The organism is Candidatus Poribacteria bacterium, assembly GCA_009839745.1.
In the GTDB taxonomy this organism is placed as follows: Bacteria; Poribacteria; WGA-4E; order WGA-4E; family WGA-3G; genus WGA-3G.
Genome location: VXPE01000081.1, coordinates 1 through 45,362, shown reverse-complemented (window position 1 = coordinate 45,362; position 45,362 = coordinate 1). Strand labels below are relative to the sequence as shown.

Annotated in this window: 42 protein-coding genes and 1 tRNA gene; 20 read left to right on the top strand and 23 right to left on the bottom strand. The window is 48.9% G+C overall.

Features of this window, described 5'->3' with window-relative positions; translation table 11 throughout:
• The 13 genes from F4X88_13740 to F4X88_13680 all read right to left on the bottom strand — a co-directional run.
• Positions 1–581 (bottom strand): hypothetical protein (locus tag F4X88_13740; protein MYA57350.1); only part of this gene is annotated, 581 nt, incomplete at its 3' end.
• A gap of 262 nt (positions 582–843) precedes the next feature.
• Positions 844–1,863: a Gfo/Idh/MocA family oxidoreductase gene (locus tag F4X88_13735; GenBank protein MYA57349.1), complete on the bottom strand. Its 1,020-nt coding sequence runs from the start codon at positions 1,861–1,863 to the stop codon at positions 844–846.
• Between the two features lie 567 nt (positions 1,864–2,430).
• A complete protein-coding gene (locus tag F4X88_13730) occupies positions 2,431–3,483 on the bottom strand; it encodes a zinc-binding dehydrogenase (protein ID MYA57348.1) in 1,053 nt (350 codons plus the stop codon).
• 217 nt (positions 3,484–3,700) lie between these two features.
• Positions 3,701–3,985 carry a hypothetical protein gene (locus F4X88_13725; GenBank protein MYA57347.1) on the bottom strand — a complete coding sequence of 95 codons (285 nt, stop codon included), beginning with the start codon at positions 3,983–3,985 and terminating at the stop codon, positions 3,701–3,703.
• A 233-nt stretch (positions 3,986–4,218) separates the two neighbouring features.
• Positions 4,219–5,055 (bottom strand): formate dehydrogenase accessory sulfurtransferase FdhD, encoded by an 837-nt coding sequence (fdhD, locus tag F4X88_13720; protein ID MYA57346.1) that lies wholly within the window; start codon positions 5,053–5,055, stop codon positions 4,219–4,221.
• A gap of 161 nt (positions 5,056–5,216) precedes the next feature.
• Entirely contained in the window at positions 5,217–7,289 is a 2,073-nt protein-coding gene (locus F4X88_13715) for a tetratricopeptide repeat protein (GenBank protein ID MYA57345.1), read from the bottom strand.
• Positions 7,290–8,354: 1,065 nt separating this feature from the next.
• Positions 8,355–9,317: a hypothetical protein gene (locus tag F4X88_13710; GenBank protein ID MYA57344.1), complete on the bottom strand. Its 963-nt coding sequence runs from the start codon at positions 9,315–9,317 to the stop codon at positions 8,355–8,357.
• A 33-nt stretch (positions 9,318–9,350) separates the two neighbouring features.
• Positions 9,351–10,256: a hypothetical protein gene (locus tag F4X88_13705; protein MYA57343.1), complete on the bottom strand. Its 906-nt coding sequence runs from the start codon at positions 10,254–10,256 to the stop codon at positions 9,351–9,353.
• Positions 10,253–10,882, bottom strand: a complete 630-nt coding sequence (locus F4X88_13700; GenBank protein ID MYA57342.1) for a hypothetical protein — start codon at positions 10,880–10,882, stop codon at positions 10,253–10,255. The genes F4X88_13705 and F4X88_13700 overlap by 4 nt, the downstream gene beginning before the upstream one ends.
• A gap of 69 nt (positions 10,883–10,951) precedes the next feature.
• Complete coding sequence (locus F4X88_13695; protein MYA57341.1) at positions 10,952–11,341, bottom strand: carboxypeptidase-like regulatory domain-containing protein; 390 nt, start codon at positions 11,339–11,341, stop codon at positions 10,952–10,954.
• 268 nt (positions 11,342–11,609) lie between these two features.
• Positions 11,610–12,719: a hypothetical protein gene (locus F4X88_13690; GenBank protein ID MYA57340.1), complete on the bottom strand. Its 1,110-nt coding sequence runs from the start codon at positions 12,717–12,719 to the stop codon at positions 11,610–11,612.
• Between the two features lie 112 nt (positions 12,720–12,831).
• The gene (locus tag F4X88_13685; protein MYA57339.1) at positions 12,832–13,974 is read right to left on the bottom strand and encodes a DUF1501 domain-containing protein; all 1,143 of its coding nucleotides are present in this window, start codon (positions 13,972–13,974) and stop codon (positions 12,832–12,834) included.
• Between the two features lie 13 nt (positions 13,975–13,987).
• Positions 13,988–15,373 (bottom strand): DUF1800 domain-containing protein, encoded by a 1,386-nt coding sequence (locus F4X88_13680; GenBank protein ID MYA57338.1) that lies wholly within the window; start codon positions 15,371–15,373, stop codon positions 13,988–13,990.
• Positions 15,374–16,087: 714 nt separating this feature from the next.
• Here F4X88_13680 and F4X88_13675 point away from each other — a divergent pair.
• The 8 genes from F4X88_13675 to F4X88_13640 all read left to right on the top strand — a co-directional run bounded on the left by F4X88_13675 (position 16,088) and on the right by F4X88_13640 (position 24,372).
• A complete protein-coding gene (locus F4X88_13675; GenBank protein ID MYA57337.1) occupies positions 16,088–17,164 on the top strand; it encodes a mandelate racemase/muconate lactonizing enzyme family protein in 1,077 nt (358 codons plus the stop codon).
• Between the two features lie 94 nt (positions 17,165–17,258).
• Positions 17,259–18,077, top strand: a complete 819-nt coding sequence (locus F4X88_13670; GenBank protein MYA57336.1) for a DUF547 domain-containing protein — start codon at positions 17,259–17,261, stop codon at positions 18,075–18,077.
• A 222-nt stretch (positions 18,078–18,299) separates the two neighbouring features.
• A complete protein-coding gene (locus F4X88_13665; protein ID MYA57335.1) occupies positions 18,300–19,334 on the top strand; it encodes a Gfo/Idh/MocA family oxidoreductase in 1,035 nt (344 codons plus the stop codon).
• A gap of 271 nt (positions 19,335–19,605) precedes the next feature.
• On the top strand, positions 19,606–20,718 hold the full coding sequence (locus F4X88_13660) for a hypothetical protein (GenBank protein ID MYA57334.1): 1,113 nt from the start codon (positions 19,606–19,608) through the stop codon (positions 20,716–20,718).
• 176 nt (positions 20,719–20,894) lie between these two features.
• Positions 20,895–21,722 carry a carbon-nitrogen hydrolase family protein gene (locus F4X88_13655; protein ID MYA57333.1) on the top strand — a complete coding sequence of 276 codons (828 nt, stop codon included), beginning with the start codon at positions 20,895–20,897 and terminating at the stop codon, positions 21,720–21,722.
• 223 nt (positions 21,723–21,945) lie between these two features.
• On the top strand, positions 21,946–22,842 hold the full coding sequence (locus tag F4X88_13650) for a DUF58 domain-containing protein (GenBank protein MYA57332.1): 897 nt from the start codon (positions 21,946–21,948) through the stop codon (positions 22,840–22,842).
• Between the two features lies 1 nt (position 22,843).
• Entirely contained in the window at positions 22,844–23,077 is a 234-nt protein-coding gene (locus F4X88_13645) for a hypothetical protein (GenBank protein MYA57331.1), read from the top strand.
• Between the two features lie 116 nt (positions 23,078–23,193).
• The gene (locus tag F4X88_13640) at positions 23,194–24,372 is read left to right on the top strand and encodes an MFS transporter (protein MYA57330.1); all 1,179 of its coding nucleotides are present in this window, start codon (positions 23,194–23,196) and stop codon (positions 24,370–24,372) included.
• 116 nt (positions 24,373–24,488) lie between these two features.
• Here the strand turns inward: F4X88_13640 and F4X88_13635 are convergent.
• A tRNA-Leu gene (locus tag F4X88_13635) sits at positions 24,489–24,574 on the bottom strand.
• A gap of 283 nt (positions 24,575–24,857) precedes the next feature.
• Between F4X88_13635 and F4X88_13630 the strand changes: the two genes are divergently transcribed.
• Together F4X88_13630 and F4X88_13625 are read left to right on the top strand one after the other, a co-directional pair.
• Entirely contained in the window at positions 24,858–25,607 is a 750-nt protein-coding gene (locus tag F4X88_13630) for a LamG domain-containing protein (GenBank protein MYA57329.1), read from the top strand.
• 213 nt (positions 25,608–25,820) lie between these two features.
• Complete coding sequence (locus tag F4X88_13625; GenBank protein MYA57328.1) at positions 25,821–26,462, top strand: gamma-glutamylcyclotransferase; 642 nt, start codon at positions 25,821–25,823, stop codon at positions 26,460–26,462.
• A gap of 10 nt (positions 26,463–26,472) precedes the next feature.
• On the opposite strand, the gene F4X88_13620 is transcribed toward F4X88_13625, so the two are convergent.
• The 8 genes from F4X88_13620 to F4X88_13585 form a co-directional block, all read right to left on the bottom strand.
• Positions 26,473–28,206 carry an arylsulfatase gene (locus F4X88_13620; protein MYA57327.1) on the bottom strand — a complete coding sequence of 578 codons (1,734 nt, stop codon included), beginning with the start codon at positions 28,204–28,206 and terminating at the stop codon, positions 26,473–26,475.
• 91 nt (positions 28,207–28,297) lie between these two features.
• On the bottom strand, positions 28,298–28,993 hold the full coding sequence (locus F4X88_13615) for a tetratricopeptide repeat protein (GenBank protein ID MYA57326.1): 696 nt from the start codon (positions 28,991–28,993) through the stop codon (positions 28,298–28,300).
• 10 nt (positions 28,994–29,003) lie between these two features.
• Positions 29,004–29,480: a hypothetical protein gene (locus tag F4X88_13610; protein MYA57325.1), complete on the bottom strand. Its 477-nt coding sequence runs from the start codon at positions 29,478–29,480 to the stop codon at positions 29,004–29,006.
• Positions 29,481–29,923: 443 nt separating this feature from the next.
• The gene (locus tag F4X88_13605) at positions 29,924–31,108 is read right to left on the bottom strand and encodes a pyridoxal phosphate-dependent aminotransferase (protein MYA57324.1); all 1,185 of its coding nucleotides are present in this window, start codon (positions 31,106–31,108) and stop codon (positions 29,924–29,926) included.
• A 171-nt stretch (positions 31,109–31,279) separates the two neighbouring features.
• A complete protein-coding gene (locus F4X88_13600; protein MYA57323.1) occupies positions 31,280–32,215 on the bottom strand; it encodes a hypothetical protein in 936 nt (311 codons plus the stop codon).
• The gene (locus F4X88_13595) at positions 32,212–33,081 is read right to left on the bottom strand and encodes a DnaJ domain-containing protein (protein ID MYA57322.1); all 870 of its coding nucleotides are present in this window, start codon (positions 33,079–33,081) and stop codon (positions 32,212–32,214) included. The genes F4X88_13600 and F4X88_13595 overlap by 4 nt, the downstream gene beginning before the upstream one ends.
• Before the next feature lie 18 nt (positions 33,082–33,099).
• Positions 33,100–34,239 carry an S-methyl-5-thioribose kinase gene (gene mtnK / locus F4X88_13590; protein ID MYA57321.1) on the bottom strand — a complete coding sequence of 380 codons (1,140 nt, stop codon included), beginning with the start codon at positions 34,237–34,239 and terminating at the stop codon, positions 33,100–33,102.
• Positions 34,240–34,254: 15 nt separating this feature from the next.
• On the bottom strand, positions 34,255–35,253 hold the full coding sequence (locus F4X88_13585; GenBank protein ID MYA57320.1) for an aspartate-semialdehyde dehydrogenase: 999 nt from the start codon (positions 35,251–35,253) through the stop codon (positions 34,255–34,257).
• A 459-nt stretch (positions 35,254–35,712) separates the two neighbouring features.
• Here F4X88_13585 and F4X88_13580 point away from each other — a divergent pair, with 459 nt between their 5' ends.
• The 9 genes from F4X88_13580 to F4X88_13540 all read left to right on the top strand — a co-directional run bounded on the left by F4X88_13580 (position 35,713) and on the right by F4X88_13540 (position 42,992).
• Entirely contained in the window at positions 35,713–35,994 is a 282-nt protein-coding gene (locus tag F4X88_13580) for an HU family DNA-binding protein (GenBank protein MYA57319.1), read from the top strand.
• Between the two features lie 295 nt (positions 35,995–36,289).
• The gene (locus F4X88_13575; GenBank protein MYA57318.1) at positions 36,290–37,375 is read left to right on the top strand and encodes a GHMP kinase; all 1,086 of its coding nucleotides are present in this window, start codon (positions 36,290–36,292) and stop codon (positions 37,373–37,375) included.
• 125 nt (positions 37,376–37,500) lie between these two features.
• Positions 37,501–38,520, top strand: a complete 1,020-nt coding sequence (locus tag F4X88_13570) for a MoxR family ATPase (protein ID MYA57317.1) — start codon at positions 37,501–37,503, stop codon at positions 38,518–38,520.
• Positions 38,521–38,534: 14 nt separating this feature from the next.
• A complete protein-coding gene (locus tag F4X88_13565) occupies positions 38,535–38,753 on the top strand; it encodes a hypothetical protein (GenBank protein ID MYA57316.1) in 219 nt (72 codons plus the stop codon).
• A complete protein-coding gene (locus tag F4X88_13560; GenBank protein MYA57315.1) occupies positions 38,686–39,132 on the top strand; it encodes a hypothetical protein in 447 nt (148 codons plus the stop codon). Before F4X88_13565 ends, F4X88_13560 begins: the two co-directional genes overlap by 68 nt.
• Positions 39,133–39,268: 136 nt before the next feature.
• Positions 39,269–40,705 (top strand): UDP-glucose/GDP-mannose dehydrogenase family protein, encoded by a 1,437-nt coding sequence (locus F4X88_13555; GenBank protein ID MYA57314.1) that lies wholly within the window; start codon positions 39,269–39,271, stop codon positions 40,703–40,705.
• A 98-nt stretch (positions 40,706–40,803) separates the two neighbouring features.
• Complete coding sequence (locus tag F4X88_13550; GenBank protein ID MYA57313.1) at positions 40,804–41,385, top strand: DUF309 domain-containing protein; 582 nt, start codon at positions 40,804–40,806, stop codon at positions 41,383–41,385.
• A 170-nt stretch (positions 41,386–41,555) separates the two neighbouring features.
• A complete protein-coding gene (locus tag F4X88_13545; GenBank protein MYA57312.1) occupies positions 41,556–41,834 on the top strand; it encodes a hypothetical protein in 279 nt (92 codons plus the stop codon).
• A 405-nt stretch (positions 41,835–42,239) separates the two neighbouring features.
• Complete coding sequence (locus tag F4X88_13540) at positions 42,240–42,992, top strand: phytanoyl-CoA dioxygenase family protein (GenBank protein ID MYA57311.1); 753 nt, start codon at positions 42,240–42,242, stop codon at positions 42,990–42,992.
• A 7-nt stretch (positions 42,993–42,999) separates the two neighbouring features.
• Here the strand turns inward: F4X88_13540 and F4X88_13535 are convergent, their stop codons facing one another.
• Complete coding sequence (locus F4X88_13535; protein ID MYA57310.1) at positions 43,000–43,842, bottom strand: carbon-nitrogen hydrolase family protein; 843 nt, start codon at positions 43,840–43,842, stop codon at positions 43,000–43,002.
• Positions 43,843–44,149: 307 nt separating this feature from the next.
• Here F4X88_13535 and F4X88_13530 point away from each other — a divergent pair, with 307 nt between their 5' ends.
• A complete protein-coding gene (locus F4X88_13530; protein ID MYA57309.1) occupies positions 44,150–45,079 on the top strand; it encodes a zinc-binding dehydrogenase in 930 nt (309 codons plus the stop codon).
• The last annotated feature ends 283 nt before the right edge of the window (positions 45,080–45,362 follow it).

The window sequence follows — 45,362 nt, the reverse complement described above, 5'->3', positions numbered from 1 at the left end:
TGAAGTGTTAACATTTTCCACCGCTTTTCGACTTCAGTGTAGAACCACTGTTTACCGACTTCAAGCGGACTAAAGGACGTATTCCACTTCTTCGCATGCTGTATTGTGCGTGCCTTAATATCCTCTACACACACATGTGTGATCGGATACAACTTCGACAGCCAATCCAATATCCGAAGTTTCCAATCCCACCTTGCACGTGTGCCTGTGGGTATCCGCTCTTTGTTCGCAAGTCTGTTGGTTCTATTCTTGCGGTTCGGACACTTTCGGGAACGTCTCCCTCTCCGTAATTGACTGCGTTTTTCAACTTTCTTTCCCACCTTATTCTGCGCGTCTGCTTGAACGTTCAAATACGTATGGGATTCGCTTTTGACCGTAAAGCCTTCCTTCTTGCTACCGGGGTCTACGCCTACAGCAATCTCTTGGAAATATCTATCTGACGGGTCTACGTTAAGTCTAACGCAAAACACGCCATTCTTCCAAAAGGGGGTTGCCTTCTTGTCTCGTATCCACTTCCTGGCACGTGAAGGCTTGGTAGGCATAAGTGGATTTTGGTTTTTATCTACAACTGGAACAAACATGGTTTGTAAATCTCCGTAGAGTTTGTATTGCCCCTTCCCGATCACATATCCAAGTGGTATCAGACGAGGGGAGTATCCGATACATAGTGCAGGCTACTACGCCAAAGATATGCGATATTTTACCGGTAGTCAGTGAGTTGCCCTCGTTCAACCTATAGTGTTGGTTTACGTATTGAACAAGCCTCGTCCTTTAGGGCGAGGTCACTGACCAATTTCTCCTGACGTTCCTAGGGTCGCGGTCTGAAACCGCACCCGTAATACTTTACGACATCGGCAAGTTAACGACCTGCCCACTATCCGCCGACACCAATCCCGCTTCGAGGATCTCTTGGGCATCCCGACTCACCTTGGCATTGCACAATCCTTCAATGGGTTCGCCTGTCTCTAAACAGTGGATGAAATATTCCGCGGCATTGCGTTTGCCTTCCGGGAGAGGTTCAGGCGTAACGACTTCAGCATCACCGTTTGCAGGATGCAGATGAACTTCGTTACCGCTGACCATCAGGGCACCCTCAGTGCCGTAGACCACCGGATTCGGTGTGATATAACCGACCTTTTGGGTCCAAGATGCTTCCGTGAGTCCGAACGCATTGCCGTATTTCATGAGGATGACGGCGTTGTCGTCAGGAATCGGATAGTCTTTGACGAAGGTGGCCCGGAACGCCGTTACCTGCTGTGGCAGACCGAGGAGATAGGCACACATATCCGCGCAATAACAGCAGTAATCCATCAACGCCCCCGCACCATTCTTCTCTTCGTCGTAGAGCCACTCATAGAAGTAGCGGGAGCATCCGATTTCCATCGGTCCGTTGTGTGCGGAACGCCACTTGAAATAGAAAATGTCACCGATTGCCCCGTCTTTGATGAGGTTCATTGCAGTGTTAAGCGGTGGACTCCATGCCGTGGGCCAATTCACCATCAACAGGGTGCCAGCGTTCTCTGCTGCGGCAAGCATCTGATCTGCTTGTGAGAGTCGCGCCGCCATCGGTTTTTCGGATACAACGTGGATACCTTTCGCCGCTGTTGCCTCGACGATGTCAGCACCAGCATTGTTCTCCGCGGCTGCTTGAACAATATCTAATTCCTCTTTCTCCACCATTTCTTGCCAAGAGTTATAGATGTTATTGATACCGACTTCTGCACTGAACTGGGCGCGTAATTCCGCATTGACATCGCCTGCTGCGACGATCTCAACGTTCGGATGTGCCTTCCAGTAGCGAAGTTCACCCCATACATGGTCATGCACAAGGGATGCGAAGCCGACGCGATACATTTTTGCCATTAATTATGTCTCCTGTGGGCGCGCAATACCAGCACGCATTTTAAGTCCTATATAAGATATACTATAGTAGTGCATCAAGATTGAACTTAAGAGATATCCTTTCGTTCGTAGTAGGGTAATTCATTGCCCGTTCTTGCTTTATGGACGTGCGATAAATCGCACGACTACGAACCTACTCTCAAACTCAAAGTTGAAGGAATAAGAGTTTGGACAATTTCGGTCAGGTTCATACCTTGTTTTCAAGGTATGTCTGATTTTTCTCGAGGGTTCTCACACATACCCAACTCTGAAAAAATAAACTCGGAGGCCCCAAAGGCAAGCCCCAGCGGGGCGATATGTTTATAGAAACGCCATACCCTACACCAGGCAAGCCCCAGCGGGGCGATATGTGTATTCTTAAAAAAATTGTCCAAAGTTTAGTAGGACTTACGCATTTTCTCTTAAAGTACCCCTGATAAGGGGCGGGGAAGCCCATACGGACTTCATACCGTTGATTCTGATTCTTTAGGGGGTTAAATACAACGAAATATGCCCTTTTCTGTTCAATTTTCGTAAGTCCTGTATAATTTAAAAATCGGAGCGAACCGCAATTTTAATCGCGGTTTCACCCTTAATCCGGTAGTCTCCATTGAGCGCATGAAAACCATCTGCGACCTGTGAGAGCGGCAGCTGGTGACTAATCATGTCAGCAAACGGCAGTCCACTCTGTTCAAGGAGGGGTAGGCCACGGACGAAGTGCTCGTAGCTGCTTCCCCAGATAGCCTCCACACGCAGGTTTTTACGCATCAGCAATTGGTTGATATTAAAGTCAATCGACCCCATATCCACAAAGTGACCGACCTCAACAAAAGTTCCACTCCGTCGGGTGTATCCCAATCCCTCTGGTGTCGCGGGGAGGAAACCTGCACATTCAAAAACAACGTCCGCTCCCTCTTGGCGCGGTGTTTCCGCTTTCACGAGTTCCGTCCGTTCCTCGACAGAAGTTACGTCCTCGATGTTAATGGTTACATCGGCACCGAGGCGTTTCGCGAGTTCCAAGCGTCCAGCAGGGCCTCCGACCATAATCGCTTTTGCGGCACCGCTCAATTTCGCACACGCAAGCGTCACAAGCCCGATAGCACCCGAACCCTGCACGACGACGGTATCCCCCAGTTTTATCTCACCTCGCATTGCGGCGTGAACACCGACAGTGAACGGCTCTGTGAGCACAGCAACCTCAGGCGACGCATCAGTTTTCATGAAGCACGTGTTTGGATAGTTGAGATACATATAATCCGCAAATCCACCGCGAAAATGTGGTGCTTCATCTGGATTCCATTGGAAGCCGTAAGCACCATAGTTTGTTCCCGGTGCGAAGATAACCCTGTCTCCCTCTTTAACCGGCTTACCTACATAATCGGTTTCCACACCTTCACCAATTGCTTCAATAATACCGACGTTTTCATGTCCAAGTAAAACTTCCTGTTGGAAGCCGTTCTGCCAGTTGTGAAGGTCAGTTCCGCAGATCCCTGCTAATTCCTGACGGAGCAGCACCGTGTTAGGTTCAGGCTCGGGAACCGGGTATTCGCGAATTTCAAAATCTTTACCGTGCGCGACCACGGCTCTCCCTGTCCGACTCATATTTCGCTCTCCTTAGTAGTCGTTCAAGATCGAACTTAAGAGATATTCTTTCGTTTGTAGTAGGGAAACCATTCATTGCCCGTTCTTGCTATATTCTCACTGCGAAGCAGTGCGATAAATCGCACGACTACGAACCTACTCTAAAACTCAATCTTGATGAACTATTAGGTTCATTTTTGGGTGGTGTGCATTCAAATCACACCACCCTTGGCTTTCTTCATACATATCTCCGTTTCTTTCGCGAGATAAGCACAATAACAATAATGGCAACAATCGTAATTGGCAGCCAGAACGCTTCAAAAATTTCCCAGAAAAAGTTAAATCCGATCCAAAGTAAGACTTCAATCCCAACGATAAGGGCTGTTTTGTTCCACGGAAAGGCGGCACCATACTGTTTCTGCAATCGACTGGCATATATCCACGAGACCACCAAAGTCCCAACAATCGCTACGAAGAATAGAAGGTTGACGAGCCCTTGGATGCCGTTTAAAATGCTTAACATAAGAGTTTCGCTCCTTTGTAATACCATTTCTGATTGAAAATGCTTCAATAAACGAGCACTTTGTAGCATAGGCTGTTAGCCTGTGCAGTCTTTGAGGCGATCTGTCAATGCGATATAATCTCTTAGAAATGGTATAAGAGGGCTTTGTAAGCCCGATTTCCTTTTATCCCTATAGAGACACGGCATCCCAAAAAGATAGCAAAAACGACCCGACGCTCCTTTTCGTTTTTTCGCTATTCAGAATGAACACGTTCTGGGCAACTATAGACCGCCATGCTCTGTCCCCGCATGAAACCTATTAATGTAAGGTTACCCTCTTTGGCGAGATCTACGGCGAGTGTAGATGCCGCTGAGACAGCCACGATAATCGGGATACGTGCAAAAAGCGCTTTCTGGACGATTTCAAAACTGGCGCGTCCACTGACCATCAAGATATGTCGGTCCAGCGGCACCAAGTCAGTTAGTAAGGCGTGTCCGATCACTTTATCGACAGCGTTATGTCTGCCTATGTCCTCTCTGATAATCAGGAGTTCACCGTTTTCATCGAACAATCCAGCGGCGTGGAGTCCACCCGTTCTTTCAAAAACGGATTGCGCTTTTCTTAACTGATCGTTGAGTTTATAGAAAAGCGTGTGATTGATATGGAACCCTGAATTTAGCGGTTGCACCTGCTGTCTAACGGATTCAATCGTCATTTTGCCACAGAGTCCGCAACTCGCATTTGCGTGAAAATTCCGCTGCCACCCCGATTCTGCATCAAGGTCCAGTGCCTCCGTAAGACGAACGTTGACGATATTCTGCAACGGCGATAAACCAGAAGCCTCCGTTTCAGAGGGCTCTTCATCACAGTAGGCGATAATCTCGATGTCATCACCGGAAGCGATGAGGCTTTCCGTATACAGAAACCCCGCGGCGAGTTCAAAATCGTGTCCAGGGGTCCGCATCACAACGATCAAACTCTGTTGTCCCACCCGAATCTCAAGGGGTTCCTCAACAACCAACTCGTCTTCGACTTGCGTGGGTTCAGTCGATGCCCAACGTGTAATAAGTTTTGTAGATGTCGGTTGCATTTTTTAAATTGACCTTCCGGTTAAGCAATATTCAAAAATAAATTCCCATTTTCCCAAAGGCTGCGAACCCGTAGGGGCGGGGTCTCCCCGCCCGTTACCAATGGATAATGTGCATATTTAATACTTAAAATTGCTTAAGGCAAGGCGTTCACCGAGAGAGCTTATTGCGCGTTCATAGTTGCTAAGCCATTGGAAGTCGCTAACCAGACTCTATTGTTCACTACAACGAGAGATTTTACTATCAATTCACCCGTGAGTATCTGAGGTGTCGTTGTGTACTGCCATACATCCGCAGAACGCGTCTGGTGTGTATACAGGTCTTTATTCGTCGCTATCCACAAGACCAACGGAATTTGTGGCGTGGGCGGAGGGGGTTCAGTTTCTAACCCTTCTGTTTCCGGTTCAATTTCTAATCCGTCTGCTTCTGGTGAAAATTCAGGTGGCGTCGGATCCGGTGTTTCTTCCGGTAAGGGTTCCGGTTCCGCTTTCGGTATAGGTGAAGTATCCAGAGCACCTCTGATGTAGATATGCCTTAAATCGTTGTCATTTTCTATACCTGTGTCAAGGGTCGTCGATTTTCCATTGCTGCCGTCCATGTCTGCTCGAAAGTAACCGTTGGATTTTTCATCGGCATTAAACCAGGTAAAGAGCAACTGCTCTTCTGCAATATCAAGTCCTACAACCTTCATGCCGGCTCGGATTTCTGTAGAGTGATAGGAGTCCCACTCCTCTTTTTCCCGGTCGAACATGATGACCTCTCCTGCTGCTGAAGCACTCCAAACCGTTTGAGGCGTTAGCAACAAGGTCTCAATGTTGTCTGCTGGTAAAAGACTGTTATGGGTATTGTAATAGAGAAATGGATCAACGCTGCCGCGGATCCGCCGTATGATGCCGGTGTCTGTGGCGAACCAAATCTCCGATGCATCCATTTTTATGTCCTTAATCCAGGCAGGAAATCCTTCTGCTGGAGAATAGTTTATGATTCTACCCGTTAGGTGACTGTAGTGAATCGCGCCTTGGGAACGCGTGCCGATCCACGTTTCTTGCGAGTTTGCTGCGATGGCTGTAACATCCGGCACATTTCCCAAAGCAGTGTTAATAAGTTCAGCGACGGGTTCAAACGGTATCCATTTGTCATACGCAGTCTCGAATAGCATCAACCCTTTGGGTGTGCCTATCCATAGCCGGGTACCATCGGTTGTCATGGTTTGGATGTGGTTATCGGGGAGTCCACTTGCGTCCGTGTAAACCGTCCATTTCGTCTGATCCAAAATCTTTTTTGCCTGTTCCTTTATCGCCGCATCTTCACTAATCTCGCTGACGTGAATCGCTTCATTCGCCGCTGCTTCCAGTCTACCCAATTTTAAGTTGCTCGCTGCACGGATGAGGTGTGCTTCATAAATCCATTCGCTCTCTGGATAGTGGGTAACAAATCTGTCTAAGGTGTGGAGCGCGTTTTCCTGCTGATCCATATCTGCTTGTAGTTTTCCAATCAGGAAAAGTGCTTTTTCGTGGAACGCCATGTCGGGATAATCTTTGATTGCAGCTTCGAGAAGGGATAATCCCGCACTGGGATTCTCCAGTTCTTCGACGAGTAGGAAGCCGGTGAGGTATTTCAACACGGATACGTCGGGATGATCTGGGTAATAGGTGAGAATCAGTTGGTAGTTATCCGCTGCTATATCGTATGCTTCGTTCGCAAAGGCAATATCCCCGAGTTCATGAAGGAGTGGCACGAGGTCGAAACTCGGGGCATCAAGGATGGCGACAGAACGGAATCGTTCCAATGCGTTGGCATTGTCCGCATTTGCTCGGTAAAGTAATCCGAGTTGGTAGTGGGCATCTGGGTATTTCGGGAATTCTTCGATAGCGGCTTCAAATCGTTTTTGTGCTCTTTCGGGAAGTCCCAACTCCAGCAATGTAAGTCCGTTGCGAAAATACTTTGCAGCGGTTCGATCCGGAACGTGCGCCAAATCTGACGTGAAATTGAGGGTGTGTCCTGCCAATGGGAATTGTAATACCTGCCCATTATATTCGATTTCAAAGTGGGTATCCGTGGCACCACGCCAACTGCCGGTGAGTCTATCCCCGTTTTCACTTTCCACAATGACGTATTGCTCACTATAGGCAGAATGCTGGGAAGCGAGCAGGATGGCTACTGCCATCAATGTAAGAAGACAATAAACTTTCTGTTTTTTAACCTGCGTGTTTTTTGTGGGTTTCTGCTGCGACATAATTTATTTACCTTGTTTTATAGTTTTCAGTACTGATAACTGATAACCATTTTATAGATAGGACTTACGCATTTTCTCTTAAAGTCCCTCTACTCCCCTGATAAGGGGGGATAAAGGGGGGTTGGGGAACAAGGGGTTAAATCACGGAAATACACTGTTTTTTGCCCAATTTGCGTAAGTCCTGATAGAGTTATAATATCAGAAACACCCAGAAAAGTCAAGGGCGTTTGCGGCACGTTATTGTAATCAATTTCGTCCCAGTCATACTCATTTTCGATCTCGAACCTCTTGAGTTCCGTAGGAACGCTATGTTTATAGAACAAGGGACCCCACCCTATTCAGCCCTGTCAGGGCGATATGTCTGGAGCGTCAATATATCTATCAAAGTTAGAAGGAGATTTCTTTAGACCGTGCCAAACACCTATACGCAGCTCTACGTCCATATTGTTTTCGCTTCTATAAACATATCACCCTGACAGAGCTGGGAAGCCTGAAAGAACCGTTTTCTATAAACATATCGCCCTTACAGGGCTAAAATAGACTACGATACCTCCTTCTATAAACATATCGCCCTTACAGGGCTGGGAAGCCTGAAAGAACCGTTTTCTATAAACATCCTGAGTCCCGGAGGGACGTTATGTTTATAGCAGCATTTTCGAGCGAAGCCCCAAGTCCTGTAAGGGGTTTTTGCTTGGGTGTTTCTTCAACATGCGCATCACTGCTAAAGCACTATAAAATCCCTAAATTGACACCTATGGTGTGCGGTTTCACCCACACTTGCGTAGACTTGATAAGTGGTCACCATTTTCGGGACTCATATCAAGTAATACCATTTCTGAATGACTACTCCTCATTAACGCAACCTACGCGTAGGGGCGAGGTCCCCTCGCCCGTTATATGTTTCAAAATCTCTGAAATGCGGAGTTATTTTTTAGAGTTGGTATAAGCCTGCCAAGAGCAGACAAAGAAGCACACGCCTTTAGGCGTTGTGAGTATCACTAGCCCTACGTATTGGAAAGTCCAAGTTGACTTCCGGGGGCAACTGCGGACAGTGCGTCTCGGTTCTTAATCCGCTTTCATTTTGCCCCAGACTGTGGTCAGCAACTGCGGTTGTGGCGCAACAGGCAACGTCGCAAATGCTGGATCGAACCAAGAGGGTGTCAAGTTTAAACCGCGACGCGTCAACTGTTTTTTCCGTCGAGTCCGCAAATCAATTGTGACAATTTGACGATCCCTGTCCACGACTTCCTCCGTATAAACCAGTTTTTCGCCATCCGGTGACCACGCCAATCGAAAGATACCCAGCGCAGGTTTACCGATTTGCTTCAATCCGCTTCCATCGCGATTTGCGACATGAATTGTGTCCCTACCGCCCAGACCCCATTTTAACCAAGAAAACACCAGTTTTTCGCCATCCGGGGACCACGCGGGACCGTACATCCATGACGCTTCATTCGGCAGAAACACCCGTCTTGTCCGAGAACGGAGTTCCGCAATGTATATCCGACGACTATGGGCGCCAGCGACGAAAGCGATCTCCTCTCCATCTGGGGACCACGATGGATTACCCCCCTGCACTTCCGCTAAAGCCACCTGAACGCCACCGATACCCTGTATCGTCCCGGTTTGGATGCTCCATTGCGGCATTTCTGCATGATAAGCAATCCTTTGTCCATCCGATGCCCACGTCGGTTCGATTCGCTGTGCCCTTTTCTTAAAAACCCGTCGCACATTTCGTCCATCCGCATCCATTAAAAAGAGATCGCGCAGGCCCTCACGGTTAGAAACAAAAAGAATGTGTTCACCGGTCGGCGACCAGGCCGGGGAGACATCAATGGCTTTATGTCGCGTTAAATTCACCTGATCGCTCCCATCGGGATTCATAATGTAGATATCCCAATTCCCGTCGCGATTTGATGAGAACGCAATCTTCTCAGTTCTCGGTGCTCTCGCGGGTAAGGGATAAACACTTGCTAAGACGAGCGCGAAACTCAGACTACAGAGAACAAAAAGACGTATGCCCTTCATTAAATTTCCCTCCTATTTGATGCGACATTCATCTTATTCAACCCGTTTGAAAGTGCATCGCAGTCCCCGGGTTCGCATCCAACCTTGCCGTGTTAATTCCATATCCCCATAGAGGACTAAATACAGCGTATCCTCCGTCACCGTAATCCCTGCGATTGAAGCAATTGAATAGGAAGTTTTTGCGGAGGCTCTCCGTCCAATTTGGGCTCCCATTCTGCGTCTTCTTTCGGCATCCGCCCGTTTCTTTTTCGCAACCATCTGTTTGATAGGTTCGGAACCGAACAGGAACTCAAGCATCTTCGGTCCCGTCCTCCGATTAAAACTGATAAATGGGAACGGATCGTCGCCATACCGCTTGGTAGTGATGGAACATTGTCCCGTGACATTCGTGCCACGATTGCTACCGCTGTAATGATACGAGCCACGGTCCTCGGAAAATTCGATCGTCAAGTTTTTACGCGTAGATGCGACAAGCGCGGCTTTTGCATCGAGTATCCGCTGATTGGATTCTTCATCCTCCACCTCAATTGGCGGTAAACGGGTCGTATTTGCTGCTGGCGTCTGTGCGTCTGCCTCTATGTTCGCGGAGTTTTGGGGGATCAGTTGTTCAGGAGCATTAGGAGCTGTCGGCTGTTCGCCGGTACCACCTTTAGAGGTCACCGCCCCAGGAGAGGTTGATGCGTTGATTGTCTGTAACGACGTGGAACTTACCCGCCGCGCGGTGACGCTCCCTTTTTCGACCTCCAAGCCGACATACTGCCATTTGCCGACGAGAAGGTCTTTTACGGTTTCTTTAACCCTTTCCGGGTTGTGTTTTTGGCGCGCCGCATCATAAGCCTCAATTAAACGTTCTCGTTCATACTGCGTTTCCGGGGATACCAGCGTCCCACAACTCGTGAACACGATCACCAGAATACCCACGGCTATTAATATTTTCATTCTGCACTCCTTTCAAAGTAACACCGCACCCCACCGCTTTGCACCCAGCCGTTAGGACCTAATTGCATCTCGCCGTGCATTGTGAGATATAACCTGTCCTCCGTAACAGAAATACTGATCCCTTTCGCTGTGTCAAGCCCTCGAGCACCTGACAAACCGAGCGTCTTCCCATCGGAACTTGCTGCGAAGAGGAGTTGTGAAATCTCTGGACCTGCGCGTCTGATGAACCGGATGAAGGGGAAGGGTTCATCACCGTATCGCACAGTGATGACAGTGAATTGACCCGATACCTCCGTGTTACCATTTTTACCACGGTAATTATACATACCTTTCGCCTCGGAGAATTCAAGGGTCAGGTTCTTCAGGTTAAGCGCATAAAGGGCGGCTTTGGTTTCTGCAATTTCTTCGCTGACACTGCTTTCCTCGATCTCAAGGTTCAGGAACTTCCACTTCCCGAGGAGTGTATCAGTTACATTGGTTTTGAGTTTCAGTTCATTGTGTTCCTCGCGAAGGTCTTCGTAATTCTTGAGCAGCTGATCGCGTTCTGCTTGCATCTTTTGGTACTCGACACTTGTACAACCCGCGAGCATCAGCGCGCAGATACCCAAAATAATCCAAGTTTTCATCGGTGCTTCTCCTTGTGATAAATGTGCGTATACAGGGTAGCGTTTCCTGCTGTATTATACCAGAGCAGCCTATAAATGGCAATCTGTGCGACTCACCGTCGGTGGAAGGCGTTTCCCCTCTACCACGACTGCTTCAAGTTTAAAGACTGCTCCGAGGTGTATTTTGACTTCAGTGGTATCGCCGCTCCTGATGTCCACCGACACTTGTGTGGGCGCGGCTTCTACGGAGTGCGTTACAACAAAGGTATAGGCGCCTGCGGGCAGTTCTGTGAATCGGAAGACTCCGTTTTCATCGGTTTTTTGGTGTTGGTCGGTTTCGAGAATATGAACATCAGCGTCTACGAGGGATTTCCCTGTGCTTCGCTGATAAACAGTGCCTTGAATATCGCCTGTTTCGGCTATAACAGAGAGTGGTATGGTGATGAACGCAAATAGAACTATGATGAATTGTGGCTTCATTCAGTCGTTGTGACCTCCGATTCGGGCATTATAGTGGATCCGAAAAATAAGTTTACACATGTAGCATAGGCTGTTAGCCTGTGCCATAAGGGTTTCGGAGCTCGGAAGATGTCCAAATAATTACAGAATCCACTATAACGTTACAATTCAACGTTCAATTGGGTTCTTGGGTTTACCTAAGATTACTTTCTCGCCAGGACGCAAAAAAAGCCAAGCACATGGACCTCCACATGCTTGGCTTCTCTGTGTTTCAGTATTTGTCCAAATGTTATTCTTGATGCAATGTAACCGACCGACGCGGTGGGCTGAATTCCTGCTCTGACAACGGCACTGCCATATTCCGATAAACCTGAACCCGATAGGATCCAAAGTCCGGCACAAACATCAGCCCATCATCGCTGACGGCGACTGATTTCGGTTGGCGCAGGTATTTCTGCGGTTCCAGGTCCGCCATATCTCGCATCCGATTTGGACTGGCGTTCGTCATCATGTAAGCCTGTGACACTTTTGACAAGGTAGCATCACCGAGGAATTTCTGCACATACCGCCCTTCAGCGTTGAAGAGTTGGATACGGTCATTCCCTCGGTCAGCGACATAGATATCACCGTATAAGTCAACGTCAATCCCGGCGGGACGGTTGAGTTCACCGTTACCGCTGCCGGATTTACCGAATTCAAAGAGAAACTCCCCCTCGGCGTTGAACTTTTGAACCCTATCGTTTCGCCAATCCGAAACGTAGACATCCCCGAGTTCGTCTACAGCGACACCCCACGGCATATTGAATTCACCTTCACCGTCGCCATAACTCCCCCACCCTAAGAGGAACTTACCGTCTCTCGTGAACTTTTGCACCCGGTGGCTCAAACTGTCAGCGACATAGAGATTCCCCTCTGGGTCAAAGTCCATACCCGCGGGACCATTGAGTTGCCCCGACTCCGTGCCGTGTTCACCCCATGTGCCGATATGTTCACCTTCACTGTTAAAGGCGACAATCCGATGCAGGTATTCATCAGACACATAGAGGTTTTCTTCGCTGTCGGGGGTAATCGTCACGGGCCACGTGAATTGACCATCACCCTGTCCGTAACCGCCCATCGTGCCGAGGTCTTCGTCCTCAACGGTATATTTCCGAATCATCGCAGTGCCGTCACTACGACACATGATATACAAACGTCCCTCTTTCCCGGTGGCAATATCGACCGGAAAATTGGTCGTTCGCCGCATGCTCAGGGTCTTGTGAAATGGATACCCGGCACGCAGCAAGCCGTAAGGTCTGCCCATAATTACCTCCTGTCTTTCTAACGATTGCTTCTGGACGCTGTGTCCGTTGTTCTTGCGGTTTTCGTCTAAATTCACTATTAATGGTGCTAACAGCACCCTATTGGTTTCCTTCTACGGACATCTTCAAAAACAACGTTTTTGAAGTTCAGATTTAATCGTTAAAAAAATTATCCCTGAGTCATTAGAATAGCAAGTTTCAGTTTGCAAGCTACACTGAAAAGGGATGAATCTGTTCAAAATTGCCACCGACGATGTGCGTCGGGTCTACACCCATCCACTGCTCTAAGAGCGTTCCGTATATGCCTCGGAAGTCTATGGTATGTTCAAGGTCTTCGCCGTGTACCCAACGAGCCGGAGCCAGAGATGGATATTCTGAGTAGAGTCCACCCTTCACCCGATCCCCGATGATGAACGCACCGCCACCCGTGCCGTGGTCAGTGCCACTGGCGTTGTCTCGGATACGTCTGCCGAATTCCGTGAAAACATACATGACGATCTCTTCGGAGGCGTTCTGTGACCGTAGATCCGTGAAGAACGCTTGGATGGCTTCCGTGAGTTCTGTCAGCAGTCGAGGATGCGTCGGGACCTCGTTGGCGTGGTTGTCATAACCTCCGTGCTGCGTGTAAAAAACGCGTGTGCCGAGATTGGCGAGGTGAACCCGTGCGACATCCCGCAGGCTCTTTGCAATCGAGTTTTGTGGATATTCCACTTCGGATGTATACATCGCCGGTGCCTTTTTGAGCTCATCGGCACCTTTAATCACATCTAATCCGGTTTGGCTGAGGTAGTCCATCACAATACCGGTGCCGACCGTGCTGCTGTACATCCCTTTGAATATCTCAAGTGCTTTCGTCCGTTGACTTTCATCGCCAATGCTGGTCATCAATCCGTAGTTATCCAAATCACCAACAGAGGTGACAGGGATGCCGGAGAGTGCACAGGCGCGCGGAAGTCCTTGTCCGAAACTGACACCCGTTAAGACATTATGGCTCTGTGGATCGAGTTCGCGGACGAGTCTACCGACCCAACCTTCATCACCAATTTTCAGCGGTTCACAGGTATGCCAGATATCCATCGCCCGGAAATGTGAGCGGTTGGAATCTGGATAGCCGATTCCCTGCACAACGGCGACATCACCAGCATCGAACATCGCTTTCAACGGTCCAGCCTGCGGATGCCAGCCCAACTTGTCATCTACCTCTGACGGTAAAACATTTTCCGATTTGATACCGACAACCGGACGGGAATCGTGATAAATCCCGCTTGTGTACGGAATGAGTGTATTCATGAAGTCGTTGCCGCCGCTGAGTTGGACAACGACAAGGACTGGGGCTTTCTTCGTCGTACTCATGTCAATCTCTCCTTTAACCAAGTTGATACTCTCTGGAAGCCACGATTAACTGGAGCATACTCACGACTCGTTCTTGGTTCTCCTCCGCAGCGTCATCATCCCCGAGGTTGAGTTCACCGTTCGCTTCCGCAAATTGCGTGAGATACTCACGGGTGGTGTCCCCTATCGTCAGCGGTCCAGCGAGTTCAAGGCATTCGTCCACAAATGCTTCCGGCGAGAGTGAACCCCCGTTGTTTTTCAGACGTGTGAGGATGTCCTGAATTCCGGGTTTCGATGCGTCGCTAACTTCACGAACGGCGAAGTTGACGCGAGCGGTGAGCAGCCCTCCATCGATCCACTCTTTACCCGTATGCCACCCTTCAACGGTGGGCGGATCCATGAGTTTCTGTCCCATTAATTGCGTAGCACTGGCATACTGCCCTATTCCGGGTTGCGGACCTTGGAAGGTGCCTACCAGTTTCACGATCCCTGTGACGAGTTCCGTCGGGCTTTTCACCTTCTTGAATTCGGCTTCTTTGAAGAAGTCGGAATTGAAAAGGACGCTGAGGACGTGGGATATATTCCCGTCAGATGCCATGAATGCGTCCGAGAGTGTCTCGATCGCTTCCGGATCTTGCGGGGGCGTTACGTTCCACGACGGCACTTGTGGTTCGTCTGCGACAAAGAAGTTGTAGAGGTGTCTGGAGATAAATCTGGCACACGCCGGTTGTTCGACGATGATGTCGATGATGTCTTCACCGTTGAGATTTCCAGTATGTCCCAAGAAGGTTTTCTCGCAGTCGTCGTGCTCCGCTTCATCGAACAAAAAGGGTGGCGAGTAGTAACCGTGCGGATACAACGGAATCGGCTGTCCGAATGTCCACCCTGTGAAAGCGAGCGCGCAGCTCTTTATGTCATCTTCACTGTAATTGCCTACCCCTAATGAGAATAGTTCGAGGAGCTCCCTCCCGTAGTTCTCGTTGGGTTCGCCCTTACGATTTTCGTTATTGTCGAGCCAAAAGATCATCGCCGGATCTTTGGAGAGTTCGAGTAGGATGTCCCGCATCTGTCCCATACCGACGCGGCGCAGCATATCAATCTGGTCCGAAGACGCGAGGATGTGCTGATTCTTGCCTAATCCCGTTGCAAAGACATGGTGCCAGAAGAGTGCCATCTTCTCTTGAAGTGGACACCGACTGTTCAGCATCCGGTAGATCCAAATACCGACATAAGCACCTTCGCCGCCGAAGTAGCGTTCTAAAATGTCTTCATCAATGGGGGTCCCGCGTTCAGGATGGACGAGAGCGTCAACGACATTCTCGTATCCCTTTTCCACGTAGGCTTCCAGCTCGGTGCGGGTTGTCCCAAACCCTGCGCGGCGCATGAGGTGCGCCATTAACGCAACATCGTTCGTTGACATGTTCACCTCCGATACGTTCTGCGTGAGGCGAGCCCTCACGTGAGTAACTTTCGATGGAATACCGTTCTGATGTTCGGTTCTGTGCAAACCTATAGAGGCTTGCAGGACAATGGATTCCAGAAACCGCTATAAGATTGCCTCTATCTTATAATTAAAGTCAAAAAAATGTCAAGTTTTTTGTTTTCTCATATTATGCACCCTTTTCGTCCCTAAAATGTGTCTTTAATCATGCGGAAGTATGATTACAACGACCTTTATAGTGGATCCTAAAAATAAATAGACGTGTTCCCTTCCCCGGTAGGCGAGGTTTCTAACCTCACCGGTGTGAAGTGTCCAATTAATTCTAAACTTTACTTAGGACTTACGCAGTTCCTCTTAAAGTCCCCTGATAAGGGGCGGGGAAGCCCATACGGGAGACCTCATACCCGGGGAAGTCCATACGGACTTCATACCGTTGATTCTGATTCTTTAGGGGGTTAAATGAAGCGAAATACGCTTACCGCGAGGAATTTGTAGCAAAATTCTCGTTTTTCTGTTCATTTGGATGATGCCCCTATTGCCTCTTTAGGGGTGACCCTCGACTGTTGACCGCTGATTGCTATCCTATTTCCGTTTTTTCTGCAAAAAATGTAAGGATTGTGGTAAAATAGAGATACATTGCGGGTCCCAATACAACACGAAGGACGGTCTAAAACCACACCGTAACCCGAAACTATGAAAATCACCGACGTTAAAACTTACAACTTACGCTATCCACTCATTGAACCCTTCGCGAATTCGCGCGGCTGGACGAGCACGCGAACCGCCGTCGTTGTCGAAATTCGCACAGATGCCGGCATTACCGGTTGGGGTGAAGGCGTGAGCGTTCCGTCCGCCTCAGCAGTTGAAGCACACCTGATCGGACAATCGCCTTTTGAAACGGAACGGATTTGGGAGGCGATGCGTGGCGATATCGGCGCGCTAAGCGGGATCGATATCGCACTCTGGGACATCATGGGCAAGGCACTGGATATGCCGATCTATCAACTCCTCGGCGGCGCGTTCCGATTGAAAATTCCGGCTTACGCCAGCGGACTCTTCAAAAAAGACAAACCCGACATAACCCAAGCCCTGATGGACGAAGCGAAAGGCTATGTCGATGCAGGGTTCCCCGCTGTCAAGATGAAGATCGGTTTCGGTGAGACTTACGATGTGAAAAACGTCGCCGCGGTTCGGCGCGCCATTGGGGACGATACCCTCTTCGCCGTTGACGCAAATTGTGGCTACGATGTCGGGACTGCAATTGATGTCGGACAGAAACTTCTCGACTACGACCTCTTCTGGTATGAGGAGCCGATTACCAGTGATGATGTGGTCGGCTATCGGGAAATCCGGCACGCACTGAAGGTGAGAATCGCCGGCGGCGAGATGCTGAAGGGACGCTGGGCGTTCCGAGACCTACTACAGGAACGCGGGTTGGATATCGTGCAGCCCGATCTGAGTATTGCGGGCGGTTTTACGGAGTGCCGAAAAATCGCTGCGATGGCGAGTGCGAACTACGTTCGGGTGTTGCCCCACATGTGGGGCGGTAGTATCCGCCTCGCGGCGACGTTGCACTGGCAAGCCACGCTCCCAGATGCCCCGCAAGCCCTTAACCCGATCCCCTCACTGTTGGAATTCGATATGACCGAAAACCGTCTCCGCACGGCGTTGGCACAGCAACCGATAAATGCCGTCGATGGATACGTTGAGGTTCCGCAGGCACCCGGATTGGGTATTGACATCGACCGAGACGTATTAGAACAATTTTAATTTTACCTTGCGGAAGAAGACCGTGAGTTAGAACTTTGGTGTACCATATCTAACGCCTTGCGAATAATTAAAAACCTTGCGAATAATTAAAAAAATGAAAAAACGTATCCTAATTGTATGCCTCTTACTCTTATCTGTATGTAGTGTTATCTTCCTCTACCACTATCGCGTCGAAGCGGATTCTCGCACCGAGCAGCCGGGGGATGATACTTCATTTTCGCATGAGTTGTTTGATCAGGTTTTACAGGAATATGTCGATGAAAGGGGTCGGGTCAATTATACAAAACTGAAGGCGAACCCTGAAAAATTTGAGGCGTATCTCGACCGATTGGCTTTTGCGAAGCCAGAGGCGTTGCCCTATAATGAACGACTGACGTTCTGGGTTAACGCTTATAATGCCCTCGTCATTAAAGGTGTTATCAACCACTACCCGATAACGAGTGTCCGAAAGGTCAAACTCTTCAACGGTTTTTTCTCTCGCCTGAAGTTCCAAGTAGCGGGTAAGATGTACACACTCGATCAGATTGAACACGGCATTATCCGCACAGAGTTTGTGGATCCGCGCGCACACTTTGTGCTTGTATGTGCTTCGCGGAGTTGTCCGCCTTTGTGGAACCGTGCTTATGCTGCTGAGACGATTGAAGAGCGTCTGGAGACTGCAACGCTCAACTTTCTTCGGAATCCGGAGCACGTGAGGATTGATCGCGCGAAACGCCACGTCTACGTCTCTAAAATTTTCAAATGGTATGACGATGATTTCAAGGAAGGTTACGAGGGTGTAGCCGATTTTCTCGCCGACTACCTGCCGCCTGAAGACGCAGAATTTTTGGAATCAACAGATGTGAAGTTCCGCTACTTGGACTACGACTGGACCCTAAACGATTTTTCTAATAATTCGCAAGGCATAAAATGAAGGATTTGGTTTAACAACGGTTTTTTTGGTCCTGACCGCTCGACAAGAAGGCATGTTAAATTTGAAACCCACATTATTCACCCGCAAGGAACGTTTAAAAATAGTATTTTGTAGAGTCTTCTTAAGTCGGATCCGAAGCCTGCAACATCGGCGCAGGCGACTCGATAGGAAGGCACGTTAAATTTGAAACCCACATTATTCACCCGCAAGGAACGTTTAAAAATGGTAAATACAGCCGTTATTGGCTATGGATATGCTGGACGCGCTTTTCATACCTATCTCGTCGGTTTGGCAGATGGACTGAATCTTTATGCCATTGCGACACGGGATGCCGAACGCCGTGAAGCCGCACGCGAGGCATATCCAAATGTAAAGATGTATCAAACGATTGACGAAGTCATCGCAGATGACGCTGTTGACCTTGTTGTGTTAGCCACACCGCACGACACACACGCAGAACTCTCTATCAAGGCGATGGATGCCGGTAAGCACGTCGTCACGGACAAAATCATGGCGATGGATACCGCCGAAGCGGATACCATGATTGCGGCGAGTGAGCGGAACGATGTCCTGCTCAGCGTGTTTCATAATCGCCGATGGGATTGGGATTACAACACGGTCAGAAAAATTATCGACGACGGTCTGCTCGGAACACCTTACCTCTTTCAGGTCGCGATTATGCGTTACGGACCCCCTCGCGGCTGGCGCGGCGTCAAAAGTCAAAGCGGTGGTATCCTTTACGATTGGCCCGCACACTTCGTCGATCAGGCACTACAACTCGTAACGGCACCCGTTGAATCTGTGTACTGCGACGTTCACTACGGCACAACATGGGACATCGATATCGGCAACTACGCCAACCTCATTATTAAGTTTGAAAACGATGTGCGATACCAGATTGAAATCGGTAACCTCGCTAAAGCGGAGAAACCGAGATGGTATATCGTCGGGGATCTCGGTGGACTGGTTAAACAGGGTTTAGATCCGCAGGAGGGACCGATGGTAGCCGGGAATATTGATGCCGCACAGCAGGACCCCGAAAACTATGCCAAAGTCTGGACAGAGGCAGGTGGTGAGAACAGAGAACTCATCGTTGAAAGCGTCCAGACAACATGGAAATCTTATTATCAGAATATCGCGGATGTGCTGAACAAGGGTGAGGAACTGGTTGTCAAGCCCGAAGAGATTCGCACGGTCATGCAGGTCTACGATGCCGCGATGCAGTCTGCCGAGACGGGAGAAACCGTGCGACTATAGACGCGCTTTTCCCGTTAGTTTCAAAACCGTTATCAGTTGTCAGTTAAGAGGTTTTCCTTTAATAACGGAGAGGCCGATAAAAGCCCAAACTCAACTGACCGAACCGCAAGGAATAATTAAAAATTGTTCAGATTGTGGACAACAGCGTTCACTTTTTGACGCAATTCTCCGTTGAATCCCGAGAATTCACGCGGAAATAGGCTTTCAGCATTGGCATTGTATTTGCTAAATAATACTCACGTAAACAAATTTGTTGAAAGGGAGAGGCAAAATGAAAATGAAAATGCAGCGTGGATTCATACTGGTATTGTTCCTTGTGTTTGTTGTTGTGCAAAGCGGTATGACCGCGCATCATGAGACGGACGCATCGGAATACCACGAACTAAACGAACAGGTCATTGCGAGCATCGATCGGGGGTTGGAGTGGCTGAAGGGACAACAAGCCGAAGATGGGCTATTTGCCAATCATCCGGGCATAACCGCTCTCGCACTCACGGCTTTTTTACGGCATCCTCAGAACAAATACTCGGAGGCAGAGCATCCGTTTATCCAAAAGGGACTGCAGCGATTGGTCGGGATGCAACAACCAAACGGGGCGATCTATAATATCGAGATGCAACCCGCACTGCCAAATTATAACACCGCTATCTCGGTCCTGGCACTTTCCTCAACAGGCAACTCGGAATATGCGTCTATTATTGAAAAGGCACAAGGGTTTCTGAAAAGTTTGCAAGTCACAGATGAGGAGAGCGTCTATTACGGTGGGATCGGTTATGGAAGCCGTGAAACCGTGCATGACCTGTCCAATCTAAACCTTGCCATCCAAGCCTTAAAAGAGAGCGGGTCGGACGACCAAGAGGTCTGGGACAAAGCGATAAAATTTCTGGAACGCACACAGAATCGGAGTGAGAGCAACGATCAGTCCTGGGCAGGCAACGATGGCGGGTTTATCTATTCGCCTGATGGTGAGAGCAAAGCCGGCACGGATGCCGCAGGCAGTCCGCGTTCTTATGCGAGCATGACGTATGCCGGATTGTTGAGTTTCATCTACGCCAATGTAGACAAGAAAGATGAACGCCTGCAGGCAGCCGTCGAGTGGATTAAGCAACATTTCACAACGGAAGAAAACTACGGTATGGGCGCACAGGGACTGTATTACAACTATCATACGATGGCGAAGGCGTTACGACTTTACGGTGAACCCATTCTTATGGACGCGAAGGGTATCTCACATGATTGGTACCGAGAACTCGCCGAAAAACTGATCGAGGTCCAGAAACCCGATGGATTCTGGTCGAATGACGAGAGTCGTTGGATGGAGGCGCTTCCTGTATTGGCAACCAGTTATGCGGTGCTTTCTCTGGACACTGCCTATCCGAAATAGGCTTTTAATTGATGTACTCCTGGCCCGCTCTCCACTTCGTTACGAGCGGGTTCTTGAGTATTCTGAACATTTTTTTAATCGACCGCAGGTTTCCTACAACACCGGCGCAAGCGGATACCGATCAAAAACCGTTGGATCCCGAACCGCGTTGTTCTCCCGCAAGGTATAATTAAAATATGTATGCGTCAATCAAAGTCTCCGCAATTTCGTTAAAACCGACCAAATGGGATAAAGCCTCCAATGCTGAGAAGCTGGAGGCTTTCTTCGTTGAGGCTGCCAAGAATACTCCACAGTTAATTTTGGCAACAGAGGGGGTTTTGGAGGGCTATGTCGTGATGGATGTCATTGAAGGCAGAGCCACACCGGAGGCGATGCTTGAAATCGCAGAGCCGCTTGATGGCACGTATATCCACCGCTTCCGTCGATTAGCACGTCAACTCGACACTTGTCTCTGTTTCGGATTCGCTGAACGGTGTGGAACCGCTTCTGTCTACAATTCCGCCGTGTTTATTGATGCTACCGGCGAGATATGCGGCACCTATCACAAAACGCAGTTCGCCGAGGGAACCCACCCATCGTGGAACTTCAATTGCATCGGCGAAACGATTCGCGCCTTTGACACACCTTTCGGACGTGCCGGCATTTTAATCTGCAACGATAGATGGAATCCACTGATAGCGCGCACACTCGTTTTAGATGGCGCACAGTTCCTCCTAATCCCCTCGTATGGTTCAAAGGGCAAAGGGCAAAATCAGACAGTGCTTGCCAGAGCGCGTGAAAATGGGGTGCCGATTGTAGAGGCAAACGTTGGGATGAACCTTATCATCAGCAAAGGCGAAATTGTCGCATACAAATGGGGAAACGACCAAATCAGCACAGCAAATATCGACATCCCAATGCTCCCATCAACCGAGGCGGCGCGCCGTTCGGAACAAGCGTACTTACAATCTCAACGACCTGAGATGGAAGCCCGCTACCGAAAGACTACTGACCGTTTGCGCTAACACGGTAGCATTCCTCGTAGGAGCGACCTCCCGGTCACGACTTCCCACTGAAAGTTAAATCACCTTTAGAATAAATCCAACTCATATAAACCTATTTCCGATAAATGTGTCAAATACCTTATAGCTGGAGACGCAAGCCTGCAACAACGGCGCAGGCGACTCTGCACATAAACACGTCAATGCCCTAACCCTTTCATTTAACGCCTTGCGAATTATTAAAAAAATGCTTACACCGCAATTCCTGAAGCAACTTAAACCCTTCCATATCCGATCGAACCGCTCGTTCCGTGGTAAATTCAGAGGTGAACGCCGGAGTCCGAACCGAGGGGTAGGCATGGAATTCGCCGATTATCGGGTCTATGAACCCGGCGACGACCTACGGCATGTCGATTGGAACATCTACGCACGTTTGGGGAAACTCTTTATCAAACTCTTCCACGCTGACGAAGGATTACCGCTTGCACTCCTCATTGATAACAGTCGTTCCATGGCATTTGGTGCCCCCACCAAGTTAGCGTGTGCCAAACAGATCGCTGCAGCGTTAGGCTATGTCGCTTTGGGACACGCCGATAGTGTTGCCGTCTATACCTGTGCCGAACGGCTCTCCGCGGCACTACCCCCCGCATCGAGCACCTCACAATTTTTACGTCTCACGAAGGTTTTGACCGCGATTGTTGCAGACGGACAAACACGGTTGACGGAATGCCTCAGGCAGCTCCCGATGTATCAACGAAACCCGTGCGCGGTTGTTATCCTTTCCGATTTTTTGGATCCCAGTGGCTACGAACAGGGCTTCAAATTGCTCACAGGACGCGGCTTCTCACTCACGGCTATCCACTTGATAACCCCAGAGGAGATGAACCCGCAGATGTACTTGGAAGACCGACCGACGGGTGGGGATTGGTGGGTAGAGGATGCCGAAACCGGTGAAACGAGAGCCATCACAATCAATCCTGAAGTGCTTTCGCAATACCAGAATCAACAACAGATATTTTCTGACACCTTGCAACGCTTCTGTACCGACCAAGGTGTTGGTTACGCCCAACTGAAAAGTGATATGCCTATAGAGCCCTTTATTTTACACGAGCTACACAGAACAGGTTTGATTCAGAGGAGGTAAAATGAAAACACAGATTTCACAAACCGATTTGGAACTCATCCAAGGTGACATAACCAAAGCCCCCGTTGATGCTATCGTGAACGCAGCGAACAGTGCGCTTGTCGGGGGGGGTGGTGTCGACGGGGCAATACGTCGCGCCGGTGGTGACGCAATTGAACAAGCCTGTGCAGAGATTCGTGCCCGTGAGGGGGGCTGTCCTACCGGGTATACATGCTATGCGGACGCACTTTTTTAACGATGGGTTCCCGGTGCTATATGAGGAACCCAAGATCCTATGTAGGAGGGAACTCCGATTCCCGACTCTTCCCATGAGGCTCTCCAACGGAGGGTTTCCATGTCTATAGACCCAAATTGAACCACCGCAAATTTAGCCGAGTCTCATTAATCCTTCCCATCTATATTCCAGCGTTTCTGTTGGCAACAGGCGGAGGCATCGTTTCACCGACGCTTTCGATTTATGTTAAATCGTTTGAGTTATCCTATACGTTGACGACGGTTGTCCTTGCTGTGGGTGTGTTTGGAAATATTCCGGCTGGTATTTTAGTGGAACGCCTCGGGCGCAAACTATCGATGTTGCTCGGTTTAGCCATGATAGGACTGTCAACGCTCGGTATGGGAACGGCAGGGAATTTCTACCAACTCATCGGGGCACAGTTACTCGGAGGCATTGGACACGCTTTGTGGATGCTTGCGCGCCATGCCTATATGACGGATGTGATCCCGATAGCGAATCGCGGGAGAGCGATTGCCCTGTTCGGCGGTGTGAACAGGATGGGCACCTTCGCGGGTCAGTTCTGCTCTATCTTTCTTGGGGTGAATCTCCGTCTCCCCTTCTTCATCTATGCTGGCATTGTGATGCTGAACCTGCTCCTCTGTTTCTTCTTCATTCCCGGAACGCAGCGCCCCGCAACTGAAGCAGCAGGGAAGAAGATGCCTTACCTGAAACAACTCCTTGAAATCTCGCGCCAGCATGCGCGACTCCTCGCCACAGCAGGGGTAGGGCAGGTGTGTGTGCAGACGTTGCGCCGCGGGTGCAATATCATTATTCCACTCTATGCGGACGAGACGGTCGGGCTAACGACACAACAGGTTCGCTCTGTCGTCATGATCTCCTCAGCGGTGGATATGTCGATGTTCCCAATTGCCGGATATATGATGGATCGGTTCGGTCGGAGGTATGCAACAGTCCCCGGAGTTTTCATTTTTGCCACGGGCATGGTGTTGATGCCGTTTACTGGAACATTTACCGGGTTACTGCTTGCTGCAGTCTTCATGCGGATGGGTAACGGCATCGCTTCAGGGACGATGATGACACTCGGTGCAGACCTAGCACCCCGCGACGGAACCGGAGAGTTCTTAGGTTTATGGCGACTCACGGGAGATTTCGGAGGTTCCGCAGGACCCGTTATCGTCGGTAATCTTGCCGATCTGTTCGGGTTGGGTTATTCCGGTTTCGCGTTGGGTGGTATCGGTTATCTCGCGGTGAGCATTTTTCTCTGGTTGGTACCCGAGACATTGAAAAGAGAGTAAACGTAGCCTGCAACAATACGCAAAAACACCCCAAGCAAAAACACGCAGGCGGCTCTTGAGCGAAAAATGTCAAAACGCAAACCCCGTTGTTTAACCGCAAGGAAAATTAAAAAAGATGCCGGGAAAGGGACTCGAACCCTTACGCGCATAATGCACACTAGACCCTGAACCTAGCCTGTCTACCAAATTTCAGCATCCCGGCGAGCAATTATAGTATACCCTAATTTTCGTGCCTTGTCAAATTATATTTGCGGTGTTTCATCTGTAGGAGGGACTCCCAAATCCCGACTCTTAACCCCTTACACACCTTTGGGACGTGCGGTAAATCGCACGACTGTAAACACACTCGCTTGTAGGTGGAAAATCGGATTAAACTTACAATATACTTGATCAGTCTAATGTAATTAACACACCGATTACATTTCTGCCAGTAGAGACGTTTTGGGGTCATGATTCTCTGAACAACAAAAAAGGAGCATAAATCCATGAGAATAAGAATATTTGTCTGCACCATACTCGCGCTAAGTCTCGTTGTCGGTTATAGTCAAGCCGAGATTGATCCAGATAGGATTGTCGGTATCTGGTTAATGGACGAAGGTAAGGGCGATGTCGCTGAAGACATCTCTGAAAACGGGCGTAAAGGCACGATTACGCGAGGAGAATGGGCAAAAGGCAAGGTTGATGGTGCCCTTGAAATCAAAAAGGGTGGCACGGTCACTATTCCGCTGGGTAAAGGTATTATCGAAGATAAAGTGACCTTCACCCTGTGGATAAACTTCACGGACATCGGGGGTCAACAGAACTACTTCTCGATATGGGATCAGAGCAACAACCGCTATGTTCCTTACAAAAATGGTGGCAACCTCCTCCGCAGTTGGACGAACACTTGGGATGTCGCCAGTGGTGTGACCGTCAAAGATGGAACTTGGTATCATGTCGCCAACGTCTACGACGGAGACAACTGTACAATCTACGTCAACGGCGAAGAGGAAGTCTCACAAAAGGTCCCGAAGTTCCAACTCCAGGATCAGGAGCAGACGGCGTGGCTCGCGACTGATAAAGGAACCGGTTTCCTCTCCGCCACGATTATGGATGAGGTCGGTCTCTTCAATGATGGACTCACCGAAGATGAAGTTCAGGACATTATGAACGACGGTATCTATCACACCGCGTTTGACGTGGAACCGTCAGGGAAACTCCCTGTGCTGTGGGGAAGACTGAAGTCGCATTTTTAATTTTACCTTGCGGATACATAACGGAGTTTGTAACTTGAAGCTTTTTGTGTTCGAGTCGCACTCCATTTCATTCCGTGCATGCTTGTAGCATAGACTGTTAGTCTGTGCACTCAGGGGCTGCTAATGCAATATAAACTTTTAGAAGTGGTATAACTTGAAGCTTTTTGTGTTTGAGTCGCACTCCATTTCATTCCGTGCTTGGTTTTTGATGCCATGAAGCACTCCTTAAAAAACCTTACAGATCCTTATTGCGGTCGCAACTTAACCAAAAACCTGTGCGTAATGAAATTAGGTTTCCTTAAATGGCATAATTTGTCTTTGCTTTACATTTGGAGCACAGCCCAGGCGGCCATAGTTAAAAAAATGATATATTTTGCTTATGGGTCCAACATGAACCGCGCTCACATGCAACAGCGGTGCCCAGGTGTCACGCACATAGAGAAGTTCCAACTCGAAGGATTTCGCCTCGTTTTTAAATACCACGCCGATATTATCCCAGCGGAGGGAGGTACCGTCCACGGTGGACTCTGGAAAATTACAGAGGCGCACGAAGAGGCACTTGACACCTACGAAGGGTATCCCGATTATTACGGCAAGTATTACCAAGACGGTGTCATGTTTTACAGGATGCGGGAGGGATACGAGAAGAATTTCGAGGCACCTTCAAAATGGTATCTAAAAACCATCATTCAGGGTTACCGTGATTTTGGGGTGACGCAGGAAGAATTTAAAGAGAGCCTCGGTCTCCAACAACTTCAGTTGACGCAAAAGGACCTTGAAGAGATCCTCGGTGTGTCAACAGATGAACTCGCTCGCCTATTCTCCCGCGTCGCAACCACGCCTGTCTACCAATAAACCGCGTAGGTCAAATTACCCGTTTCGCATACACATAATACGCCCCAATTGCTAACTCACCCGTTTCGTCGGAGAATACGGTATGCATACGCGTCTGACCTGCGGTGAGATGGAACGTAAACGTTACACCCTTCGCGTCTGGCGGAATTGCTTCCGTGGCAACCTGGTCCCCGATACGGAGCTGCGCTGTTGTTAATGCCAAACCCTTTCCACCGTTGTAAAGATCGATATGTTCCCCCGGAATACCGTCCGTTATCGCTCTATCTTCGGCAAGGGGCCACCGCCGCAACTCGAAACTATACTCGCCATCTTCAGGCACTTCAATCGCCCAATAACCGTTGCATTCCAAGCCTCGGCGGATCATTCCGTGATTCCATGCCTGTGCTTCTCCGTGCCAATCGTGAGTCGTGATGCAGGTAACGGGTTCGTTTTGTGTCCCAATGACGATCGGACACTCTTCATCAAACCGTTCCGAAACCAGCTTCCACCACGCCTCATAATGCTCGCGGAGTTCCGAGACGACTTCCGGATGCTCGTCAGCGATGTCGTGCTGTTGTCCCGGATCGGCTTGTATATCGTAGAGTTCAGTTCCGTTGATGAGCCGCCACCGTTGCGATATCGTCGCGCTGTCTTTCCATTTAATCGGGTTTTCAACGCGCTGCGAATCGGTAACCACAACCCGTTCTTCCCATGACTCCGTTTCATTTCTCAACAACGGAGCAATACTCTTACCGTGGAAGTGTGCGTTTGAGGAGACCTCGAGATCACACAGATCTATCAGGGTCGGGAGTAGGTCGATGTTTGCAGTGAGTTCATGCACCTCGTGCTTCTCAGTGAAACCGCCCCCGGGCCAGTGCATGAACAGTGGCACACGGTGACCGCCTTCATACGGTGACCCCTTTTTACCGCGCATTCCGGCGTTGTAACCTGCCTTGACGAACTGCTGGGCATCTAAGTCGCACCCCATTGCCGACCCGTTATCCGTCATAAAAATAAGGATCGTGTTTTCCGCAAGCCCCAGAACCCGGAGATGATGCCGCAGCCGCGCCATGTTGTCGTCAATATTGGTTATCATTCCCCAAAAATTCGCACGCTCACCTTCCACACCCTTCCGCCGATAGACCTCACTATAGGCATCGGGCACACGGAATGGACCGTGGGGCGCATTGGTAGAGAGGTAACAGAAGAACGGACGGTTCTGACCGCCTTCCGCCTGTCTCTCGATGAACGCCATCGCCTCCTGAAACCAGACATCTGTGCAGTAACCGTCGAAGGGTTGTTCAGAGCCGTTTCGGAAATAGGTGTCGTCGAAATAGTCGTTACCCCAATAATCAGGAGTTTGACTGATACCACCACCGCCGTGATAGAGGGCTTCATCAAAACCTCTGTCGTGCGGACGGAACGGGTAATTGTCCCCGAGATGCCATTTCCCGAACATACCCGTCTTATAGCCGTTGCGTCGGAAAATATCCGCCATCGTGACTTCGTCGCTGCGGAGGAGTGAACGTCCACCGATGGTGTGCCATACCCCTGTGGAGTTGCAATAATGCCCCGTCATAATCCCCGCGCGGGTCGGTGAACAGGTCGGACCAACGTGCAGGTTCTGTAATTGCACGCTCTCTGCGGCAAGTGCGTCCAAATTCGGTGTATTGATAACGGGGTTTCCGGTGCACCCCAAATCGCCGTAACCTTGGTCATCCGTAATAACGAAGACGAGGTTCGGTGTCGTCTGTTCTGCCACGATTCTATCTCCTTTATTTTTTACTATTTCACACTGCTGGTGCTTGATTAAAATCGAGGCGGTTAGGAAACCGCACCTACCATTGGAATGGATGCTACTGCATCTGTTTTTTTATGTGGCCTATAAGTTCCGCATCTTCTGATTCTTGTGCTAAACTGAGTGCTTTCTGAAAATCTTGTTCTGCCTCCGCGTTCCGCCCTAATTCTCTTTTAGAAATCCCTCGGTTGAAATATGGAAATAGATAATCAGGATTTATGCGAATAGCCGCGTCATAGTCAGAAATTGCAGAATCATGGTGTCCAAGGTTTGCCTTAGTGCTTCCTCTATCATTGTATGCTATATCATTTTCAGGGTCTAAACGAATGACCACGTCTAAATCGGATATCGATTCAAAATATTGTCCTATGTCGCTTTTCGCAACGGCACGGTTGCGGTAGGCATGCACAAATTCAAGGTCAAGTCTAATAGCCGCGTCAAAGTCAGAGATAGCATCTTTGGGGTGTCCTAAATTGTATTTCGCGAGGCCTCTGTTATAATAGGCGATCGCGAAATTAGGGTCTAAACGGAGTGCCTCGTCGTAGTCAGAAACCGCTTCAAAGTATTGTTTTAAAAGGTATTTCGCGTTACCTCTGTTATTATGAACGTCCTTGTTATTAGGGTCTAAACGAATAGCGGTGTCAAAAACAGAGATAGCAGCACCATAATCTTCCTGATCGCATAACTTTTTACCTTTCTCAAAGTAGTTCTTGACAGATTTAGCAATGTTCTTAGCGGAATTATCTTTTTTCATCTGTCTATTCCTATGTGAATTCCGGTCCAGATGGCGGATTCTCTGTTAAGTTTATTTGTCTGATGTCTTCATCCGGTTCTTCTCTGTTTTCAGAGATGACTTTCGAGGCTACCTCGGTCCTGTTCTGCTGGTTGAGACGTATCTGCACGAATAAGACTATAATAGAAATAAGAAAAGGCGCGCCAATTATTGCAATGACCCATTGTAAAAGATTTAATTTGGCGTTTAACACCGCAACATCTGTCTTAATTTCAGCGACTTTCTCGTCAAGTTCATCAAATTTCCCATCAAGTTCACTAAACTTTTTGTTAACATGTGCGCGCATTTCATCTTCAGATTCTTCTATTTTCTCAAGAATCTTTTCAAATTGTGATTGTGACAGGGCAGCATTAAACTGTTGCTCCTGTTGTGCAAAAGCAGTAAAGGTGATGGAAAAGATAAAGAGTATTCCGAAAATGCTCCAAAACATTGCCCGCACGTTCAACATTACTGTTTCCTTTGACTGAATAGTATGAACCCTAAAAATCATACATTTTTTCGTAAGCGGTGAATTCATTTTACCATATCAGAAAAAAATCATCAAAATATTGCTTGTGTTCATTTATATTAGGACTTACGCAGTCCCTCTTAAAGTCCCCCTGATAAGGGGCGGGGAATGCCATAAGGCATTCATACCGTTGATTCTTTAGGGGGTTAAATACAACGAAATATGCCCTTTTCTGTTCAATTTGCGTAAGTCCTGTTAATGTGAGAGGCGCGTCAATTGCGCAACTACAAGCGGCGATACTCTTAGAATCCGCGCAATCTGCGAAATCCGTGTAATCCGCGATTTGCGGCGTACTCGCCCAAATGCGACGATAAGGGCGGGCCCAGAGACCCGCCCCTACAATTCGGACTTGCAAGATTTCCCTCCCACAAGAAAGGATAACATTACTGCAATGCCTTTTTGATTCGATCCAATCCGCGATGAATTTCCTCCGATGAGGTCGCGAAGGAGAGTCGTAAATGATTGTCAGCACCGAAACCGTCACCCGGCACAACGCCAACACCTGCCGAATTGAGTAGATAGTCGGTCATATCCATTGAGTTTTCAACCTTCTGGCCCCCCAACGTCCTGCCGTAGTGACCGGAGAAATCGGGGAAAATATAGAACGCCCCCTGCGGTCTGGCATAGTTAATACCATCAATCTCGTCAAAACGTTGACAAATCACATCTCGGCGTTCCTCAAACGCTTTTCGCATCTCTTCAACAGCGTCCTGCGGTTCGTTGAGTGCGACGAGGGCGGCTTTCTGGGCAATGGATGTCGGATTTGAAGTGCTGTGTGATTGGATGCGCGACATCGCCGATACCGCGTCTTCGGGACCCGCGGTGTATCCAATCCGCCACCCTGTCATTGAATAGGCTTTAGACACACCGTTGACAACGAAGGTAATCGCTTTCGTCTCTTCATTGAACGCAGCCGGGCTCTGATGCGTGGCACCGTCGTAGAGCAGTGCTTCATAGATTTCATCGGAGATGAGGTAGACTTGATGCTTCACAGCGAGGTCAGCAATTGCTTTGAGTGTATCCACATCATACGTCGTACCAGTCGGGTTGCTCGGACTGTTAACGAGGATCGCCTTCGTTTTTGGTGTGATGGCTGCCTCGACCTGATCGGGTGCCATGCAGAAGTTTTGCTTCGGAGTCGTCTCAATGACGCGTGGCACTGCCCCCGCAAGTTTGACCTGCTCTGGGTAGCTGACCCAGTAGGGTGCGGCGAAGATAACCTCGTCGCCGGGATCACAGATGGCTTGGAAGATGTTATAGAGGGTATGTTTGGCACCGCACGAGACAATAACTTCGGAGGGTTTATAACGCAAACCGTTGTCTCTTTTGAATTTCTCCGTGATTGCCTCGCGGAGTTCGGGGGTGCCGGGGACAGGGGTATATTTCGTGAACCCCGCATCGAGTGCGGCGATTGCGGCATCTTTGATATAATCGGGTGTGTCAAAATCGGGTTCGCCTGCCCCAAATTTGACGACATCTACACCATCAGCGATCAACGCGTTGATTTTCGCGGTGATCGCCAAAGTGGACGATGGCGTTACGTTTTGACTCCGTTCTGATAATGAGATCATTCGTTCTCCTTTGTGATTCGGTACCATTTACGTTGCGAACCTTAATCTGATATTGACTAAAGATGGGAAAAAGCGTAATTTGCCCACCTACGACTACTACCTGTCCTTGTTCCAACGGAGGAGCCATAACACCTTGTGGTATGAAACATCTAAGTTTATTCGATGCATTCAGTTCCCGTTTGATGCCAAGATGCGTTTGAATTCATCAAGAGTCGACACGCGGACAGCCTCGCGCAGCAACTCCCTGAGGTGCTGGATTTCTTCGATGTTCTCAAGTGTAGGTTTTAACGCATGTACCTCGCTGATTTGAAAGCGACCCTCCAATACATCCAACAAGGATCCCAAAACGCCCTTTCTTTCACCCTGTTCAATGCCTTGTTCAATGCCTTGTTCCGTGAAGTGTTGAATAACTGATGATTCGTGCATGGTTTCCTCCGATATAATCTCACGAATGGTTTGATAGTCGAATATTAAACCACCCAAAATCGCAAGGTTTGAAAGGTAATCAGGTTTGTCTGGTTCATCCATTGGTAAAATATTAGCGACCCGGACACATTCCCGCAACCACTCACTGGAATCCATCGCCGCTGATGGTTTCATCAGTGGAGCGAAAGGAATTAACCCTTTCAACTTCGTATCTAAAACAGCTTGCCCTTCTACTTCGGAGAGCCTGATTACCTTGTATTTGATAGTAATCTCATGCCCCGGCATGTCTTGGACGTATTGCCCCGGGTCATTGCGTCCCGCATCCGGATGCAGATAGATAACATGCGAATACACAGGTTTTTGAAAGGTTTCAATACCTCTGCCTGCATAGCCTACTACACGATACGGCATAGGAAGCTGCGTACTGTCGCGCGTCTGAAACTCAAAATGCATGATAGCCTCTTGACCAAGGATATCCACATGTATAAAACTATCGGCACGATGCCCTCTGACAGTCGGTTGCTCCGTATCCAGAATCTCGATTACCTTAGCCTCCGGTATACCAAGCGTAAACCTGATCCAATCCTCAGGATTTTGTTGAATAAGGCGTTTTGATACGGTATCGTATTGTCCACTCGGGGATCGCAGGGCATCAGATTCGGAAGGTGCTTTTTTCATAATGTCTTATCGAAGTCCTTCAACAAATTCCGCTGCTTGCGAGATAAAGATTTCGGAATCTCCACAACCAACCGCACCCGTAAGTCGCCTTTTCTACCGGAGGCATCTACCCCACCGCGTCCACGTAAGCGAAACTGCTGTCCCGGTTGCGATCCCGACGGGATTTTCAAATCCACATCGCCTGTTAGCGTTTGTACCCGAACAGAACCGCCTAACGCCGCTGTCGTCATAGAGACTTTCGCATCTGTCAACAGGTCTGCCCCTTCGCGAGTCAGGGTCGAATGTGGCTGAACAGAGATTGTCACCAACAGATCGCCCGAAATGCCGCTGCCGAGAGATTCTCCATGCCCCTGAATACGTAAGGTTTTCCCATCCTGAATACCCGGCGGAATTGTGAGTCTGAGAGGTTTTCCTTGGACGTTCACCTCTTTCTTGCTCCCTAACACCGCCTCCGCAAAAGGAATACTGATATTCATACGGAGGTCGCGTCCGCGAGGCGGAGCAGTTGTGCGCCGCTGTCCGAACACATCACCGAATGCATCGCCAAAGCCACCGAGGCCACCGAAGCCACCACGTCCAAAAATATCGTCAAGGTTGATGTGCCTGAAAATGTCGTCCATATTTCGGTAACCTTCAAAACCCATACCCTCAACGCCTGCGTGTCCGCGGGTATCATACATACGTCGTTTGTCAGGATCGGAAAGGACCGAATACGCGTTCGATGCCTCCTTAAACTTCTCCTCTGCCGCTTTGTCGCCGGGGTTCTTGTCCGGATGATACTGGACCGCAAGTTTACGATAGGCTTTTTTGATTTCTTCTGGAGTGGCACCTCGATTCACACCGAGGATTTCATAATAGTCTCTCATATTTTAATCGTTCAACCGTTAAAAAAGCAGAGCGAGAACCGCTGGTACATCTCGTAAGGATTGATACTGTTTAACGAGTGTTAATCCGAACTGAAGTGCTGCCCGTTCTACACTGAGTTTTTTGGGTATATCAGCAATACCTTCTATATCTCTGACGTGTGCTGCACCGATAAGACGGCGCAACATTTCCAATCCCGCAAACCCTACGACTTCGTGAAAGATTTGTTGTAAGGTTTGTTCTTTCAACGTTCCATCAACTGTTCTAAACCCAAGCGTGTAGGCGTGCCACGTCTTCGCAATCGCTGTTTTGAGTGCGGCTTGCACGTCCGGGGTATCCTGATGTGAAAAGTAGGATAAGAGGTAATTCGCCCAATACAATCCGAGGTCAAACCCTACGGGACCATAAAAGGCAAACTCGGCATCAATCACCTTTGCTGTGTTGTTTTGGACGAGAACGCTGCCTGTGTGTAAATCACCGTGGGTTACGGCTTGCTGTGCTGTTAGAAAAATCTGTTTGAGATCCCCAGTGTGCTGTAGAAAGTCCGTATCCGCCTTTAATCGCTGGACCTCTATCTCTAAACCTGGAGTCCAAAAATTCGTTTCATGTTCGGTGTACGGAAAAGTGAACACGTAATCGGCAGTTATTGACTGCATAGGGGTGTTCGCAAATTGCTGTCTATACTGCTGCACGGTTGTACTATCAAGGTTCTCGGCGTAGGTGCGGCTATGGACGGTCCCCATAAATCGCCCAATCTGTTCAGCGATACCGGTGTCCACTTTGCCTGCAATGAGGTCCGCCCGTAGAACCTGCGCATCTCGGAGATCCTCCATTGCGATGACCGCCGTTTCGGCGTCAAAATAATAGAGTTCAGGGACGCTCCCGCTTGCGAACTGGTTATAAATGTCCAGCGCGCGAGACTCGTAAGTCAAACGTTCGATGGATAATGGATACTCGGGTCCTAATATCTTAATGTAGGGTGGCGCATGTTTCAGAATGACCGAACGCGCCGATTGCGATGCGTCCGAAACGCGATAGACGGTATTAAGATTACCATCGCCAATCTCTTCTATACAGAGTTCCGTTTCCGGTTCAAACATGCGGATCTCAGCACATCGTTGACGTAGATAGTCCGGCAGTGTGGCAAGGGCAAGTTCCATATCCTTCTGACAACCTTACAGCAGATTTTCAGCGATTTGGATAGCATTCAGCGCAGCACCTTTCCGGAGGTTGTCTGCGACTACCCAGAGATTCAGACCATTTTCTATGGAAGCATCATCGCGGATTCTACCGACGTAGACTTCATCTTCCCCAGCGACATCAACCGCGAGTGGATACTGTTGGTGGTCAGGATCGTCCATAACTTTTATACCGGGGGCAGTGGCGAGGCACTCTCTCGCTTGGTCGGCTGTGAACTTCTCGTGTGTTTCAAGATTTATCGACTCAGAATGCGCGAAGAAGACGGGGACTCGGACAGTTGTCGCGGAAACACCAATCGTGTCATCTGCAAGAATCTTCCGGGTCTCATTAATCATTTTCACCTCTTCTTCGTTGTCACCGCTCTCCAAGAAGGGCCAATCGAAGGCGACGTTGAATGCCATCTGATGTGGAAATTTATCTAAGGTGATCGGCTTGCCTTCGAGGGCTTCAGTCGTTTGTTGAACCAGTTCCATGACAGCACGTCCGCTTTTACCCGAGACGCTTTGATAGGTAGAGACAACGATCCGTTTGATGCCGACACGGTCGTAGATAGGTTTAAGGGCTACCATCATTTGGATGGTAGAGCAGTTGGGATTGGCAATAAGTCCATTGTGACTACGGGCAGCATCCATATTGACTTCCGGGACAACGAGAGGGGTGCCCGGGTCCATACGGAAAGCACTCGTATTGTCAATGACGAGCGCGCCTTTTTCTACGGCTGTAGGAATGAACTCACGACTGACAGACGCGCCTGCGGATGAGAACACTACGTCCACATCTTCAAACGAGGCGTGGGTCAGTTCCTCAACAATAATGGGGTCGTCTTTAAAGGATAGAATTTCACCGGCAGAACGGTGTGACGCTAACAGTTTGAGAGAAGCAACTGGGAAGGATCGCTCTTCGAGAATTTGCAACACGGTCTTACCGACCGCACCCGTTGCACCGACAACCGCGACACGATAACTCTCACGCATTTCTGATGTTTTCCTCTATTGTGTTATTCAGGCAGAATCTTTAGTTAAGTTTACTGTATAATTTTACCACAAACACGTCCTTTAAGCAAATATTTCGGTAAAGAATGCCGTGTTACAACGGAATTCTTTGCCTGCAGGACAAAAAAACTTGACAAATTGCGGAGTCTGTGGTATTAAAATTAAGACCTCTGTGTATTATGTCAAGTTACTGTGTTAGATTTTCTCCATTTCTAAGACGTTTATTTACGGTTAAACGTAGGCTTTCCCTGTAACCCAGGCTAATTTTTTGGCGTTAACCAAATTTGTCTTGACATATCTATATTTGTATAGTATAATATAATTACTATTAGTTTTTTGTTAAATTCATTTTGAGGCCGAGGCGTGAGAATCTCGTTTTCCGAACTGTTCGGAAAATATAGGATTTTCTGAATCGGGCTAAAAATTAGAGGAACATTTGACATGGCAAAATTAATGAAAAGCGATGTCGTCGAAAAGATCGCTGAACAAGCGGGCCTTAGTAAAACACAGGCGAGTGCTGCTGTTGATGCTTTCGCTGCGACTATTTGCGAAGCTTTGAGTAATGGCGATTCTGTTGGATTAATTGGTTTCGGAACATTTGAACCCAAAAATCGTCCAGCGCGTACGGGTCGCAATCCGCAGACCGGCGAACCACTTGAGATTCCAGAAAAGACAGTCCCTGTCTTTAAAGCTGGTAAGAAACTTCGCGACGCTACTGCCTAAGACTGGCGGTTCTTTCGTTCGGTTTCTGGAAAAGCCGCCGGGCTGTGCCTCACCTTTAATTGAGGAATGCCTGCGGCTTTTCCACGTTACGCTTGTTGACAAAAGTCGCTGCGGGTTTTTTCATAACCGGAATCATCTTTAGAACATATTCTAATACTACGCTACCGCCTGCAGTGATCGACACAACTTTTCTCTTGCCCGTTTGTAGGTCCGCTTCCATTCTTTTGTCCGCAGCATTTATAGGAAACCCGCTCTCCGAGCGTTTTGGTTAAAATTTGATGTTAGGAGACTCATCATGTTAATCCGAACGAGAGCCCCAGTCCGCATCGACTTTGCTGGCGGATGGAGCGACGTAGCCCTCTTTACGCAACAGTCAAAAGGGCTTGTCGTCAACGGGGCAATTAACCGATACGCTTATGCGACGCTCCGCTGTGAACGCCAAGTGGCACACGACGATTCTGTCGAACTCCAGCGTGTTCTGGATAAAAGCATTCGTATCTATTCTGCGGATTTTGACACATTCATTGAAGCCGACGATGTCCGTCAGCTTGAATACGATGGGAACATTGATTTAATCAAGGCAGCTGTGCGACGCATGTCTATACAAATTGGCGGTTTCGACCTCATTACGCAGTCCACCGCACCGCCCGGAAGTGGATTGGGGACTTCCGCAGCAATGGGAGTCGCACTCGTCGGGGTCCTGGGGGCACTTAAGGAAGCCACCTATCTGCCTTATGAGTACGCTGACCTCGCAAGCAATATTGAACGTCATGAACTCGGTATCCTCGGCGGGAAACAGGATCATTATGCCAGTGCACTCGGCGGAATTCATTTTATGGAGTTTCAGGGGGAGGCGGTGAAAACCTCACCATTGAAATTTCCACCACACATCCGGTGCGAACTTGAAAAGAACCTTGTCCTCTGTTATACCGGAAAATCTCGCCTCTCTGGTAATATACATCAAAACGTAACCGGTGCTTATAAAAGCGGAGAACCCAGTGTCCGCAACGCATTGGAAGCCCTCAAAGCCACCGCTGAGGCAACAAAAACAGCACTGATGCGCGGACGCCTAACCGAATTCGGCGAACTCCTTACCCAAAATTGGCAAAATCAGAAGAAATTACACCCCTCTGTCACGAATGAACAGATAGAATCCCTCTTTAAAATTGCAATGACGCACGGTGCAATCGGCGGGAAGGCTTGTGGTGCTGGTGGCGGTGGGTGTTTACTGTTTTACTGCGAACCTACACGTGAACACCGCGTCCGTCAAAAACTTCAAGAAGCAGGAGCGCAGCTCATTGAGGTTAACTTTGATGTGGATGGACTCCAAATGTGGAAAATCCAAACAACCGATGTGATGGATGGGAAACCGATCCCATAACCCCTTAATAACTGTTTATATCTTCATTCTCCATTGAAATTAACCAAAAACCATCGTGAAACATTGTGCTGCAAACCTCTATAGGCTTGCACAAGAAACGATGCACATATTTAATAATTTAAAAAATGAAAAATGACCTCTCAGTGACACAGACCGGAACAGATATGGAAGCCGCCGAAACCTTAAAAACGGCGAAGGAAAATATTTTAAACCAGCTCAGAAAGCGCATCATTGGGCAAGATGAAGTCATTGAGCAGCTGCTTATCGCACTTTTTTCGCAGGGACACTGTTTACTGGTGGGCGTGCCGGGGTTAGCAAAGACACTACTCATCAGCACATTCGCACAGATTCTGGAACTCCCCTTCAATCGAATCCAATTTACGCCCGACCTGATGCCGTCCGACATTATCGGTACCGATATTATTGAAGAAGGTGAAGCAGGGAAACGCGCCTTCCGCTTTATTAATGGACCCGTCTTTGCTAATATTGTCCTTGCTGATGAGATTAACCGAACACCCCCTAAAACGCAAGCTGCGCTCTTACAAGCGATGCAGGAGTACCAGGTCACCGCAGGCGGCAGAACCTATCCGTTGGAACGCCCGTTTTTTGTGTTAGCAACGCAGAATCCGATCGAGCAGGAAGGCACCTATCCGCTACCCGAAGCACAACTCGACCGATTCATGTTCCATATCACCCTGGATTATCCCGATAAAACTGCTGAAAAAGAGATTGTGATGACAACGACTGCAGCGTATGAACCCGAGATAGAACCTGTTATCACAGGGGAAGAGGTGTTGCGAATACAACAGGTCGTCCGGAAAGTACCGATTGCCGAAGCCATCGTGGATTATGCAGTGGAATTGAACCGCCAGACGCGACCGACTTCAGATGCACTTGATTTTATTCAGGATTGGGTGCAATGGGGGGCAGGACCGCGTGCCTCGCAGTATCTCGTGCTCGGCGCAAAGGCGCGTGCTATTCTCCATGGACGCTATCATGTCGCTTATGAAGATATTAAGGCAGTCGCTGCCCCTGTGCTACGCCACCGAATCCTGACGAATTTTAACGCAGAGGCTGATGGTATCACGAGTTTAGATATTATCAATAGGTTACTGGAAAACGTCGAACCCCCACCGGTTCAATGAACGGAGGTTTTCCTATGCGTGCAATTGACACTTTTAAAATGGATAAAGCAACGTTTTCTGTGCTATCCTCCTTTGAAAAAGCGGATGAGGCTGACAAAACATACTGGCACTCTAAAACACCCCAAGAACGTCTGGAGGCACTCGAATTGATGCGGCAGATTAACTATGACTACGATCCGGTTACCGACCGACTTCAAAGAGTTCTTGAAGTTGCTGAATTCACACCAAGTTAAATATCTTCTCATCGGCGGATATGCTGTTAGTTACCATGGTTATCCACGGACAACAGCTGATATGGATATTTGGATCGCAATCCAGAAAGAGAACGCCGAAAAACTCATGGCTGTCTTCAGGGAATTTGGTTTTGATACACCGGAACTAGCCGCCGACCTCTTTTTGCGACAGAATCAAATTATCCGAATGGGAAACCCTCCTATGAGAATTGAACTTTTGACGACAATCTCCGGAGTCCGTTTTGAAGAATGCTATTCGGACCGAACGATTGATGTTATAGATGATGTTGAGGTTCAGATTATCGGTCTTGAACACTTGAAACTCAATAAGCAAGCCAGCGGAAGGCAGAAGGATTTGGATGATTTAGAGCATCTTTAAGATCCTAATGATCTGCTGTAATCTATCTTTTTACGTTGTCCATATAACCTTATACCATTTCTGATTGAAATTGTAGCATAAACAGTTAAAACGCTTGTGGAGTTTCTATAAGTCCTCCATTTGCGGGAGGCGCGAAATGACGAAACAAGAATCCCACGACTTTAGACGTGGGAGTGTCAAAATTGCAATTATAGGAACAGGATATGTCGGCTTGACCACAGCTGTGGTGCTTGCCTATCTCAATCATGATGTCGCCGCGGTGGACAAGGACGAGGGCAAACTCAACCTTTTGCACGAGGGAAAAAGCCCGATTCATGAACCCGGTATCCAAAATCTTCTTACAGAAGTACAGCACACGATCCGTTTCACACCGAGTGTGGCTGAAGTCGTGCCGGACGCAGAACTGATTCTGATTGCTGTCGGGACACCACCGAAAAAGAACGGTGAAGCCGATACGCAACACGTCGAACAAGCCGCCAAAGAGGTCGCTCAAGTTTGCTTGCCTGATAGGCACTACACACTTGTTGTGAAATCAACAGTCCCGATAGGCACAAACCAGCGTGTCGCTGAAGTTGTAGAATCTGTATTTTCGGAACGTGGACTTCGAGGCAACGTTTCCGTCGCTTCAAACCCGGAATTCTTGCAAGAGGGATTGGCACTGCAAGGCGCGTTCTATCCAGATCGGATCGTCGTCGGCGCCAACAGTGATGAAGCAATCGACACTTTGCGTCGCCTCTATAAACCAATCCTCGAACAGACATTTGACCCGCCGAGTGAGTTTCCACGCCCATCTGCTTACCACCTACCACCAATGATGACAACGGATCCCAACAGTGCTGAGATGATTAAATACGCCGCGAACACCTTCCTCGCGCTTAAAATTAGTTTTATCAATGAGATTGCCGGACTTTGTGAAGAGGTCGCGGCGGACGTGACAGAAGTCGCACGCGGTATCGGACTCGACGCACGTATCGGAAGCCGGTTTCTCCAAGCAGGTCTCGGATGGGGTGGGAGTTGTTATCCCAAAGATACCGCTGCTTTATTAGGGGTCGCAGCGCAATCTGGATACAGGATGCCGATTACAGAAGCCGCACGCACCATCAATTTCCGCCAACGGGAACGGGTCGTTGAAAAGTTGCACGACGCATTGGGCACACTCAATGGCAAGACCGTTGGTATCCTCGGACTCGCCTTCAAACCAAACACCGATGACATTCGAGAAGCTCCCGCACTTGACATTGTCCGCGAACTGATTGCAGCAGGTGCGACGGTTCGAGCCCACGACCCGATCGCTATCGCAAACGCAAGGCGCGCTTTATCGGGGCTACAAACCCCGCTTACAGAGAATCAGACTCGCAACAACAGAGTGTCTTTCACGGAAGATGTATATGAACTCTCTTACGATGCCGATGCCCTCGTCCTCATTACCGAATGGGATTTCTACCACAAGCTTGAACTACGCAGGCTCGCTAAGCAGATGAAAACGCCGATCCTCATTGACGGACGCAACGTGTATTCCCCAGAGGAAGCGAGAGCCGCAGGTTTTCATTATATCGGAATCGGCAGAGCATAAGTCCTAAATATCAAAAACGTTAGCCTGTAACGAAGTGGAGGGCGGACTTAAGCGAAAACCGTCAAAGCACAAACCCCGTCGTTTAACCGCAAGGAAAAATTAAAAAACCACAAGGAAAAATTAAAAATCCTGAACCCTTTGATGTCAATTGGCAGCGGTATTGTCCGCAGAAGCCGTTCCCGCCGTATCGACATATACCGGGTGTCACACCGCATCCGATCCGCGACCCACTTGGGCATAGTTACGGCATAGAAGAAGCTCATGACGCTGAACCCTTATCGCCAAAGCTGTGGAGACAGAACGAGGATTACCTATACGGCGTAGATCTCTACAACTTTGCGTATTGGTGGGAGGCGCATGAAGCGTGGGAAGGATTGTGGCACGAAGCAGAAGACACCTATCGCCTGTTCCTTCAAGGACTCATTCAGGTGTCGGCAGCCTTCATCAAGTATCATACACGGATGTTGCGTCCGCTACGCACACTTTCTACTGCCGGACGCGATAAATTGCGGCAAGTTGTGGTGGAATGTGACGACGCATCGGGAAATTATATGGGACTCAACCTCCCAGCGTTTTTGGATGTCGCCGACACATTTTTTGAACCCTTCTTTGACGACACCGTTACAGAAGCCACCTTTCGTAAGGACTCGGTGAAACCGCTGATCCTGTTGGTCGATTAGCGAGGTGTCCGCGTTATTTTTCACGCTTGGCGCGAGTCTCATCTTTCCAAAATGCAGGCAGCATTGCAACAATACGCAGAAACACCCAAGCAAAAACACGCAATGCGAAACTTATGCCAAGCCTTCTGTTAAACCTATAACGCTGTTTTACGCTTGGCGCAAATGTAAAAATGCCTTTTCTCATCTTTAGTTTTATATGTGTTTTTATCGTCGCGCTGTTGCTCGTTCTCTTTAAGGTAGGTGCCCATTTCGGCAAAAGCGATGCAGATGAATTTCGTGCGGTTCGGTGTCCACAATGTCAGACCCGACGGAAGCCCGAAAAGACCGGGACTGTCAGAAACCTTGTTGAACTTGAGATGCGCTGCCCGCGTTGCGGGTATATTTCATGGGATGTTCCGCCAAAAACGAATCTCTCCACGCGTCCCACGGATCGGGACAACACGCTATAAGGACTTCGGCTAATAATCGGCGAAAGCCCCGTCATCTGAGTGCCAGAACATTCCACGCAGCCGAAACGTCTCATCTCGAACCGCTTCAATAGCGGCATCGTCTCAAATCCAGTAATCTTCATTGTAAAAAATTTCCTCTTGTCTAACGTGATAAACTATGGCAGAATGTTTGGTATATTCTATCCAATCAATTTACACTATTGCATCCTACAACACAAGCCATATTTCAAGGTAGAGAATACATGAACATATTTGATGCAACTCGGAAACACTACAATGCGGCTGGTGTCCATCCGACCACTGATCCTGATAACCCAAGATCCCAATTTGCCGTTGAGAGATATGAAGACTATTTGCCTAAACTTATTGCCTTGATTGGTTACCCTAACGCATAGGAGTTCATAAATGGCACAAAAAGACGCAATAGAACATCTCGAAACATTCGGTTATTGTTTGATTGAGGATGCGATCCCCGCACCACAAGCCGATGCAATGGCGGAGAAATACTTCCAGCTCCACCGAAACCCCACAAATCGTGCTGCCTTTCAGGACCCGAATGCCGACCTGTATCAGACCCTTTTCGGCGTAGTCAACCTCGATGAGATGTGTTGGGAGTGCATCGCACATCCACAGGTGCTACAGGTCATCCGCCATTTCCTCGGCGATAACCCACGACTTGGGGAGGCGTGTACGAAATGGGTCAAACCGCGTGCACCACAGGGGGGTATCCATTCCGATTCAACGCACGACTTGCCAGCGCGTCTACCCGAAACGCCGTGGATGATTAATTCGATCTGGATGATAACGGATTTTACCGTTGAGAACGGTGCGACACTGGTCGTGCCATTCAGCCATCGCGCACGACGTAGACCCTCAGCCTCCGATATTGCCGAGAGTCATCCAGTGCCTGTCTGTGGACGACGGGGTTCCGTGTTATTGTGGCACGGTGGCACATGGCATGGACAGGGCGCGAACACAACCGACGACCAGCACCGCATGGCGCTGAATATCGCCTATTATCCTCCGTGGTGGAATCTCATGCGTGAAGGCGGTCATCAACCCGTTCTTCCTGAGACGTTTGCCCGTATGCCAGAGGACCTCCAAGCGCTTGTGCGACATAAGGTAGCGAAACGGCGTGCGGATATCTATGAGTTTTGACCTGATTTCAGACTTTCACAACAAATTCGCATCCTTGTTGGAACCACTCCCGCAGGATAGTGTCTTCATTGCAGGTCCGTTTCGCCTGTGAACCCGTCGCCTGCGAGAGATCTATCGTTGCCGAGACGATGGCATCTCCAAAAAAACCAGCCTCTTTAATGACATTACCATCTGGATGCACAATCTTCGAGTTGCCATGCGACGAGCCGGGTGAACCGATGTCATCAGGGTTTGCGGGTGTATTCGCCATCAGGAGATAGATACCGTTTTCCGTCGCTCGTGAAATCGGCATAGCACGGTAGGCGGAGAGTTTATATTCCGACAGCAATCCGGCTTCGCATGAGCAGAAAATGCAGAGTTGCGCACCCATCGCCGCGGGTAATTTGACTAACTCCGGATAGCGGACATCGTGGCAGATGATAAAACAACACGCAACGCCAGCGAGTTCCACAATCGGTAGTGGACCGCGATTGTTCGTGCACCACTGCTCCCCTGCGAGAAAGGTTTTGCCGTAACGGTATTTGAGCGTCCCTTGCGGATCGAAAATCGCGAGGTCGTTATGCCAATTCTCGCCGTCGTGATGCGCCGAGCCGACAATAACGGCTATCCCGTGCCGACGCGCCGCTTCAGAAATTTTTGCCTCAGCCTCTTTAAAAACCTGTGGTGAAATGTGTTCCCAATAATCCGTCCGGCAGCAATAGCCGAACAGACAGCCTTCAGGGAATGCCGCAATCTGGATCTCCATCTCTGCACACCTGTCAAGCTGCTGGAGCACTTTTGCGGTATTGGCGGAAACGTCTTCGCTTGTGAGCAATTGACATGCCGCAACTTTAATCTGGTTGTTAGCCATCTGAATATCCTCTTTTACGTTTTCGGCATTGTATCACATCCGTCTATTTGATTCAAGATACGGTAATTACAAATTTGGATGGACACACACATTAGAATCCAATATAATTACGGATTAAAAAATCGAGAACGATGTGTGGATAGGAGAAAATTGATTATGAAAAAAATCTCTTGACTTCTCGACTCATAAGGGCTAAAATGTTCCTCAGGTATCTTTTTCTGTAAAATCCAGCCTTTTCAACCTTTCAACGTGAGTTGGAAATAAGAAAAACCGTCTGAAATAGACAACACTAAGGCATATCAAACCGATGAAAACACAAACGATCAGGTATGGAGAAAAGGGTGGCGTCGAGATCATTGATGTTGATGTATCCGATCCACAGGTGGGTGAAGTGCAGGTTCAGAGTGCCGCTTGTGGGATATGTGCATGGGACTTAGCCACTTTTCGCTATGGTGGCACGGCACCACCGGGGCACGAAGGTGTCGGCTATGTCACAAAAGTTGGACGTGGGGTCCAGGATATTGAGGAAGGGATGCGTGTTACAGGGCAAGGGTTGGGATTCGACGGCATTAAGAACTGCACAGCCGACCGTATGTATGTCCTCCCGGAATCGGACCTCGCCGACGAATATTGGATCGTTGAGCCGGTTTCATGCGTCGTAACAGGGCTGGACACCGCACCGCTGCTACCTGCTGACAACGTTGCAGTGATTGGGTGCGGTTTTATGGGACTTATGTTCGTCCAAGCCTTAAGCCAATTCTATACGCACGATCTTATCGCCATTGATATCGTCGAAGATCGACTGAAATTGGCGAAATCGCTCGGTGCGCAATTCGCGTATAATCCAACGGAAATCGATGCTGCCGAGTTGGTGTCAGCGTTGAAAGGACGCGCAATTGACGTGATATTCGACTGTTCCGGCAAACCACAAGGGTTAAATCTCGCGACCAAGATTGTTCGCAGAGGTGGACACATTAACCTCTTCGGTTGGGTTCGAGAGGAAGTGACGATCAACGGTTCCGAATGGCACGGCGGTGGGTTTAATTTGGTGAGTTCGTCGCCGGGCGCGAAGATACGGGACACGTTTCCGCCAGCGATCCGGCTCCTCGAGCGTGGTCACATCGACCTAAGACCGCTTGTAACGCACATCGTCCCACTGCAGGAGTACCCTACACTCCTTGAAGAAGCAACGGGTGGAGACGGCAGTTACATCAAAGGCGTCGTGAAAGCGGTATAATCTGGCTACATGCGGTATACACACAAAGGAAGGATGGAAGCAGGGAGGAAGAATGAGGGTTGCGAATCTTCCACCCTGCCCATTTTCCACCCTTCCACTCTTCCGTTCTACTTCAATATTACCATCTTGCGAAGCGACGAAATTGTGTCCGTTTCCAACTGGTAGAAATAAATTCCGCTCGCCACCTGTTCGCCAGAAGCGTTCCGACCATCCCAATACGCCGCACGTTCACGGTCCGTATAGTACCCAGCCGACTGCTGACCCAACTGCAACGTCCGAACCA

Bases quoted from the DNA above. Each gene is read 5' to 3' on its own strand.
- F4X88_13615 (MYA57326.1), bottom strand. From the start codon at position 28,993: ATGAAAAAAGATAATTCCGCTAAGAACATTGCTAAATCTGTCAAGAAC.
- F4X88_13600 (MYA57323.1), bottom strand. From the start codon at position 32,215: ATGAAAAAAGCACCTTCCGAATCTGATGCCCTGCGATCCCCGAGTGGA.
- F4X88_13675 (MYA57337.1), top strand. From the start codon at position 16,088: ATGAAAATCACCGACGTTAAAACTTACAACTTACGCTATCCACTCATT.
- F4X88_13645 (MYA57331.1), top strand. From the start codon at position 22,844: ATGAAAACACAGATTTCACAAACCGATTTGGAACTCATCCAAGGTGAC.
- F4X88_13695 (MYA57341.1), bottom strand. From the start codon at position 11,341: ATGAAGCCACAATTCATCATAGTTCTATTTGCGTTCATCACCATACCA.
- F4X88_13555 (MYA57314.1), top strand. From the start codon at position 39,269: ATGACGAAACAAGAATCCCACGACTTTAGACGTGGGAGTGTCAAAATT.
- F4X88_13730 (MYA57348.1), bottom strand. From the start codon at position 3,483: ATGAGTCGGACAGGGAGAGCCGTGGTCGCGCACGGTAAAGATTTTGAA.
- F4X88_13540 (MYA57311.1), top strand. From the start codon at position 42,240: ATGGCACAAAAAGACGCAATAGAACATCTCGAAACATTCGGTTATTGT.
- F4X88_13610 (MYA57325.1), bottom strand. From the start codon at position 29,480: ATGTTGAACGTGCGGGCAATGTTTTGGAGCATTTTCGGAATACTCTTT.
- F4X88_13705 (MYA57343.1), bottom strand. From the start codon at position 10,256: ATGAAAATATTAATAGCCGTGGGTATTCTGGTGATCGTGTTCACGAGT.
- F4X88_13680 (MYA57338.1), bottom strand. From the start codon at position 15,373: ATGTCAACGAACGATGTTGCGTTAATGGCGCACCTCATGCGCCGCGCA.
- fdhD (MYA57346.1), bottom strand. From the start codon at position 5,055: ATGCAACCGACATCTACAAAACTTATTACACGTTGGGCATCGACTGAA.
- F4X88_13560 (MYA57315.1), top strand. From the start codon at position 38,686: ATGACTACGATCCGGTTACCGACCGACTTCAAAGAGTTCTTGAAGTTG.
- F4X88_13715 (MYA57345.1), bottom strand. From the start codon at position 7,289: ATGTCGCAGCAGAAACCCACAAAAAACACGCAGGTTAAAAAACAGAAA.
- F4X88_13650 (MYA57332.1), top strand. From the start codon at position 21,946: ATGCTTACACCGCAATTCCTGAAGCAACTTAAACCCTTCCATATCCGA.
- F4X88_13630 (MYA57329.1), top strand. From the start codon at position 24,858: ATGAGAATAAGAATATTTGTCTGCACCATACTCGCGCTAAGTCTCGTT.
- mtnK (MYA57321.1), bottom strand. From the start codon at position 34,239: ATGGAACTTGCCCTTGCCACACTGCCGGACTATCTACGTCAACGATGT.
- F4X88_13655 (MYA57333.1), top strand. From the start codon at position 20,895: ATGTATGCGTCAATCAAAGTCTCCGCAATTTCGTTAAAACCGACCAAA.
- F4X88_13725 (MYA57347.1), bottom strand. From the start codon at position 3,985: ATGTTAAGCATTTTAAACGGCATCCAAGGGCTCGTCAACCTTCTATTC.
- F4X88_13580 (MYA57319.1), top strand. From the start codon at position 35,713: ATGGCAAAATTAATGAAAAGCGATGTCGTCGAAAAGATCGCTGAACAA.
- F4X88_13625 (MYA57328.1), top strand. From the start codon at position 25,821: ATGAAGCACTCCTTAAAAAACCTTACAGATCCTTATTGCGGTCGCAAC.
- F4X88_13595 (MYA57322.1), bottom strand. From the start codon at position 33,081: ATGAGAGACTATTATGAAATCCTCGGTGTGAATCGAGGTGCCACTCCA.
- F4X88_13575 (MYA57318.1), top strand. From the start codon at position 36,290: ATGTTAATCCGAACGAGAGCCCCAGTCCGCATCGACTTTGCTGGCGGA.
- F4X88_13660 (MYA57334.1), top strand. From the start codon at position 19,606: ATGAAAATGAAAATGCAGCGTGGATTCATACTGGTATTGTTCCTTGTG.
- F4X88_13545 (MYA57312.1), top strand. From the start codon at position 41,556: ATGCCTTTTCTCATCTTTAGTTTTATATGTGTTTTTATCGTCGCGCTG.
- F4X88_13735 (MYA57349.1), bottom strand. From the start codon at position 1,863: ATGGCAAAAATGTATCGCGTCGGCTTCGCATCCCTTGTGCATGACCAT.
- F4X88_13535 (MYA57310.1), bottom strand. From the start codon at position 43,842: ATGGCTAACAACCAGATTAAAGTTGCGGCATGTCAATTGCTCACAAGC.
- F4X88_13685 (MYA57339.1), bottom strand. From the start codon at position 13,974: ATGAGTACGACGAAGAAAGCCCCAGTCCTTGTCGTTGTCCAACTCAGC.
- F4X88_13700 (MYA57342.1), bottom strand. From the start codon at position 10,882: ATGAAAACTTGGATTATTTTGGGTATCTGCGCGCTGATGCTCGCGGGT.
- F4X88_13670 (MYA57336.1), top strand. From the start codon at position 17,259: ATGAAAAAACGTATCCTAATTGTATGCCTCTTACTCTTATCTGTATGT.
- F4X88_13565 (MYA57316.1), top strand. From the start codon at position 38,535: ATGCGTGCAATTGACACTTTTAAAATGGATAAAGCAACGTTTTCTGTG.
- F4X88_13570 (MYA57317.1), top strand. From the start codon at position 37,501: ATGAAAAATGACCTCTCAGTGACACAGACCGGAACAGATATGGAAGCC.
- F4X88_13585 (MYA57320.1), bottom strand. From the start codon at position 35,253: ATGCGTGAGAGTTATCGTGTCGCGGTTGTCGGTGCAACGGGTGCGGTC.
- F4X88_13665 (MYA57335.1), top strand. From the start codon at position 18,300: ATGGTAAATACAGCCGTTATTGGCTATGGATATGCTGGACGCGCTTTT.
- F4X88_13530 (MYA57309.1), top strand. From the start codon at position 44,150: ATGAAAACACAAACGATCAGGTATGGAGAAAAGGGTGGCGTCGAGATC.
- F4X88_13710 (MYA57344.1), bottom strand. From the start codon at position 9,317: ATGAAGGGCATACGTCTTTTTGTTCTCTGTAGTCTGAGTTTCGCGCTC.